Below are 57,513 nucleotides of genomic sequence, written 5' to 3'. Positions count from 1 at the left end.
ATGTTCGTAAATTCTCATTATCGCATTTATTTTTCATGACTAAATCATGTATTTTTTGTGACCTCACTGCGGCTTTGTTGAATAAATCGAACTTTTGCGGAATGGCAGGATCAGATCACGCATCATCCTGACAACACAGGCAATCCCGTGACAAAGCAAAAGTTTAGAATCACCAATGGGAAGACCTACAACAAAGCCCCTCACTGCTTCTATATAATAATCCGTGATGGCTGGGGGGAATGATGCCAGAGACGTGCCGCATAGGAATCATCAACGATCCTAAAACCGTTATCGTTGATGTCATTCGAAAATAGCCTTGAACTGGGTAGTCAGTGCGTTCGAATGCATGATGATGAAACCGGAAACTATCGGATACTCCCTTATTTAGCCATTGTTGTTAAACATCAAAAAAATGGCTCATGGGTTCCATTTGCTGATGCAGGATTCGGATGATAAAAAGATCTTCTTCTCGAATGCGATAGAAAATGGCGTGTTGCCGATGATCGAATCGACGCACACCACAGCTAATGTCAGGATACTCCCTACCTATATAAGGGGAATCCGCTAGCATTATCAACGTGTTATCTAGCGATTCTGTATAATTGTCAGCCTGACTGACTCCATAGTTGATCAATGTGTACTCAAAGATGCCCGCAAAATCTTCTGCTGCAAGATTAGAGAGTTTATACATTCCGTTCGCGCTTCTTTTTGGCTGCAATTTCATGCAGCGTCAGCGAACTTTCTCCACTTTGCTCCCCCGCGGCAATCGCTTTTTTCAGGGCCTCTGTTTTGAATTCCTGTTGTTCAAGAAGGCGAAGCGCTGACCTGATGACTTCACTAGTAGAGCTATAGCGACCGCTATCTATTAATTTGGTGACAAAGTCATCCAGTTGTTCACCGATCGTAATACTTGTCGTTCTAGGCATAAAACCCCCTGTGTTATCTATTAACACAAATAGTAGCATAAAACAGCTTACTTAATAGGCAGCTTTATGACCTCCTTTCTTTGTCACTTTCCTGTCATCTTCCAGTTATTTCTCTGTCATGCGCTCATGTCATGTTGGTTTTCGCCCAAAAAAGGCCGTGATAATGGCGTATTTAATTAATTGCAGGAGACAGGCATGTTCAACAACACGATGCGTAAAACACATGCTATTCGCACCGCCGCAGCGTGTGTGGCATTCGCGCTGATGAGCGCAGGTGCGCAGGCCGCGACCGAAATTCCTTTCTGGCACTCTATGGAAGGCGAGTTAGGGAAAGAAGTGAATTCTCTGGCTGACCGTTTTAATAAAGCACACAGCGACGTAAAAATTGTACCGATCTACAAAGGTAACTACGAACAGAACCTGGCTGCCGGGATTGCGGCCTATCGCGCTGGGAATGCGCCCGCCATTTTGCAGGTCTATGAAGTGGGTACCGCCACCATGATGGCAAGTAAAGCCATCAAGCCGGTCTATGAGGTGTTCAAAGACGCGGGCATTCATTTCGATGAGTCGGTGTTTGTGCCGACCGTCTCTGGTTATTACACCGATGCGAAGAGCGGCCACCTGCTGTCGCAGCCGTTTAATAGCTCTACGCCGGTGCTGTACTACAACAAAGATGCCTTCAAGAAGGCCGGTTTAGATCCTGAGCAGCCGCCGAAAACCTGGCAGCAGATGGCGGAATACACCGCCAAACTGCGTGCAGCCGGGATGAAGTGCGGCTATGCCAGCGGCTGGCAGGGCTGGATTCAGATTGAGAACTTCAGCGCCTGGCATGGCCTGCCGGTTGCGAGCAAAAATAACGGCTTCGACGGCACCGATGCCGTGCTGGAATTCAACAAACCCACGCAGGTTAAACACATTCAGCTATTGCAGGACATGAACAAGAAGGGGGACTTCACCTATTTCGGACGCAAGGATGAGCCGACCGAGAAGTTCTACAACGGCGATTGCGCCATTACAACGGCCTCTTCTGGTTCGCTGGCGGACATCCGTCAACACGCCAAATTCAACTATGGCGTCGGCATGATGCCGTATGACGCCGATGTGAAAGGCGCGCCGCAAAACGCCATTATCGGCGGCGCCAGTCTGTGGGTGATGAACGGCAAAGACGCCGCGACCTACAAAGGCGTGGCGGAGTTTATGCAGTTCCTGGCCGAGCCGGAAAATGCCGCGGAATGGCACCAGAAAACCGGTTATCTGCCGATCACCACGGCGGCGTATGAGCTGACGCAGAAACAGGGCTTCTACGAGAAAAACCCCGGTGCGGATATCGCGACGCGTCAGATGCTGAATAAGCTGCCGTTGCCGTTCACCAAAGGTCTGCGTTTGGGCAACATGCAGCAAATTCGCGCCGTCGTAGATGAAGAATTAGAAAGCGTCTGGACAGGTAAGAAGACGCCACAGCAGGCGTTGGATAGCGCAGTAGAACGCGGCAACGCGCTGCTGCGTCGCTTCGAGCAGTCGACGAAGTAATACGGCGGTTGCCGAGTCATACCGGGCTGAAGGGAATCGGCCTGTTTCTTTTCTGTTTGCCATGAGTTACCGCATGACCTCATCCCGCCCTGTGTTTCGCAGCAGTTGGTTGCCCTATGTGCTGGTGCTGCCTCAACTGTTGATTACCGTGATTTTTTTTATCTGGCCTGCCGGTCAGGCGCTGTGGTATTCGGTGCAGAATCTCGATCCGTTCGGGTTATCCAGCGAGTTCGTCGGCATGGAAAATTTCAGGCAACTGTTCCATGATCCTTACTACCTCGATTCGTTCTATACCACGCTGATCTTCAGCTTTCTGGTCGCCGGGTTTGGCATGTTGATCTCGCTGTTTCTGGCCGCGCTGGTGGACTATGTGATCCGTGCCAGCCGCCTGTATCAGACGTTAATCATCCTGCCCTATGCCGTGGCACCCGCCGTCGCCGCCGTGTTGTGGATGTTCCTGTTTAACCCCGGTCTGGGGCTGATTACCCATTTTCTCGGGCTGCTGGGCTATACGTGGAACCATGCGCAGCATAGCGGTCAGGCGATGTTTTTGGTGGTGCTGGCATCGATCTGGAAACAGATTAGCTATAACTTCTTGTTTTTTCTTGCCGCACTGCAATCGATCCCCCGTTCATTGATGGAGGCGGGCGCGATCGATGGCGCGGGTCCCGTGCGGCGGTTTTTCAATCTGGTGTTGCCGATGATCTCGCCGGTGAGCTTCTTCCTGCTGGTGGTCAATCTGGTGTACGCCTTTTTCGATACCTTCCCGATTATCGATGCCGCGACGGCGGGAGGGCCGGTGCAGTCGACGACCACGCTGATCTACAAAATTTATCGCGAGGGGTTTGCCGGGCTGGATCTGTCCAGTTCGGCGGCGCAGTCGGTGATACTGATGCTGCTGGTGATCGGGCTGACCGTGATTCAGTTCCGGTTTGTTGAGCGGAGGGTGAACTACCAATGAAGGTCAACGGCTCATGATTGAGAATCGTCGCGGGTTAGATATTTTCAGCCACGTTATGCTGATCGTCGGCATTCTCGCCGTACTGTTCCCCCTGTACGTGGGGTTTGTCGCCGCCACGCTGGATAATCAGGCGGTCTTTCAGGCGCCGATGACGCTCATCCCCGGTTCGCACCTGTGGGAAAATCTGCGTTATATCTGGCTGCACGGTGCGGGCAATAACGCGACACCATTCGGACTGATGCTGCTCAACAGCTTCGTGATGGCGCTGGCAATCACGGTGGGCAAAATTACCGTCTCGATCCTGTCCGCTTACGCCATCGTCTATTTCCGTTTTCCGCTGCGCGGCCTGTTCTTCTGGATGATTTTCCTGACGCTCATGTTGCCGGTGGAAGTGCGTATTTTCCCAACGGTGGAAGTGATCGCGCGGCTGGACATGATGGACAGCTACACCGGTTTAACGCTGCCGCTGATGGCCTCGGCGACCGCGACCTTCCTGTTCCGCCAGTTTTTTATGACGCTGCCGGATGAACTGATGGAAGCGGCGCGTATCGACGGCGCCAGCCCGATGCGTTTCTTCTTCGATATGGTGTTGCCGCTGTCGAAAACCAATCTGGCGGCGCTGTTCGTGATCACGTTCATCTACGGCTGGAACCAATACCTGTGGCCGCTGCTGATCATCAGCGATGCCAATTTGGGCACGGCGGTCGCGGGGATAAAAAGCATGATTGCCTCTGGCGATGGCGCGACCCAGTGGAATCAGGTGATGGCCGCGATGCTGCTGACCATGCTGCCGCCGCTGCTGGTGGTGCTGCTGATGCAGCGCTGGTTCGTGCGCGGTCTGGTCGACAGCGAAAAATAAATCGAGACGAATTTCGGAAACGCTTATGGCATGTTTAAAACTTCAGGCCGTCACCAAGTCTTACGATGGCAAAACCCAGGTCATCCGGCCCATCAATCTGGATGTCGCGGACGGCGAGTTCGTTGTGATGGTGGGGCCGTCAGGCTGCGGTAAATCGACGCTGCTGCGTATGGTGGCTGGCCTCGAACGCACCACCAGCGGTGATATATACATTGATAACCAGCGCGTCACCGATCTGGAACCGAAAGATCGCGGTATTGCGATGGTGTTCCAGAACTATGCGCTTTATCCCCATATGAACGTGTTCGACAATATGGCTTACGGCCTGAAAATTCGCGGCTTCGGCAAGGCGCAGATTCGTGAGCGCGTGGAAGACGCGGCGCGCATTCTGGAACTGATGCCGCTGTTGCAACGTAAACCGCGTGAGCTATCGGGCGGCCAGCGCCAGCGCGTGGCGATGGGACGGGCGATTGTACGTGAACCGGCGGTGTTCCTGTTTGATGAACCGCTATCGAATCTGGATGCCAAACTGCGCGTGCAGATGCGGCTGGAATTACAGCAACTGCATCAGCGTCTGAAAACCACCAGCCTGTACGTCACGCACGATCAGGTTGAAGCCATGACGCTGGCGCAGCGCGTCATTGTCATGAACAAAGGCATCGCCGAACAAATCGGCGCGCCGGCGGAGATTTATCGTCGTCCGGCGTCGTTGTTTGTGGCCAGCTTTATTGGTTCACCGGCCATGAACCTGTGGTCGGGGCACATGAGCGATGACGGCTGCCGCTTTGAAATTGGTGAGGATATCGCGCTGGCGCTGCCTGAACCAAAGCCGCAGTGGCGCGGTAAAGCATTGACGCTGGGGGTGCGGCCGGAGCATATTCAGCTGGCGACGCCTGAAACCGGCGGTATCCCGCTGCGGGTCGAGACGCTCGAACTGTTGGGGGCGGATAATTTGGCGCACGGCAAGTGGGGTGGGCAAAACGTGATCGCGCGGCTGTCTTATGAGCATTGCCCCGCCATCGGCTCGACACTCTGGTTGCATTTGCCGACGTCATCATGGCACTTGTTTGATTCGCAAAGCGGATTACGGATGGAATAATGGAAACAATCTGGCCTTACCCGGCGATTGTCGCCCATCGCGGCGGCGGTTCACTGGCACCGGAAAACACGCTGGCGGCAATTGATGTCGGCGCCAGCCTCGGTCACAAGATGATCGAATTTGACGCTAAGCTGTCGCAGGACGGTCAGATTTTCCTTCTGCACGACGACACACTGGAGCGCACCAGCAACGGCCGGGGTATCGCGGGCGAATTACCGTGGGACAAACTGGTCGGGCTGGATGTCGGCGGCTGGTACGCTCAGAAATTTGCCGGTGAACGCCTGCCGCTGCTATCGGAAGTAGCTAAACGCTGCGTGCAGTACGGCATGGCGGCCAATATTGAGATTAAACCCACCACCGGATATGAAGCGGAAACCGGGCGGGTGATTGCGCTGGCGGCCCGTCAGCTGTGGGCGGAACACCCGGTTGCGCCGCTGCTGTCATCGTTCTCTGTCGATGCTCTGGAAGCGGCGCAGCAGGCCGCACCGGAACTGCCGCGCGGGCTGCTGCTGGACGAGTGGGAAGATCATTGGCCGGCGTTAACGCAGCGTCTGGGGTGCGTGTCCATTCACCTGAACCACAAACTGCTGACGCCGGAACGGGTCGCGGCGCTGAAAGCCGCGGGGTTACGCATTCTGGTTTATACCGTCAATCACCCAGAGCGAGCGCAAACTTTGCTGGATTGGGGCGTTGACTGCATCTGCACTGACCGGATAGATTTAATCGGGGCAAGCTTCGCGACCGGCTGAGGTCTGCCTATTGCCGAATGCCGATCGTTTAAGGATCGGGATACCGGGGCTACCACGGTGTGAGCCATCCCTGCGGGAACCTCATCACCGTGTTTCCCCTAAATCCCTGCTTAAGTGACCATCATTCGCTTATTGCCGTATTATTTGGTTGCGGCGGACTCTCTTTCTGACTCGGTGCCGGTGATAAGGAAGTGGCGTCATGCCCGCATTTATTGTTTCGCTTTGGCACCAGATTTTTCTGTCATTACCCCTCTTTGTTCTTATCGCGCTCGGCTACAGCCTGATTCGCTACGGTAAGTGGCCCACCACCGTGACCGACGGCATGACGCGCTTTGTTTTCTCCGTCGCCATGCCTGCGATGCTGTTTCGTCTGATGTCTGATTTCTCCTCGCGTCCGGTGGTGGATGCCCGGTTGTTGATCGCGTTTTTCGGCGGTTGCCTGCTGGTGTTTGTCTTAGGCCGCATTGTGGCGCGCCACGTTTTTCATCTTGATGGCGTATCCGGCTCGCTCTTTGCGCTCAGCGGCATCTTCTCCAATAACGTGATGCTGGGGCTGCCGATCGCCACGCTGATGCTGGGCGAAGAGGCGATCCCGTCGGTTGCGCTGGTGGTGGTGTTTAACGGACTGATTTTGTGGACGCTGGTGACGGTATCGGTAGAGTGGGCGCGTAACGGGGCGCTGTCGCTACAAGGCTTTACCAAAACCGCGCTGGGCGTGCTGAAGAACCCGCTGATTATCGGCATTCTGTCCGGGACGGCGTTCAGCCTGACCGGTCTGCCGCTGCCGTCGTATGTCGATCAGCCGTTGTCCATGCTGGGGCAGATTGCTGCGCCGCTGTCGCTGGTGGCACTGGGGATGGGGTTGGCGGAATACCGCGTGCGTGACGGCTGGCAGATCAGCACGGCGATCTGCGCCATCAAACTGCTGGTGCAGCCGTTGGCGATCTGGGGAATTGCGATAGCGCTCGGTCTGCCGGAAATGGAGACGCGCGCCGTCGTGCTGCTGGGGTCGATGGCGGTGGGCGTCAACGTCTACCTGATGTCGCGCCAGTTCGATGTGCTGGGCGGCCCGGTGGCGTCAAGCCTGCTGCTCTCAACGGCGATGGCGGCGTTAACCACGCCGTTGATTCTGACGCTGATGGGCGTGCGGTTATAGTCAGCCATGCCTGGCTGAGGAAGACTGTGGTTAGGTATTCTGTCAGTGCTATGTAATGTTTGGTGCGCGTTAGTTCTCGTGGTTTTTTGCAACCGTTGCTGCACGCGTCCGACACGGGGCGGCCCCATCGCCGCCGCCCCGTAACCCCTGGCTTTTCGCGGGAAATGTCTTCGTAGGTCAGGGGGTCTGTTGCGTTTGCGGCGGGATGGTTCTCTGCGACCGCTGTAAATCCTTCTGTAACTGCTGCTGGCGCTGTTGCTGCAAGTGCTGGTTACGCTGCTGGAGCTGCTGATTCAACTGCTGTTGCTGCAATTTCTGGCTCTGCTGCATATTTTGCTGCAACTGTTTCTGGCTGCTGATGCCGTTGTCAAACTGCTGCTGAGGCGTTGGCGCTTGCGTCGCGTTGGCGCTCGCCATCATCGGCAGGCAGAACAGGGCCGCACTGGTTAATAATGTCTTATATTGTTTCATTACCCCTCCACTTGGGCATATGCCCGCATTCTGTTCCCATCAGTACATGATTCTGATGGCATTTCTTTAAGTGTAATCGCTACGAATAAAAACGTCGTGCGGAGTCATCTGTATTCCTGTTTGCGCCGGTTTTGGGTCGCTCTGCCGGAATGCGTTATACTACGGCACCCTTTTTTCCTGCGTTGACGTTATCCCATGTTTCACATTGCGCTCTATGAGCCTCAGATTGCGCCGAATACCGGCAATATTATTCGTCTGGCTGCCAACAACGGCTGTACGCTTCATTTGATTGAACCGCTGGGGTTTGATTTTGAAGAGAAAAAGCTACGCCGTGCGGGACTGGATTATCACGATCTGGCGAACGTCAGCCGCCATAAAAATTATCAGGATTTTCTGGCCGCGGTTCCCGGCCAACGCCTTTTCGCCTGCACTACCAAGGGCAGCCGTCCTTATGACCAGCCGACATATCAGCCGGGCGATGTGTTGCTGTTTGGCTCGGAAACGTCGGGCTTGCCAGATGAGATCCGCGACGGCTTCGCGCCGGATTTCCGCATCCGTATTCCGATGCAGTCGGACAGCCGCAGCCTGAATTTGTCGAACGCCGTGGCGATCATCAGCTATGAAGCCTGGCGGCAAAACGGCTTCGGTGGCTGTCGGTAGTCACTCTGTTTGTCGCTGCGTGCGGGGGAGCGTCTTCCGTGGCGGGTTCACCAGAAATACCACGTCCCCGCGATAGTACGGCGATTCGGCAAGGCGTCGTTGCCACTGTTTTTCCCACTTGCCGTTTTGTACCAGCCCTAACCGGAAAGGCAGCGTCAGTTTCATCAAGGCAGGCAGGTAATCGGCGACCTTCGCGACGGTATTGCGCCCCTGATAGGTTTGTACCACCACCTCATCCAGCTTGCCCCGTAAGCGGTTTAGCGCCGAGACATCGCCGGTTTTCGCCCAGTCAAGCAACCCTGTAATACTGAGCCGACAATCGGCAGGCAGGCGTTCGCGTAATTGCGTCAGAAATGCGGCATAGCCCGTTAGTTGATAGCTTTTTGCGTCAAAATCGATCTGAATCCCGATAACCTGATTGCCGTGGCGCTGCCAGTTTTCCCGTAATTTCAGCATCCGCTTCAGATGCTGATCGGAGAGCGTCAGCGTGGTCATGCGAAAAACCAGCCAGATGCGCTTAACGCGTAGCCGGCTGGGGGGAAGCCCCTGACGCAGAAACACGGTTTTACCCTGGCGGCGGGCAATTTCTCCCTGATGCAGGTAGAGCGTCTGCGCACGATGCAGAATCGGTTGTGGGCGCACGGCGGCCCACAGCCAGAAGTCCTGATAGTGTGCCGCGTTAATGCCTGAAGACGCGGGGTTAACGGAAGCGGCCTGCGTACAAAAAGACAGCAGGCAGGCCAGCAGGATTAACGGCGCTACCAGTAATAAGCGAGCTTGTCTGCCCACACGCTGCCTTTATATTGCGTCTTCAACTGGGTAAACCAGGCTTTGCGCGTTTTCTTACTGATGTTCTGTGGGCCGCAGTCGTTATTACCGCTTGGCGCATAGCAATAGACCGCGCGATACAACGCATAGGTTTTGTCTTCAGGTGGTGCTTTCGGATCGGCAATCACCCGCATATAACCATCCAGCCGGCTATATTCGGTGCCGGCGAATTGCGTTGGGGCGTTGGTGAGATCGCTTAGCATGTCATCTTCGCCCCAGTCAAAACCGACGCTATTGCGCGTGCGCAGGAAAAATTCGCCGAGACAGTTAATCGCGCGGGCATCATTCGGGCGCTGATTGAGCGTAGCAACCACCTTATCCAGAGACGGGCACTGATAGCCATTTTCCGTGTCGCTGCCGTCCCAGTCGAACACGGCCAGATCTTCCTTGTTCCAGCTCTGGTTTTCGCTGCTAACCAGCGGGGCAATCTCTTTTCTTAACGGGCTGTCTTTGAGATAGCCGGCATAATCGCCGTGGATCAGCGATTTGGTTAACAACGTATGCAGCGCGATAACCCGCTCTTCGTGGCTGTATTGTGGGCCGGTTTGCTGGCGCAGCAGCTCGGTGCTTGCGCTGGTTTTCAGTACGGCAGAGCGAAAACGCAGATTTTTTACCGGGCTGTCGGCGGCAAAGATGCGCGCTGGTTGCCCTACCTTGACCAGCGTTTCCGCCAGCGCCAGTTGCAGGAATTGGTTTTGGGTATAGTCCATATTCCGCGTTAACAGGTGACGCCAGTGCGCTTCAACCTCATCCCAGCGCGCCAGATGAACCAGTGCCTGACCGCGTAATACTTGCAGACTGAAACGCACGGTATCGGTCAGATTTTCCGCCTGCGTTGCGGGAACGCTATTGACCACGGCGGCATAATCTTGTTGACCATAAAAAAGCTGAGCGGCTTGAAGGTAGCTGTACGCTTCCTGCATGTTGGCTTGCTCAAACAGCGGTTTCTGCGCGGCCAACTCGTCGGTGGATAAGGCGGGTAATGCCAGCCAGCCGTCATTGGCGCGCAAGCGCTTGAGATCCTGCGCCATCGTCAATGGCGCGCTGTCCGGCGCGCTGGTGAACTGGCGATCTTCCAGCAGCTTGTTGTCGATCTCGTCGCTCAATGCAAGAAGTGACTGAGGGGAGTCGGCATTATTCAGCACAGACTGGTAGATTTTGGCTAAGGCTTTGACATCGCCGATGATCCAGTAAGCGCGACGATATAGCCCATTAGCGGATTCGACGTATTGTCCGTTCGGATACTGTTTCAGGTAATCGTCAATATGCTGTATGGCCCGTTGTGCAGCGGTTTTATCGGCTTTACTGGCATCGAACATGTTGTATTCATCCAGCGCGTTTTCCATCGCTTTATTGATCGCCACGCGAATCAGCATATAGCGCGAGGTTTCCGCCACCCACGGCTGCGGCGACGATGTTAATGCCTGAAAGCCGCTTTCCGCCTCGTCGAAGTGGCCCTGATAGAACGCGGCAATCGTGAGCAGGTACTGTTTGAGGCCGCCGGCATGTCCGTCATCCGGTAAACGTTTCAGGTCGGCCGCCAGCGCTTCCTTTGCATCAGGCGCGTTGAGGAGATTCACCCGCTGGTGCGCCAACAGCGTGCGCTGTTCCTCAGTCAATTGCTGGTCTGCCAGCAAAACATCGAAAAACGCTTCCAACGTCGTGAGGTTGTTGGAGATCTGACGACCTTCGTTTTCGTCGGAGGAAAACGTGGAAATCGTGCTCTCAACGGCGAAAGGAAGATTCAACTGCCTTGCCTTATTCAGCGCTGACACGTCAGGCGAGCCTGCCGTGACCTCTTCCCCCGAATCTGACGGAGGTATCGCTTCCGTCGCGGCCACCCCCATGATCCGATAGGCTGTGAAAGGGTTGACGCGTGAGTGCGGCTCGTCGGGTAACGGCTGGGGTAATGGCAATTGAATGCCGTTGAGACTGGCTTGCAGCAAGATCAGATTGGTACGTGTGTCATTCTCTGGTTGCAGGTAAGGCAGGGCGGACATTCCACACTCTGAGTCGGAAAAGCCGCAGACTCCATCACTTGAACTGAATGCCTGAGTGCTCATTAATGCCGTCAGCACGCCAGCCAGCAGCGTTACGCCTTTCATCGTTGGTATCCTTCATTCAACATGAGCCGTGCTTGTTTTCAGCCCGATAAGGGGGAACTCTATGCAACGGCATAGAAAACGCAATGCAGTATAGCGGAGGAAAGATAAACGGAAGGTGACGGACGCGGCATCCAGGGCCCGTACCTACCGCTGGTGCAATGGCAGCCAGATGATCAAGCGTAACCCCCCCAACGGGCTGTCTTCTGCTTTCACCCAGCCTTTGTGCTGCATAATGGCGGTTTCCACAATAGCAAGCCCCAGACCGCTCCCGCCGGATGCGCGGTCACGCGCTTCATCCGTACGATAGAAAGGACGGAAAATTTGTTCACGATCTTCCATGCTCACACCGGGGCCGTCGTCATCTACTTTGATCGTGATGCCCTGATTATCGACCGAGAAGGCGACTTCGATGTGGTGATGAGAATAGCGCAGCGCGTTACGCACGATATTCTCCAACGCGCTGTCGAGGGAGGCCGGGTTGCCAAAGAGCGTCCACGGCCCCGGCGGGTACGGCACTTTTAACGTTTTCCCCATTTGCTCGGCTTCAAAGGCCGCATCGTCCAGTACGTCGCCCCACAGTTCATCTGCACGCAGGAATTCACGGGTTAGCTCATTTTTGTGCTGATTACGTGACAGCTCCAGCAGATCGTTAATCATGCTGTCGAGCCGCTGGGTTTCCGTCTCGATGCGGTTGAGCTCGTTGCCTTCGCCTTGACGCCGACGTAACAGCGCCGTCGCCAACTGCAAACGCGTCAGCGGCGTGCGCAGCTCATGTGAAATGTCTGACAGCAGGCGCTGCTGCGCCGTGACCATGCGCTCCAGCGCGCTGACCATATGGTTAAAGCTGACGCCGGTGGCCTGAAACTCCTGCGGCCCGGATTCCAGCTCAGGGTGCTGGCGTAAATTGCCTTTGGCGACTTCGTCGGCCGCATGCTTGAGCTTGCGCGCGGGCTTCGCCAAACTCCAGGCAAGCCAGAGTAGCAGCGGCGAACTGATGAGCATGGTGAAAAGCAGCAGCAGCAGCGGGCGGTCAAACAACAGACTGATGAAATCGGACTGTGGGCTACTGGTCGGGCGAATCAGGTAGAGTTGGTAGTTGTCTTCGCCATCGCGGATAGAGAAGGGGCCGAGCAGCTCAATGCGGCCGTAGCTTTTCTTTTGCGGATGGTCGGCATTGTCTGACAGCCCGATAAAATTGCGCACGATCTGCATCTCATTTTTTTGTGCGCCCAGAACGCGTCCTTCGCTGGTGACCAGCAGGAGACGTTGCCCCGGCGGAGCCCATTTTTCCAACACCCAAAACAGCCGTAGCCACCAGCGCAGATCGTTGGCCGGGGTATTGGCGAGATCCGCTTCAATGTGTTGTTCCAGCATGATGCCCTGCCGCTGTTCGTTTTCCAGCAGGGCGGTGAGCTGGCGCGAATCCAGCTTGGGCACCATCAGAACCAGCATGAGCACTAACGCCAGCGTTAGCCAGAAAATGGCAAAGATACGGGCGGTCAAACTGCTGATCATGCCGCCGAAACCATCAGATAGCCTCGTCCCCGCAGCGTTTTGAACCAGGGTAAGCCGTCTTTACGTTCAGGTAATTTGCGCCGCAGGTTCGAGATATGCATATCGATAGCGCGGTCAAACGGCGTGAGTCGTTTACCCAGCACTTCCTGACTCAGATGTTCTCGGGAAACAACCTGTCCCAACCGCTGTGCCAGCAGATAGAGCAGCGTAAATTCGGTACCGGTCAGGTCCAGCACGATATCGTCAAAGCTCGCTTCCTGTCGGCCGGGATTCAGACGCAGACCGTCCACTTCCAGCGTTGGGGCGCTGTTTTCTCCCGCCTGCTGCTGATCGGTCCAATTGGAGCGGCGGAGAATCGCCCGAATTCGCGCCACCAGCTCGCGATCGTTGAAGGGTTTCGGCAGATAATCATCCGCGCCCAATTCCAGACCGAGAACCCTGTCCAGTTCGCTGCCGCGGGCGGTCAGCATGATGACCGGCGTCTGATGCTGTTGCCGCAATTCTTTTAAGGTATCGATACCGTTTTTCTTCGGCATCATCACATCGAGTAATAACAGGTCAATCGAGCTGTCCAGCGCGTGTAACGCCTGTTCGCCGTCATAGGCGACAACGACGTTAAAGCCTTCCATTTCGAGCAGTTCCTTCAATAACGAAGTGAGCTCTTTGTCGTCATCAACCAGCAGAATTTTATTCATGGTTTCTCTACCTCCAAGGGCAAAATACGTCATAGATTAGCGCTATTCCATGACTTTACGTAGTTTTACATCCTCTGACGCATGTTTGCAGCAAGATGCGTAGACTCGCGTTCATTGATTCACGAAATGACGCGCCGCTCCGGAGAGTTATTGATGCAAAAGTTCGCAACCTTATCTCTTGTTTCACTGCTTATGCTGGGTTCTGTTACCGCCATTGCAGCAGGGAGTGGGGCGGCTGCCGCGAACGGCTGGCATATCGATGATTCCACCATGAAACGGATATCCGACCAGCAAGGTATGTTCGATGGCGTCAGGCTGACGGAGCAACAGCGCCAGCAAATGCGTGATTTAATGCATCAGGGGCGTCAGGATAAACTGGCGGTGAATGCCGAAGATGTTGAGGCGATGCACAAACTGGTGACGGCGGAAACGTTTGATGAAGCGGCGGTGCGCGCGCAGATCACCCGCATGATGAACCTACAGGTTGAACGTCAGATTCAGATGACCCGAGTGCGTAACCAGATGTATAACCTGCTGACGAAAGAGCAGAAAGAAACCTTAGAAAAGAAGCATAAGCAACGCATGAAAGAGATGCAGCAACAGATATCCCTGTTTCACCAGATGGCCGCGCCGTCCGGGGGGACACACTATTCCGAGTAGTGGGCAGTAAATCGATGCCGTCCAGGTCGATATGTATCAGATACCCATTTTTGTTTTTCCTTGCCATAGACACCATCCCTGTCTTTTCGCCCTCCATGATGGAGGGCTTTTTTTTGGGGCTTTTCCAGATAAATCGTTCAAAACATTGCATGTTAAGCGATTGCAGGCAATTCAAAGTGGTAACGGCAAGAGTGAGTTTTATCTCAACCGAAACATGTTCAATGCCATATCAGACGATGAACGCAAGCTGAAAGCTGTGTTATTTCTATAGCTAAATCGCCATTGCTATAACGGCCTTTGCTGGCACAACTGCGCCGGTTTTTTAATGTCCCATTCGGGAACGACAACCTGTGACGGCTGCGGCTGGTAACAGAGCCTTACAGGCGCATATGAAAAACCGCCGGCTATGCCGGCGGCATATTTTTTATGGTAATGCAATGAATTGTGTATAGGACTTTTCTGTATTTGTTTATAAAATCAGGCCGCAATTAAAAACTAATAGGAGTTAGTATGTCTGACATGGTTTTTTGTCGGGGGTGTGGTAAGGAAATTCATAGCACCGCGAGGGCTTGCCCGCAATGCGGAGCAGCTCAGGGAGTTACCGGCACGAAGAACCGCATTGCCGCCGCTCTATTGGCTTGTTTCCTGGGTGGCTTTGGTGTTCATAAATTTTATTTAGGTAAAATCGGACAAGGATTTTTGTATCTTATTTTTTGTTGGACGTTTATCCCGACACTGGTCGCTTTTATTGAGTTCGTCATTTATCTGTGCAATTCAGATGAAGAGTTTGCAAGGAAGTACGGATAAAGCTCCATGTGAAAAGAAAGTCCGCATCATTGCGGGCTTTTTTACATCGATGTGGTCAATGTGAGGACGTTAAGAGAAATAAATCCTTTTATTTCAAATCAATAAGTGAGGTGTTGCACGCCGCTCCCCCTGTTTTTCCCCATCCATGATGGCGGTTTTTTTTATCTGGAATTCGGCACGAAAAAGTCAGCATAAGGCGAGATGAACGCGTAGAATATAGGCAATATAATATTGCTTATGAGTGTTTCTTCACCTGCATTCGGGTCTGGCGACTTTCTCATAGAAAGCGTGATAACGAATTGATGGCGGACCCTGTATTACATGGTGATGTCATATTTTTTCCGTACCCTTGCTCCACCGCGTTGACCTTTGTTACGGCATAGGCGCGCATTCTTTTATTTTATAACTTTTGATATCAAGATCATGACCCGTTCTCCACGTTCGACCGCCTGGTTGCGTGTCGTCAGTCTTTCTCTGGCGGCATTTATTTTTAACACTGCTGAATTTGTACCCGTCGCGCTGCTGTCCGATATTGCCGCCAGCTTTTCCATGAGCGCGGCGCAGGTTGGGTTGATTATTACAATTTATGCCTGGGTGGTTGGGCTGATGTCGCTACCCTGTATGCTGCTTTCCAGTGATATGGAACGACGCGGTTTGCTGATTAAAATTTTTGTCCTGTTTGCCATCAGCAATGTACTGTCGGGGCTGGCCTGGAATTATTGGATACTGGTGATTGCCCGTATCGGCGTGGCGCTCGCGCATGCGGTCTTTTGGTCTATCACCGCATCATTGGTGGTGCGGCTGGCGCCTGCGGATAAAAAAGCGCAGGCGCTGAGCCTGCTGGCAACTGGCACCGCGCTGGCGATGGTGTTGGGCTTGCCGCTGGGGCGTGTAGTGGGGCAATATCTGGGCTGGCGCGTGACATTTGGCATGATTGGCGTGGTCGCCGCGGCGATTATGCTGGTCATCATGAAGCTATTACCGGTGCTGCCCAGCAGCAATTCCGGTTCGTTGAAGAGCCTGCCGGTCTTGCTTAAACGTCCGGCGCTACTGTGCGTATATGGCCTGACGGTCATGATCGTCACCGCGCATTTCACCGCTTATAGCTACATTGAACCCTTTATTCAGAAAGTCGCGCTGTTGAGTGAAAACTTCACGACGATCCTGTTGCTGATTTTTGGCAGCGCGGGGATTATTGGCAGCATGTTGTTTAGCCGCTATAGCAGCCGGTATCCGGCGGGGTTCCTGATTGTGTCGTTCGCGTTTTTGACGGTGTGTTTGCTGCTGTTATTGCCCCTGTCATTCAGCAGTTGGAGTATCTCGTCGCTGTGTATCATTTGGGGCATCGCCATCATGGCCCTGAGTCTGGGCATGCAGGTCAAGGTATTAACGCTGGCGCCGGATGCGACAGACGTGGCGATGGCGCTTTACTCCGGGATTTATAACGTCGGGATCGGCGGCGGCGCGCTGCTCGGTAATCAGGTGATTACTCATTTGGGGCTGCCTGACATCGGTTTTATTGGCGCGGCGATGGCGATAATTGCGACGCTATGCTGTATTTTTACCTTTGTTCGTTATTCCCCTGTGTTAAAGCATTCGCTGACGAACTGAATCCGGGGAGCGGGTCGAGGCTAACTGTTAGAGGGCGTGATGCATCCACACTATGCGCGTCTGGTGACGCTGGCGGCGGTCAGCGCGACGACCGTGGCGCTGGTCCTGTTCATGATGAAAATGTTTGCCTGGTGGCACACCGGTTCGGTAAGCCTGCTGGCGTCGCTGGTCGATTCGCTGGTGGATATCGCCGCCTCGCTGGTGAACCTGCTGGTGGTACGCTATTCATTACAACCGGCGGATACTGAGCATACGTTCGGCCACGGTAAGGCGGAGTCACTGGCGGCGCTGGCGCAGAGCATGTTTATTTCTGGCTCGGCGCTGTTCCTCATCCTCACCAGCCTGCAACATACGTTGGAGCCGCAGCCGCTCCATGCGCCGGAAGTCGGGGTCGGCGTGACGGTCATCGCGCTGCTGACCACGCTGCTATTGGTGTCATTCCAGCGCTGGGTCGTCAGGCGCACACACAGTCAGGCGGTACGCGCCGATATGCTGCATTATCAGTCCGATTTGTTAATGAATGGCGCGATTCTGGTGGCGCTGATGCTCAGCTGGCAAGGTATAACCCGTGCGGACTCCCTGTTTGCGCTGGCGATTGGCGGGTGTATTTTGTACAGCGCGCTGCGAATGGGGTATGAGGCCGTACAGTCGCTGCTGGATCGCGCGCTGCCGGCGGCGGAACATCAGGCGATTATCGCGCTGATCGCGCAGTGGCCCGGCATCCGCGGCGCTCATGCGCTGCGTACAAGGCAATCCGGACCGACGCGTTTTATTCAACTTCATCTGGAGATGGATGATGCGCTGCCGCTGGTTCAGGCGCATAAAATAGCTGACGATCTGGAGCAGGCATTGCTTAAGCAGTTTCCCGGCGCTGATATTATTATTCATCAGGATCCGGTTTCTGCTGTGCCGGAAAATCAGCGCGGCAGATTGACGGCCTAGCCCGATTGGCTTTTCCACATGTTATGTTAAGAATATGGAGCCATGAAGATTTATGCACGATATAGCCTGACCTGAATCAATTCAGCTTGGGTGTTTGTTATAATATGCTAATAACAGAATAAGACGTTGCCGCCTGTTAATGGCGGCAGTGGATTGACGATAGAAGAATCCTGCGAAATTACATCTACAAGTCCAGAGGTTGTCATGATTAGAAGAATTGGAGTGTTGACGAGCGGTGGCGATGCCCCAGGCATGAATGCGGCAATTCGGGGGGTGGTGCGCGCTGCGCTATCGGAAGGGTTAGAAGTCTTCGGCATTTATGATGGTTATCAGGGCTTGTATGAAGACCGCATGGCGCAGTTGGACCGCTACAGCGTGTCGGATGTGATTAACCGTGGTGGTACGTTCCTTGGTTCGGCGCGTTTCCCGCAGTTTCGCGATGAGGCGGTGCGTCAGGTCTGCGTGGAAAACATGAAGAAACACGATCTGGATGCGCTGGTTGTTATCGGCGGTGACGGTTCCTACATGGGCGCTAAACGACTCACGGAAGTCGGCTTCCCCTGTATCGGTTTGCCTGGCACTATTGATAACGACGTCGCGGGCACTGACTATACGATAGGTTACTTCACGGCGCTGGAAACCGTGCTGGAAGCCATTGACCGCCTGCGTGACACCTCTTCCTCGCATCAGCGTATTTCTATTGTCGAAGTGATGGGGCGCCACTGTGGTGACCTGACGCTGGCGGCGGCGATTGCCGGCGGCTGTGAATTTATCGTCCTGCCGGAAGTGCCGTTCAGCCCGGAAGATCTGGTCTGTGAAATCAAAGCGGGCATCGCGAAAGGCAAAAAGCACGCGATTGTGGCAATCACCGAGTTGGTGTGCGATGTCGACGAGCTGGCGAAGTACATTGAGAAAGAAACCGGGCGCGAAACCCGTGCAACCGTACTCGGTCATATTCAGCGCGGCGGCTCGCCGGTGGCCTATGACCGCATCCTTGCTTCCCGCATGGGGGCTTACGCCATCGAACTCCTGCTCCAGGGCTACGGTGGTCGCTGCGTCGGCATTCAAAACGAGAAAATGGTGCATCACGACATCATTGACGCCATTGAGAATATGAAACGTCCGTTCAAAGGCGATTGGCTGGAGACGGCGAAAAAACTGTTCTGATCTTCTGGCCAACATGACTGCTCTCGCCAAACGGCGGGGGCATTCTCTTGCTATCCCTTATTTTCCCATCTCATTACGTTTGCGCCGACGTGCCTAACCGGTGAACCGATAAAAAGCCGTCTTGTCGCCAAACCTTGCCACAATACGAACTTAATCTTTTTTATCAGCAATAAGCTGCGTGAGCGGGGCGCTGTGATGACGGCCTATTTTCAGGCAAGCACATTGTTCGGTAACGTGATTTTCATATTAAATTAAAAAAAACTGGTGTGAACGCGTACCTTTTTTTAGATTCTACTATTCTTTTAAAATATTTATTTTTCAGCTTTAAATTTCCGAAAGAACTAATGATTTTAAATGATAATAGTTAGGCTGTTATTTGGAAGATAGCACGTCTGTGGCATGTGTGAGACAGCGTTAGATATAAGATCTATTAATTCTATTATTATGCTATTAAAGCGTTTATTTATAATTTCATCTGTATGTGACTCATTGATATCAATGTGGGTGCGTGATTTTTTTTATTTTAAATAAACCATTAAATAGTTAGCGGTGGAACCATTTTCTTACTATTAAATTTCGGCTTCATGAGGAGTACGTAACTTGAATGATAAAATACGGGGTTCTGAAAAAGTCAGTGGCTATCAGTATTTGATCGACTCACTAAGTCGATGGGGAGTATGTAAGTATGCCGGCGTGACAGGCGGTGGCGTCGTACACTTTTTAAAATATATCAATCCCTTTATTAACATGGAATCTAACCCCTCAGAAAATACCTTACTGACCATTGATGAATATAGCGCGGGGTTTTTTCCTATCGGTCACTATTTAGCAACAGGAAAAATAGCGGCAGCGATAGCAACAACCGGCGCTGCGAGTAAGTTACTCGGATGCGGTTTAAGTGATGCAAAACTCCATAATATTCCTTCTGTGTATATATTACCCCTTTCTGCAATCGACGCATATGGTAAAGCGCCGTTGCAGGATACGTCAGAATTTGGCAGTAATATCGTTCATCAACTTCGTAGCGAACTGCCAGATTCAGTATTCGTTCTGGACACGCCCGAACATCTTCCTTCCCAATTAGAAAAAGCACATTATCAATTAAAAAAATCAAAACCCGTTGTTTTTTTCTGGTTCATAGTGCGTTAACTCAAGAGTTCAGTTATTAGGAAAAGAAAGAGGAATGCGTAAATAACGGTTCAAGGTTAGCGGTATCGGAATTTTATGATGTATTCCGGACAAGTGTCACTGACCGACGAATTGTCGTTTTGGTCGGTGAGGAAATGGCGCGTTATCCCCATGCTGCTGAATTGACGACGAAATTAAGTTATGCGCTAAAATGTGCTGTGGTATGGAGCATAAATGGTGCAAACGCTATATCAGCAGATAATAAATATGGTTATGGATATATTTCATTTGGTGGCAATGATGAGGCAATGTCTCTTTACAATGCCATTGATAGCAATGATATTCTGCTCGTGATTGGCGCAACACCCGATGAATATACGACAAACCATAAACCGTTCAATGCGTTAGAAACCTTTTTTCTGACCAATATTGAAAATGCTTATGGCACTATCGGTGATAGTTTTAAACATCATGCAAAAGGAAAATATTACCATGTATATGGCCCGTTAGATGACCTACTTAGAGGCCTACTAAGTGAGGCCGAAAAGCAACATTTTCTAAATCAGCCATGTCCGCCGTCACCTGATAATCTCAATCACCGGGAAGTTTTACCCCCACGGGCAGGTTATGTCGATATGGCCGCATTTTATTTACGGCTTCACGAATGGTGGCCGGAGAATTCGGTCGTATTTGATGATGTCTGCCTAGCCTATAAAGACAGACAATATGTCACTCAAAGGCCTAATAGTCATTTGCGTTCTTACTCGCTATACCGAGGGTCAGCGATGGGCGGGGCTTTCGGCGCGGCCGTTGGCACTAAAATAGCTTCACCAGACTCTTCGGTTTTCATCTTTACCGGAGATGGCTGTTTTCGCCTGTTCTCTGGAGCGCTAGGGGAGGCCCGGGATTTTGGCATTGTCATTTTTTTGCTGAATAACGCTTACTTTTCTATTGTAGGCCAAGGGCTACCTATCATCATGCCAGAGGTTAGCGAAGATCGTTATCATTCACGCTTAACAGAGATTGACTATTGTGGCGTGGCGCGAGCGTGTGGATGGGACGCAGAGAAGGTCAATGATGATTTAAGTAATCTGGATGAAATTTTAAATAAAATCGGAAGTCGGAGGAGCAGATCCATTCTGGTGGAGATACCTGTAGATCCGCTGCAAACGCTAGGATTAAACCCGAGAGCACACAACTTATGAGTGATTCAAACAGATTTGCGATAGAAAGACGTTTAGTTCAGGAAATAGACGCGTCTCTTTTAAAAATAAGCGGTGAATCTTTACCTTGTCCCGAGGACGTCAACGACAGGTTTCTATGGATACACCATGACGCGCCATATGCTTTACTAGCGCATAAGATTGCCGAAGAACCGACATTTATTTATGCGAATCAATGTGCTTTAAATCAGTTCAAGTATACCGAGGAAGCGTTCCTGGGCATGCCGTCCAAAATGAGTGCCACATCTGCTAACCGAGAAGAAAGGCAGGCTGCTCTTAATCAGCTAAATACCCATGATATCGTCTGCAACTACTCTGGTGAGCGCATCAATAAACATGGTGAGACGTTCACTATTTATGATGGCAAGCTGTGGAAGGTCAGCGACACCACTGGGCATGTATTTGCGATTGCGGCGTTATTTTGGCCTTCTCCCAACGGCGCTGTCGAGTTCACCGAGCGATATCAGCAAAGGTGAGCGGCCTTTTTTCAGGCAGCCAATAATGAAACGGATCTGCCGGAGGCAGATCGCGCTCATGTTGATGCTGATATCGCGAATTACCGGCGTTGGAGATGGCGTTGTGTCATGCGTCTATATTCCTCTTCTCGGCGAGAAAATCAGTTTTTCCACCCTGCGAGCGGTATGCTGGCGGGGTGTTTTTTTATGATTCTCGCAGCCCATTAACTGGCATAATGCGCCTGTCATTTTCGGTCAATACCTTAACGTGACATTCCCGTCGGGCATGAGTCGGCGGGTTGGCCTACACTCGTTAGGGATGCGCTGGTGAGCGCCGATGCGTCATCGTGATCGAAAGAAACACTTATTGCCGATACCTGCGGGAAAAAGGGCGGGTATTTATCGTTATTATTGAGGTTTTCGCATGAAAAAAGTTACCGTTGCCGCAACACAAATGGCGTGTTCCTGGGATCTGCCCAAAAATATCGAAAACGCTGAAAAACTGGTGCGGCAAGCGCATGCTCAAGGCGCGCAGATTATCCTGATTCAGGAACTGTTCGCCGCGCCGTATTTCTGTATCGATCAAAGTCCTGAGCACTATGCGCTGGCGCAGGCGCTGGGATCCAGCCCGCTGATTCAGCACTTTTCCGCACTGGCGGCGGAGCTGAACGTGGTGCTGCCGCTGAGCTTCTTTGAACGTGCCAACAACGCTTACTATAACTCGCTGGTGGTGATTGACGCCGATGGCTCTGTGCTGGATGTTTACCGCAAAACACACATTCCAAACGGCCCGGCGTATCAGGAAAAGCAGTTCTTCATTCCGGGCGACACCGGATTTAAAGTCTGGCAGACGCGCTACGCGAAAATCGGCGTAGGTATTTGCTGGGATCAATGGTTCCCGGAAACCGCTCGCAGCCTGGCATTGCAAGGGGCAGAGCTGATTTTTTACCCGACCGCCATTGGCTCTGAACCGGCCTATCCGGAAATTGACAGCCAGCCGCACTGGACTCGCGTACAGCAAGGACATGCCGCGGCGAATCTGGTGCCGGTGATTGCCTCCAACCGCATCGGTACGGAAGCCAGCAAATATATCGATGGTCTGGAAATGACGTTCTACGGCTCGTCTTTCATCGCGGATCAAACCGGGGCGCTGGTGAAACAGGCGAACAAAACGGATGAAACCGTACTGGTGCATGAATTTGATTTGGATGCGATTGATGAACAGCGCGCGTCGTGGGGACTGTTCCGCGATCGTCGCCCGGAAATGTATGGCACGATTGCCAGTTCTGACGGCAAGACCCGGAGATAAGCCATGTCACAGTTAGCGACCCCTCATCTCACGACGCCGAATCAGGATGGTTTTGCGATGCCCGCTGAATGGGCGCCGCAAGAAGCCGTATGGATGATTTGGCCGTATCGTACCGACAACTGGCGTGAACAGGGCGTTCCGGCGCAGAAAACGTTCGCGCGCGTGGCGGAAGCCATTACTCAAACGACGCCGGTTATTATGGGTGTACCGGCGCGGTATATGGCGGATGCGCAAAAAATAATGCCGGTGAACGTCACGCTGGTGGAAATGGAAAGCGATGACGCCTGGATGCGCGACACCGGGCCGACCATGGTGCTGAATCAGGCGGGTGAACGTCGGGGCATTGACTGGCGGTTCAACGCCTGGGGCGGCGAGCTGGGCGGTCTGTATGAGGACTGGCGTTTGGATGAGAAGGTCGCCGAGCAGGTGCTGGCGTATCATCAGAATGCACGTTATGCCGCGCCGCTGATTCTGGAAGGCGGCTCGATCCATGTCGATGGCGAAGGGACGTTGCTGACCACGGCGGAGTGCCTGTTAAACCCAAACCGCAACCCGCATCTGACTAAGGACGAGATCGAACAGCTCATGCGTGATTACCTTGGTATCTCGACGGTGATCTGGCTGGAAGAGGGAGTTTACAACGACGAGACCGACGGCCATATCGATAACATGTGCTGTTTCGTGCGTCCCGGTGAAGTGGCGCTGCACTGGACGGATGATGAAAACGATCCGCAGTATACGCGCTCCGTGGCGGCCTATGAGGTGCTGTCGGCGGCGCGAGATGCGCGGGGACGTGAGCTGAAAATCTGGAAATTGCCCGCTCCCGGTCCGCTGTATGCTACCGAAGAGGAGGCGCAGGGCGTGGACAACGGTGATGCGGTTGAGCGTCTTGCCGGCTCCCGTCTGGCGGGGTCGTATGTTAATTTCCTGATTAGCAATCAGCACATTGTTTTCCCGTTGCTGGATGAAAAGACGGACGACGCTGCGCGCGATCTGCTGCAACAGATGTTCCCTGGCTACCTGATTAGCGGCGTGCCTGCGCGGGAAATTCTGCTCGGCGGGGGAAATATTCACTGCATTACGCAGCAAATTCCTGCGGTGAAGTAACGACCTCCATCGCTTATGGCTTCAGGATATGGCGGGCAGGGAACGCCCGTCACACAAGGAACACGGCCTGACGGCTATCGTTCAGATGCCCTCGATTTTCTGCTGGATGGTTTCTGAACGAAAGCAATCTACGTGGTGAAATGCTAAAAAAGCCGGTTGGCGCGATAGCGTGAACCGGCTTTTTGATCGGACGAATGCTTGCTCGCCCGTTTCTTCTGAACGTTTAGGCGCGCTTCGCGTCTGCGGCGGCTTTTACGATGACGGCGAAGGCATCGGCTTTCAGTGACGCGCCGCCAACCAGCGCGCCGTCGATGTCCGGCTGGGTGAACAGCTCTGCGGCATTGGCCGCGTTAACCGACCCGCCGTACTGGATGATAACCTGCTCGGCAACGGCGGCATCCTGCTTGGCGATATGATCGCGGATAAATTTATGCACGGCCTGCGCCTGCGCAGGCGTGGCGGATTTGCCGGTACCGATAGCCCATACCGGCTCGTAGGCGATAACGGTATTTTCAAACGCTTTCGCACCCAGCGTGTTCAGAACGGCGTCCAGTTGACGAGCGCACACGGCTTCCGTCTGACCCGCTTCGTTTTCTGCTTCGGTTTCGCCAATGCACAGCACCGGAATCAGGCCCGTTTCTTTCAGCACGCCAAATTTCTTGGCGATGAATTCATCGCTTTCTTTGTGATAGGTGCGGCGCTCGGAGTGACCGATGATGATGTATTTCGCGCCGATGTCTTTCAGCATCTCCGCAGAGGTTTCGCCGGTAAATGCGCCGGAGAGATTAACATCAACGTTTTGTGCGCCCAGCGCAATACGGCTGCCCGCCAATTGATGGTTCGCCTGATCGAGGTAGAGCGCAGGGGGGGCGATCGCTATGCCGCAGCCGTCAACGGCGCTGAGTTCTTTACGCAGCCCCGCGATCAGCTCGTTGACCATGTGAGTGCTGCCGTTCAGCTTCCAGTTACCCATAACTAATGGATGTCGCATCTTTTTTCCTCCAGCCGGAATCGCGAGTGAATCAATGTGTTAATGAATAAAAGCGTACTGCCATCTGGCAATATGACCTGCCAACAGTATAGAGACGAAACGTAGCCGTGGCTCTGTTTTTCGTCATTAATTACTGTGTTGATCACGGTTCGGATAACGTTAGCTTAATCGGTTCAACAGCAAACGTTAGCCCTTTTTCACCGCTATCTGCAACCACATAACGCAAAGCCCCTTCCGTTTGCTGATAAATACGTTGGCCTTTGCCTTTTTCCAGCAGTTCGGCAATTTTTTTCACACTCTGTTCTTCTGTCAGCGCGGGGGTGAACGCGCGCGCCAGCGCTGCCATATAGCCGATAGCCTGCTTACGGCGTGCCGCCGTTTCTTGTTCGCTCTGCTGCTTTGGCAGCCAGGTGATTTGCAACGTTTTGATTTTCCCCGTGCCTTTTTCCAGCGCCGTTGAAGCGTACAGCGTGTCGTTAATCCGGCTGGCCGCGCGCGTCAGCGTGCTGGCGATGCCGGTATCGACAACGCGAAATTCGCCAATCGGCAGCGTCGGGTTACTCAGGTTATAGCGTGTTCGGAACTGGGTGATGGTCTGGTCGAAGGTTGGCGCACCCGCCAGCAGGTATGGCGCATTGGCGGCGGTTTTCGGCGGAAACGTCGGATCGGCCCCCGCATGGGGTAGGTACAGCGCCAGCGATGATAAAATTAACAGTGAGGCGATGCGTTTTCGTGTCATAAGGATAGGTCAGTCACTTCAGGAGAGGTTCAGGCCGATAACGGCAATTAAAGCGGCATTTGCACGTCGTTGTCAAAAATTGTGCTTCGTTGCCCAAAATCGCGTAAAGGTTGCGGGTTCATCGCCGGGTTGGGGTAAAATCAATCCGAATAAAATACGGATGACGATGGCCAGACAGGCTGACAATTCAGGGTGTTATCATTAATGACATTACAGCAGTGGTGCTTCTCGTTTAAAGGCCGGATTGGCCGTCGTGATTTCTGGCTCTGGATGGCCATTTGGCTGGCGCTGATGGCGGTACTGTTTACGTTATCCGGCCAGCGCTGGCTGGATACGCAGTCCACGGCTTTCGGGTTGGTGGTGTTGCTGTGGCCGACGGCGGCGATCGTCGTAAAGCGACTTCATGATCGTAACAAGAGCGGCTGGTGGGCGCTGCTGCTCGTCGTCGCGTGGGTGCTGGCGGCGGGCAACTGGACGATGTTCTCTTCCCTCTGGCATTGGGGAATTGGCCGGTTTCTGCCCATCCTGATTGTAGTGATGACGCTGCTTGACTGCGGCGTTTTTCTGGGGACAAAAGGGGAAAACCGCTTTGGCGCAGAGGCGGCGCCGTTTCGCTTCCGCCTCTGATGGGTTGCGCTCATTTTACCAATAGTTCTCTGCCGTGATATGACCGGACCTGCGGCGCAGGTGTTTGGTCATTTTCCGCTCTTCTTTCAGCAACTGCTGAGTATCGCGAACCATCTGCGGGTTACCGCATAGCATCACGTGGCTTGTCTCAGCATCGATCGGCAGGCCCACGGCCGCTTCCAACGCGCCGTTGCCGATCAGTGCGGGAATACGCCCGGTTAACGAACCGACCTCTTCTTCCCGGCTGACCACCGTTTGGATACGCAGTTTGTCGTGGTAACGCTGCTGTAATTGCTGCATCAGCGGCAGATAGCTTAGATCGCGCGAGAATCGGGCGGCGTGAACCAGTACGATGTTTTTAAAACGTTCCAGATCCTTGCCTTCCTGAAGAATCGACAGATAGGGGCCGATGCCCGTGCCTGTCGCCAGCATCCATAGCGTGTCACAGTCCGGAACTTCTTCCAGTACGAAGAAGCCCGCGGCCTCTTTGACGAGCATGATTTCCGAACCGGGCCGTAGCGCATGCAGATGGGGGCTGAGTTTGCCTTCCGGCACGGTCACCAGATAGAACTCCAGTGTGGGATCGCTGGGCGCATTCACATAGGAATAAGCGCGCTGCACTTTTTCGCCATTAATTTCCAGCGCCAGCTTGCCATACTGCCCGGCGGTGAATGAATCGGTAGGCGCGTGAACCCGAATGCTAAACAGACTCTCGGTCCAGTTTTCCACCTGAATCACTTTGCCTGTCACCCATTCAGCCATATTTTGTTGCTCCTGTTGCTATCGTTAGACGCCGATACCCGAGCGCCTAAGATACGCTATTTATTAACAACTGTTAAACAAGCAGTTTGCCGTGGCGAGCCTGCTACAGCAGAAATTCGTGCAGTGAGCGATCCTTACGATCCAGATAGTGCGTAGATTTAATGCGGCGGATCGTGCGGGATTTGCCGCGGATCAGTAGCGTTTCCGTGGTGGCCATATTGCCTTTGCGCGCGATCCCGTCGAGCAGATCGCCTTTGGTGATGCCGGTCGCGGAGAATATCACGTTATCGTTACGCGCCATGTCATCGAGCTTCAAGACGCTACCGACTGCGATCCCCATTTGCTGACAGCGTACCCATTCGCTTTCACCGATGCGGCGGTTTTCCGCGTTATCACCTTTGACCTGATGACGTGCCAGCAGACGCCCCTGCATATCGCCGTCGAGCGCGCGGATCACGGCAGCCGAGATCACCCCTTCCGGCGCGCCACCGATGCCGTACAGCACGTCAACTTCGCTGTCCGGCATGCAAGTGAGGATCGAGGCGGCCACGTCGCCGTCTGGAATGGCGAACACTTTCACCCCCAACTGCTGCATTTCCGCGATGCAGGCATCGTGTCGCGGTTTGGCCAGCGTAATCACGGTGAGCTGGCTGAGCGGTTTACCCAGCTTGATCGCGACATTACGCAGGTTGTCCGCCAGCGGCAGGTTGAGATCAATCGCCCCTTTCGCTTGCGGACCGACGATCAGCTTCTCCATGTACATATCCGGGGCGTGCAGAAACGCGCCTTTTTCGCCGACGGCCAATACCGCCAGCGCATTCGCCTGGCCCATCGCCGTCATTCGTGTGCCTTCAATCGGGTCGACGGCGATATCCACGGCATCGCCCTGACCGGTGCCGACCTGCTCGCCGATGAACAACATCGGCGCTTCGTCGATTTCCCCTTCGCCGATGACAATCTGACCGTTGATGTTGACCTGATTCAGCATGATTCGCATCGCCTGTACGGCGGCGTTGTCGGCGGCATTCTTATCGCCACGACCTAACCACTTATAGCCTGCCAGCGCGGCTGCTTCAGTGACGCGCGAGAACTCGATGGCTAATTCACGTTTCATAAATACCTGTCTGTTATCGATCGGGAAAAGAGTTGGCCTCATGTTAGCCACTTTAAGCCCGGATTCAGGGGAAACTCGGTGATGAGGTTCCCGCAGGGATGCCGCACCGTGGTCGCCCCGGTATCTCGGTGCTTAAACGATCGCCATGAGGATGTGGGCGGGGATTTTATCACACGGGGGAAGGGCGGCGGTTGAACGAGAGGAAAAAACGGGCGCGACAGGCGCGCCCGCCATGGCGGATCAGGCGTCGTGATCTTCCCAGTTGCGGGCACGCGCCACGGCTTTTTGCCAGCCGCTGTAGCGGTAGTTGCGCTCTACCGTTTCGATGCTGGGGCGGAATTCGCGCTCGATCGTGGCCTTGCTTTTCACTTCGTCCAGATCGTTCCAGAAACCGGTCGCCAGCCCGGCGAGGAAAGCCGCGCCCAGCGCGGTGACTTCACGGACTTCCGGGCGTTCCACGCGCGTGCCGAGAATGTCCGACTGGAACTGCATCAGGAAGTTGTTGGTTACCGCTCCGCCGTCAACACGCAGCGCTTTCAGGCGCGTGTCGGCGTCGGCCTGCATCGCATCCAGTACGTCTCGGGTCTGGAAGGCGATGGATTCCAGCGTCGCGCGGATAATGTGGTTGGCATTGACGCCACGGGTCAGGCCGAAGATGGCGCCACGTGCGTAGGGATCCCAGTAGGGGGCGCCCAGCCCGGTGAACGCCGGCACGACATACACGCCGTTGGTATCTTTCACTTTCGTTGCGAAGTATTCGGAATCCATCGAATCACTGATCAGCTTCAGCTCATCGCGCAGCCATTGGATTGATGCGCCGCCAACGAATACCGACCCTTCCAGCGCATAATTCACTTCACCGCGTGGGCCACAGGCGATGGTGGTCAGCAAACCGTGTTTGGAGCGCACGGCTTCTTTACCGGTATTCATCAGCAGGAAGCAGCCGGTGCCATAGGTATTTTTCGCCATCCCCGAATGGACGCAGAGCTGACCATAGAGCGCAGCCTGCTGGTCGCCTGCGATACCGGCGATAGGAATACGCGTACCGCCTTTACCGCCGATATTGGTTTGACCGTAGATTTCTGAGGACGCACGCACCTCCGGCAGCATTTCAATGGGGATGTCCAGCACGTCCAGCATGCGGGTATCCCACTCCAGCGTGTGGATATTAAATAACATAGTACGGGAAGCGTTGGTGTAATCCGTTACGTGAACGCGTCCCTGTGTCATTTTCCAAATCAGCCAGGTATCGATCGTACCGAATAACAGTTCGCCGCGTTTGGCGCGTTCGCGCGAGCCTTCAACGTGATCCAGTATCCATTTCACCTTAGTGCCGGAAAAGTAGGGATCGACGACCAGCCCGGTGGTGTTACGAACATAGTCTTCCAGCCCGTCTTTCTTGATTTTTTCGCAGATATCGGCGGTGCGGCGACACTGCCAGACGATGGCGTTATAAATCGGCTTACCGGTTTCTTTTTCCCATACGACGGTGGTTTCACGCTGGTTGGTGATGCCGATACCCGCTACTTCATCTGAACTGATACCCGCTTTGGCGAGCACCTCGACCAGCGTTGAGCTTTGCGATGCCCATATCTCCATCGGGTCGTGCTCTACCCAACCGGCTTTGGGGTAGATCTGACCGAATTCACGCTGTGAAACGCTAATGATGTTGGCGTCGTGATCCAGCACGACTGCGCGGGAACTGGTTGTGCCCTGGTCAAGTGCGACAATATATTTTTTTTCCGGGTTCATAAGTCCAATCCTGTAATGATTAACCGTGGAATTAGGATGGTTGTAGCGTTAAGTTTAACGGCTTTCACGACGTGTGGCAGTTTCTGTATTGGGGTCGCACACATCGCATGGCAGATTGCGCCCGATTAATGCGCGATAGCCGAAGGCGCCCAGACAGGCACCGATAATGGGGCCGAAGACAGGAACCAGGAAGTAAGGGATCTCGCGTGCGCCGGTAAAGGCCACATTCCCCCAGCCTGCCAGGAACGCGAACAGTTTGGGACCGAAATCACGCGCCGGGTTGAGGGCGAAACCGGTCAGCGGCCCCATGGACGCACCGATGACGGCAATCAGAATACCGATGAGCAGCGGAGCGAGCGGACCGCGTGGGATACCGTTGCCGTCATCGGTCAGCGCCAGGATCAGGCACATTAAAATGGCCGTGATGACGGTTTCAACCAGTAATGCCTGAATGACGGAAATGTGCGGATTCGGGTAGGTAGAGAAAATACCGGCTAAATCCAGACTTTCCGTGCTGCCTCGTACCATATTGTTGGCGTGTTCAAAATCCACAAACAGGCTGTGATACAGACCGTAGACCAACGCCGCGGCACAGAATGCACCGGCGATCTGCGCCAGAATATAAGGCACGACCTTACGTCCATCAAAGCAGGCAAACAGCCACAGGGCGATGGTCACTGCCGGGTTGAGGTGAGCACCGGAAATGGCGGCGGTCAGGTAGATTGCCATCGCGACCCCGAGCCCCCAGATGATGCTGATTTCCCATTGTCCAAAGCTGGCGCCCGCCAGTTTCATCGCGGCAACGCAGCCGACACCGAAGAAAATCAGCAGACCGGTGCCGAGGAATTCAGCGATGCACTGGCCTTTTAGCGTAGAACGTTCTGCTTGGCTCATATTTTTTCCTGCTGGTAACGTAGAGAGTTGCGGTTTTAAGGGGCCGTCTTGCGGCATCCTCTATTCTAAATGTATTAATGATGTGAATTTATCGTTAATGTTCGAAAACGAGAAATATCGAAATTAAAATGTGTGTTGTTCGTCAAATAAATGAGCGTATTCGCTTAGAAAATGACATGGTATGGCGTTTCTCAAACGCTTAATGTTATCGAATAGAAAATTTTTTAACCTGTTTGTTTGTGCGGCGCGGGGATGAATCTGTTTCCACCGTTCTTTTGCCTGCTTTTTAGTCAATACTGCTTATGGTTTGCTGCGTATCGCCCATTTTTCAGTTTGTACTGATAGTGTTAAGCCGGAAAAGCTGCCACACTCGCCGGGTGGGGGATATGCGCTAGACAGGGTGCCATTGGCTACATACAATTTCGCTATGGTCTGCCTTGCCAGCCGTCCCGTGGTCAGGATTACGTTTACGGCTGGACGAAACGGCGCCATTGGCTGTTGGTGCGCAGAATCTGAAAGCCAGCGTTAACCGATCTTTGCCTTGTTGCGATTAAAAGGGGTTTGAAGAATGTCATTTGAAGTGTTTGAAAAGCTGGAAGCGAAAGTTCAGCAGGCGATTGATACTATCACGCTGTTGCAAATGGAAATTGAAGAGCTGAAAGAGCAGAACAATGCGCTGTCGCAGGATGTTCAGGCGGCAGCGGGTTCGCGTGAAGCGCTGGTGCGCGAGAACGAGCAGTTGAAAGAAGAACAGGTGGCGTGGCAAGAGCGTCTGCGCGCGCTGCTAGGCAAAATGGAAGAGGTCTAAGCGAACCGTTGCTTGTCCGGCGATTTGAAATGTCCGTTTCACTGAGCGATCGCGGTGATAAAAGGCCGTATCAGGGGAACGCGCCTGAACGTCGCTGGCGACGGCCCTGATAGGGCGAATCTCAGGGATGAGATTCATACCCGTGTGCTTTGAGCGTATCAGTATGTGGTGACAAACGCCTTCGCGGTCGTCGCCTGTCTCTGACAATCCAATGATATTATTCAATATCCAGTGGATCTTCCGACAGAATAATACCGGTATTATCGGCATACAAATGGTCGCCGGAAAAGAAGGTGACGCCACCGAAGTTGACGCGAATATCGCTCTCGCCAATGCCTTCGCTGCCGGCCCCGACCGGAATGGCCGCCATTGCCTGAATACCGATATCCAGTTCAGCCAGATCGTCGACCTGACGGACGGCGCCATAAACGACAATACCTTCCCACTCGTTTTGGGTCGCTAACTGGGCGAGTTCCGCGTCAACCAACGCGCGGCGCACCGAACCCCCGCCATCCACCAGAAGCACGCGCCCGAGGCCGTTCTCTTCGAGGAGATCGTACAGCAGGCCATTATCCTCAAAACATTTCACCGTGGTGATTTTGCCACCAAATGAAGTACGCCCACCAAAGTTAGAGAACAGAGGCTCAACTACATTCACCTCTTCATGGTGGATATCACACAGCTCGGAAGTATCGTATTTCATAGGATTCGTGTCAGTTTGCCGCTGGGGTAGTGAGTATATCTCTTTCCGGACGCTGTTGGCAAAATCATCAAATGTTAACTTGATACGCATCAGTAAATGAGGCGCTTTGCAGGCGTGCTTAACTCAATAACACGCCAACAGCGAACAAAATGTTGGTCAGCAACGCGCCTTTTACCGTTTTTTCTAACATCGGACGCATGCTAAAGGCGCTGGTTTCACGCAGCACATAGCACGCCTGCTTAATCAGCAGCGGTAGTGTAAGAATAAAGAGCCAGCCCGCCAGACTGTGCAGATAAAACGTGGCGAATAAGCCAAGGCAAACCGGCGCCAGCAAGAGCAGTATCGTGTGATAGAAACGTGCTTTTTCCGCCCCCAGTCTGACCGCCAGCGTGTTTTTACCGCTGATACGATCGTTATCGATATCGCGCAGGTTGTTAATATTCAATACCGCCGTTGCCAGCAGACCGCAGGCCGTGGCTGGCAGCATGACGATGCTGTCGAAATAGCCCGTTTGCAGATAGTAGGAGCCCGCCACGCTAAGCCAGCCGAAAAAAATCAGCACCGAGATATCGCCGAGCCCGATATAACCATACGGCTTATTGCCGACGGTGTAGGTGATGGCGGCGACAATGGCCAGCAGCCCCAGGATCAGGAAGCCGAAGATATCCTCTGGTTTTTCACAAGCCACAATGACCAATGACACCCCGGAAATAATCGTGAGCGCGACGGTGACAATCAGCGCATGACGCAGCTGCGATAAGGTGATCATGCCCGTTTGGATACCCCGCAGCGGCCCGATGCGCTCCTTGGTGTCGCTGCCTTTCACCGCATCGCCATAGTCGTTCGCCAGATTGGACAGGATTTGCAGTAATCCCGCCGTCAACAGCGCCAGTAGCGCCACTCCCGGTTTAAAGCTGCTATGCCAGCTCGCGATCGCCGAGCCGGTAACGATGGACGCAAAAGCTAATGGCAACGTTTTTGGACGCAGACTGTCCAGCCAGGCTTTTGTTTTATTGCTATGGGTCGATAAAGTCATGGTGTGCTTCAATTTTTATTGACGATTCATTGGGTGAATCATCCGTTTATAAACAAAAAAGTCAGTGATGGCGGCGTCAGAAATGAAAGTGGGAGGCCTGCGCCTCCCACTTTACCGTTAATCGTGCGATCCGCGAAAACGGATTATAAGATAAATCGGCTTAGATCTTCATCTGCGACTAATTCATCCAGATGATTACGGACATATTCAGCGTCAATGACAACGCTTTGGCCGTTCATTTCGCTGGCGTCGTAAGACACCTCTTCAATCAATCGCTCCATCACGGTATGCAAACGGCGCGCGCCGATGTTTTCGGTGCTTTCATTGACCTGCCATGCCGCTTCGGCGATACGACGGATGCCGTCGGCGGTAAATGAAACCTCTACGCCTTCGGTCGCCATCAGCGCTTTGTACTGTTCAGTCAACGAGGCGCTCGGTTCCGTCAGGATGCGTTCGAAATCTTCTGTCGTCAGCGCCTGTAACTCCACGCGGATAGGCAGTCGCCCCTGCAATTCTGGAATCAGATCGGACGGGCTGGCAACCTGAAACGCGCCGGAAGCGATAAACAGGATATGGTCGGTTTTGACCATACCGTGCTTGGTGGAGACAGTGCAGCCTTCGACCAGCGGCAACAGGTCGCGCTGGACGCCTTCGCGCGAGACATCCGGCCCTGAGCTCTCACCGCGCTTACAGATTTTATCAATCTCGTCGACGAACACGATACCGTGCTGTTCAACGGCGTCAATCGCCTGCTGTTTCAGCTCTTCGGGGTTCACCAGCTTGGCCGCTTCTTCTTCCACCAGCAGCTTGAAGGCTTCTTTGATCTTGACCTTACGGGCTTTCTGTTTCTGGCCCGCCAGATTCTGGAACATGGACTGTAGCTGGTTGGTCATCTCTTCCATGCCCGGCGGCGCCATGATTTCGACGCCCATCGGCGCGGCAGCCAGATCGATCTCAATTTCTTTATCATCCAACTGGCCTTCACGCAGTTTCTTGCGGAAGGCCTGACGTGCGGCGGATGGCTCCTGTGCGCTTTCCGCCTGTCCCCAGTTGTTTTTCGCGGGTGGAATCAGTACGTCCAGAATGCGTTCTTCCGCCATCTCTTCCGCGCGGAAGCGATTTTTTTCGATGGACTGGTGACGCACCATTTTGATCGCAGAATCCGTCAGATCGCGGATGATGGAGTCGACTTCCTTACCGACATAGCCGACTTCGGTGAATTTGGTCGCCTCCACTTTGATAAACGGCGCGTTGGCGAGCTTCGCCAGACGGCGGGCTATCTCGGTTTTACCCACACCGGTCGGGCCGATCATCAGAATGTTTTTCGGCGTCACTTCATGACGCAGCGCGTCGTCCAACTGCATACGGCGCCAGCGGTTACGTAGCGCAATGGCGACAGCGCGTTTCGCTTTATTCTGGCCGATAATATAGCTGTCGAGTTCGCTGACTATCTCGCGTGGGGTCATTTCAGACATGGTTGATCCTTACGCCTTGGAGGCTAATTCTTCTATCGTGTGGAACTGGTTGGTGTAGATACAAATGTCGCCGGCAATCCCCAGAGATTTCTCGACGATATCGCGGGCGCTCAGTTCAGTGTTTTCCAGCAAGGCACGGGCCGCCGCCTGTGCATAAGGGCCGCCGGAACCAATGGCGATGAGATCATTCTCAGGCTGTACGACATCGCCATTGCCGGTAATGATCAGCGAGGCGTTTTCATCCGCCACCGCCAGCAACGCTTCCAGCCGGCGCAGCATACGGTCGGTGCGCCAGTCTTTTGCCAGTTCGACGGCGGCTTTCACCAGATGGCCCTGATGCAGTTCCAGCTTACGTTCAAACAGTTCGAAGAGGGTGAAGGCATCCGCTGTCCCGCCAGCGAAACCCGCAATAACGCGGTCATTGTAGAGGCGACGTACCTTACGCACGTTGCCTTTCATGACGGTGTTGCCCAGAGTGGCTTGTCCATCACCGCCAATGACCACATGGCCGTTGCGGCGTACGCTTACAATTGTTGTCACGAGTCGGTCCCCGTTTAAAGAAAAAGACTCCCCGCGTCATACGCAATGCCAACGATTTCGCGCCCATCACAGGAAAAACAGGGTGAGGCGAACGTTTACAACGCCTCACACTGCCTGCTCTCGATGCTTATCTGCCCGGCACTGCCCACATGACTCGGGGCACATTGATGTTATAGATGGGGGAAAGCGTGGGGTTTTTCAACCCCCGCTGGCTAGCGGGATACAGTTTGATGTCCCCGCGCCTTTAAGACGTTTAAGCATGCTGTCTGCCGCAGCCCGGTTGTTATAAGGCCCCAGCATAATACGGTTCCAACCGCCGCTAGAGGTGATACGGCTTTCAAACCCCGCAAACGCCAACTGCGCTCTCACGGACTCGGCAGGCTCCATCGTTTTGAAGGAACCGCATTGAATCGCCCAGCGCTGGGTTTTTTCTGCTTTGGGCGCATCAGGCTGTTTGGCTGGCTGTGGCTTCGGCGCGACCGGCGTGGTTTGCGTCACCGCAGGCGTACGAGCGGCGGGCGGCGCGGTGACAGCCGGAGGCGCTATCGGCTGCGGTGATGGCTTAATCGTCACCTGTGAGCGCGGAACCTGCGTCTGATCGTTATAGGGCACTTCGGAAAGCGGCGTCGGCTGACGACGCATATCTGATTGCATCTGTTCCAGCAGTTGACGTTGTTCATCCGTCAACTGTACCGGCGACTGAATCTCACCGCCAGCGGAAGGTTCCTTCGGCGTGGCGACGCCTATCTGACGATTTTCCAGTTCTTTAATATAACGCCAGCGCTCTTCCGGTTTGGGCGGCAGCCCATTCCCTTTGCCTGTATTCTGGTGTGGCAGGATGGGCGACTCTTCGGGTTTGTTATGAGCGATGAAATACAGACCGCCCGCGAAGGTGACCAACACGGCGACAGCCAGCGCGATCATGGTTTTGGACGCACCTGAAGCGTTGCCTTTTCTCCGGCTATTTGTCGTTTTCCGACGCGTTCCTGATGAACGCCCCCGTTTGACGTAGTCTCTTTGTGCCACTGTCGTTTCGCTGTGAGTTCTTCGTTAAATGATGTCATTAAAGGCCATGTTACTGAACCCTCAAATATTTGACCAGCACCTGAATTCTTAAAGCCTGTTGCGGACGTGATTTGGCGCCGCGACGCTATCGCGTATCACCAGCTCGCTCGACAGCAACCGGGAACCGCTTTGTACCGTATTGCCCTGTAGCTGCTCTAAGAGTAGCAGCATGGCTTCACGCCCTATCTGATAGCGCGGCTGTGCGACGGACGTCAGCGGCGGCCAGCAGTATTGTGCCTGTTCAATGTCATCGAAGCCGACGACTGAGAGATCGCGCGGTACATCCAGCCCCATTTTTTTGGCTTGCGCCAGAACGCCCAGCGCGATGAGATCGTTGTGACAAAAGATAGCACTGGGAGGCTGTGGGTGCTGCATAAGCGTAATCAGGCCGTTAATCCCCGTTTCGTAGGTGAAATCGCCCCGAAAAATGTACTGATTATCAATAAGAATGCCGCTGCGGCGCAGCGCCTGAATATATCCCTGCAAACGGTATTGGCTCAGGTGCATATGTTCCGGGCCGGCAATGCAGGCAATACGTTGATGGCCCGCCTGATACAGATAATGCACGGCTTCAAAGGCGGCGGTCAGGTTATCGATGTGTACGGTAGGGAGCGCCAGATCCGGGGCAAACTCATTTGCCATTACCATCGGCGGCAGATTGCGTTGTTCCTCATGCCCGGTGTCAAACGGCAGGTCTGAACCGAGTAATAGCATGCCGTCAATCTGTTTAGTCATGATCAGATCGACAAAGGTTTTTTCTCTCTGGTGCTGGTGGGCACAGTCGCCAATCAACACCAGATAACCGTGTTCAGCGGCGGTTTCCTCGATTCCGCGAAAGATTTCGGAGAAGTAAGGATCGCAAATATCCGGCACGATCGTCAGGATCGTCCGCGATTCGTTGCGCTTGAGGTTTCTGTTCAGCGCGTGGGGCGAATAGCCAACGGCGACGGCGGCCTGCTCGACTTTCCTGCGTGTGGCCGCCGAAACTTTTTCCGGATTCATTAAGGTTCGGGATACCGTAGCGGTAGAGACGCCGGCCTCATCCGCCACATTTTTCATCGTCGCCGTGGTGACGCCTTTCTTCTGCTTCAACGCTTTTCTCCTTGCGTCAGCGTTAACTGGCGCTGACAGTCAGCGGGGCGATCCTGCCTGCTGGCTATGATGACAGAGACTCTTTCTATGATCGTGGCAATTGCATGGCAGCAAACCGCCTGTGTAAATAGAGATAACAGATTGAACGCCACTTTTGTTGCTTAATTTGCATCGAAAGTGTGATGAATATCGTGTTCTGGACGCCGTTCGCAAAAATAGCGGGTGAAATCCAGGCTGACTCAATGAAAACGCTAGCCGTCTGTGGGGTCGACGTCCAGCACCCATTTTACTTTACGCGCCTGCGGCAGCGTTCCGATCAGCGTGAGTGACGTTCTGACCAGTTTCTGTAGCCGTGCTCTGGAAGGGTGCTGTAACAGCAACTGCCAGCGGAAACGGCCCGCGCGTTTGGGCTGCAAAGCCGGTACCGGGCCCAGCAGCCAGAGCATGTCATCCCGCAGCGGGCTGGCTTCCAGCAGATTACGCAGTTGCTGTAGGAATAATGCGGCTTGCTGATTATCGTGATCGTCAGCACGAAAGACGATGTGGTTGGTAAACGGCGGCAGGAAAACGCTTTTTCGTTCGCTCAACGCCTGGCTGGCAAAGGCGTCGTATCCCTGTTGCAGTAGCGTTTGCAATAACGGATGCTCCGGATGGTGGGTTTGTAGCGCCACTTCGCCCGCTTTACCGGCGCGTCCTGCACGACCGGCTACCTGCGTATAGAGCTGCGCGAAACGCTCTGCCGCGCGGAAATCGGCAGAGAACAGCGAACCGTCAACGTCCAGTAAGGCAACCAGCGTGACATCGGGGAAGTGGTGGCCTTTCGCCAACATCTGTGTGCCGATGAGTATTCGCGCTCCCCCTTGTCTGACCTGTGAGAGTTGCTGTTCAAGCGCGCCTTTGCGGCTGGTGGTGTCCCGGTCAATGCGGGTAATCGGGACCGTTGGAAAGATCGGGGCGAGGCTTTGCTCCAACTGCTCAGTGCCCAGACCGACGGGCACCAGATGTGTGGAGCCGCAGCCGGGGCACTGTTGCGGAACCGGACGCTGGCTGTCGCAGTGGTGGCAGCGCAGCATTTTCTGGTGCTGGTGGTAGGTATAGTAGTGATCGCAGCGCGGACATTCTGCGATCCAACCGCACTCGTGGCACATCACCACGGGAGCGAAGCCGCGGCGGTTGAGGAATAAAATGACCTGATTATCGTTCGTCAGATGGTGACGGATACGCGCGATCAGCGGCTGGGACAGCCCGGCCGTCAACGGCAGCCCCTTCAGATCGATGATGTGCTGTTTAGCCAGCGCGGCATTCCCCGCTCTTTTAGTCAAATTCAGCCGTCGATATTTGCCGATCTGTACGTTATACAGCGTTTCCAGCGCGGGCGTCGCCGTCCCCATCACGATCGGAATGTTTTCTTCTCTGGCGCGGAATACCGCTAAATCGCGTGCATGATAACGCCAGCCTTCCTGCTGCTTGTAGGAGCTGTCGTGTTCCTCGTCAATGATAATCAGCCCCAGACGGGCAAACGGCGTAAATAGCGCTGAGCGAGTGCCGATCACAATCGCCGCTTCACCGCTGCGGGCGCGTAGCCAGACGGCGAGGCGCTCACTGTCGTTGAGCGCAGAGTGCAGCACATCCACCGGGGCGTGAAAACGTTCGCGAAAGCGGGCGATAGTTTGTGGCGTCAGGCCGATTTCGGGCACCAGAACCAGCGCCTGTTTTCCCTGCGCCAGCACGTTTTCCAAAACGCTGAGGTAGACCTCGGTTTTACCCGAACCGGTGATGCCTGCCAGCAGCCAGGCGGCAAAATGGTTATCTTCGCTGCGAATAGCGCCGACGGCGGTCGCCTGTTCGGTATTCAGGCGCAGCCGGTCGGTCGCCAGACTAAACTGCTGGCGCCAATCCTGGAGGGGCTGTTCTGCCGCTTTCAGCTCGCATAACCCTTTGCTGCGCAATGCCTGTAAGGCCGTTTCCGTCAATCCGGCTTCGCTTACCTGATGGCGATAAATCGGTGATTGCAGCAACGCCGCCAGCGCCTGCTGCTGTTTGGCGGCGCGCTTGAGGGTGTCAAGCGGGGTCGCTCGCCCTTGTTCGGTGGCAAACCACTGCCACAGCGGCGCGTGGTGAGCGGGTTTCCCCTGACGCAGTAATATTGGCAGCGCATGAAATAACACTTCGCCAATCGGGTAGTGATAATAATCGACCGCCCACAGTAAAATGCGCCACAGGCTGGGGGGAAACAGCGGCTGTTCGTCCAAAACGTCATGCACGGGTTTTAATTGTTCAAGTGGAAGTTCGCTGGTGTTGCTCAGTGCGGTAATAATGCCGATCGCTTTACGATTGCCGAAAGGAACGCTGACGCGTGCGCCGACCTGCGGAGCGATTCCCCCTGCGGGTAGCAGATAATCGAACGTACGCGCCAATGGCACGGGCAACGCGACCTGAGCGACAGACATAACCTCTCCGTGAAATTCGACGTTAATTGACGTAACACACCGGAATAACGGCATAGTTTGTATTACGTGCGACGCCGATGGCAATAAAGCAGGGCGTTAGTGTACATGCTGCAAGGGATAATGTATGGATGCGATTGCATCAGGGGGGGAGTTTCTGTATGATCCGCCGCCATTATGCCGTTTGCATAATAGGCTACTTTACTCACTTTCGTGTGGTGTCTGGCGGAACAGGGCTGGATAGCGACACGGCCTTAACAGAGGTTTCCCATGAAAAAAGGTATTCACCCGAATTATTCTGAAGTTACTGTAACGTGTTCTTGCGGTAACGTGATCAAAACCCATTCAACCGTGGGTCGTGACCTGAACCTGGACGTATGTGGCGAATGCCATCCGTTCTACACTGGCAAACAGCGTGATGTTGCGACCGGTGGCCGTGTTGATCGCTTCAACAAGCGTTTCTCCGTTCCAGGCAGCAAAAAATAAGTTTTACCGGCTCATCAGCGCGGTAATTTTCGCAAAGGCACCGGAAGGTGCCTTTGTTGTTTCTGGCGTGTTAATGCCCCCGCGACTGTTTTAGCAGCAATCCCAATACAAAAATCCCCCCCAACCCTGCCGTAATAATCCCGATGGGTAATTCCTGCGGCGCCAGCAGTTGACGGCTTAACCAATCGCCACCGGACAGGAGTATGGCGCCCAGTACGGCCGTCATCGGCAGGAGTTTTTTGTGCAGAACGCCGCTTAACGGGCGTGCCAGATGCGGGATCATCAGGCCGATAAACCCGATCACGCCGGTCAGCGCCACCAGAAGTGAAGTCGAAAAAGCACAGCAGATAAAGATTTCCACCCGAACACGAGGCACATTCACGCCCATTGAGACGGCGGTTTGACTGCCTGCCAGCAGGGCGTCGAGCGCACGCCAGCGCAAGGCGGTCAGACCGAATAACAGCAGGACGCTGATGACGGCGAACGGTAAGGTATCCCAGCGGGCAAGACCCAGGCCGCCCAGCGACCAGAAAAGAATTGAGCTGGCGGCGCGCTGATCGCCGGAAAAGACCAGATAGTTCGTCAATGCGCCGAACAGAAAGGAGATGGCCAGCCCGCAAATGATCAGGCGCTCCGCACCCCGCGCCCGTTGCAGCAAAAACAGCGCGATAACGGCGATAGCCGACAAGATGCCGCCACAGAAGGCGGCTACCGGCAGCGCCAAGTCGCCGAGTTGTTCACCGAAGCGCGTGATGACGGCGACCGCGCCCGCGGATGCGCCGGCAGAAAGGCCAAAGAGAAAAGGGTCGGCCAGTTCGTTGCGGGTTGCCGTTTGTAAGAAGGCGCCGACCATGGCTAACCCCGCGCCGCACAGCGCCGCCAGCAGGCTGCGGGGGATGCGCAGTTCCAAAATGATGCGTGATGTCATCGGTGAGGCATCCGACGATGAGAGCCCCAATACGCCTGCGACCTGCGTAAGGGGAATTGTCGTACTGCCTGTCGCAATATTCAGCAGCATCAACCCTAGAAGTACCAGCCACGCGGTAGCGAAAACCACGACATAGCGTGAAGACGTCGGGCTCATTGAAAGGCATCCGGATAGAGCGTACGCGCCAGTTTATCGATGGCCGCGATATTGGCGGGTCCTGGGGTCAGCTCCGCATATTGCAGCTTAAGATAGCGCTGCTGCCGCACCGCAGGTGTGAATTTCATCAGCGGATGCGATTCCAGAAAGCGTTGCAGGGTGTCTGCGCCGCTGCCCGTCTGGTAGTCCAACAGGATAATCACGTCCGGCTCGTGGGCCGCGACGTTTTCCCAAGAGGTTGTGGCCCAACTTGCTGCCATGTCGTCCATCACATTTTTGCCGCCGGCCGCCTCAATAATCGCGGTGGGCATGGCGAATTTCCCACTGGTGAACGGTTTATCCTCACCGGAATCATACACGAAGACGGTTTGCGCCGGCCGACGGCCAATGCGGGTTTTTAACGCGGCGATCTGCTGTTTCCAGCCGTCAATCAGCGTTTGCGCCTGTTCCTGTTTACCGAAGATTTTCCCCAGTTTCAGTATGTCGCCGTAGAGGAGATCCATGCTGGCGCGTGGGCGTTGCTGTTCGGTGAAAATACAGCTTTCGCTCAGTACCAGTGTCTGGATGCCGTATTTTTTCAGCGACTGCGGCGTAACTTCGCCACCGACCTTCATGCCATAGTTCCAGCCGGCAAAGAAGAAATCCGGATTCACAGCCAGCAGATTTTCCAGTGTCGGAGATTTTTCCGCCAGTTCGGGGATTGCGGACTGTTGTTTAATAAAATCAGGGGACGCTTTATACCAGCCGGTAATGCCGGTCAGCCCGACGATATTTTTTTGTAACCCAAGCGCAAAGGCCATTTCCGTCATATTCAGGTCGTGAATGACGGCGCGTTGCGGGGAGTGGGTAAATGTCAGCGGTTGCCCGCAGTTGTCGACCGTGACGGGAAAGCCGGAGGCGTGGGCGTAAAGCGACGTAAATATTAACAGTCCGGACAGGAGTGCGAGTTTCATCAGGGTTCCTTAGCGCATTCAGGGGCTTCAAAGATGCGGATGGGTGAGCCGTTGACCGGGTGGGGAACAGTAAAGCTGTTCATTCCAAACACGGTTTTCACGCAATCGGCGCTCAGTGCATGCGAGGGAAGGCCCCATCGGAGCAGCTTTCCTTGTTGCAAAACCGCGACGCGATCGGCAAAAGGCGTAATGAGTGGTAGATCGTGCAGCACCGCCAGTGTTGAAATGCCGCGTTTGCGCACGAGGGAGAGCAACTGCGCCCGGGCCAACGGATCGAGGTGATTGGTGGGTTCGTCCAGCAACAGAAGCTGTGGCGTTTGTGCAAAAGCGCGGGCCAGCGCGGCGCGCTGCCGTTCCCCGCCGGAGAGGGTGCCCAGCAGACGGTGGCGCAAAGGTAATAAGCCCGTATCGTCCAGCGCTTCTTCGATAAGTTGGCTGTCGCGTGAAGGCGTGCTGCACCCGTGATGGGGAATTCGGCCTAAGGCAACATATTCCTCGACGCGCAGGCGCAGGTCAGGCATGTCGTTTTGCGCCAGAATCGCGATACGTTTTGCCCGCTCACCGCGACAGAGCGTGCCGAGAGGCTGTCCGTTCAGGCGGACATACCCTGTTGTGGCGCTGAGCTCACTGGTCAGAACGCGTAACAGCGTGGATTTTCCGCTGCCATTGGGGCCAATCAGCGCCAGACGTTCGCCATTATGCATGGACAGCGAAATGTCACGGAGTCTCGGTGCCTGATGATCTCCGGCAACGGAAACGCGATGAATGTGGAGCAACATGGCGGAGGAAGAGCATGAGGCTGTCATTATACGGGTCTGCCGTCATTAAAATTGAATTGTTATGTTATAACATAACAATTTAAAATCAATCTCAATTTAAAACGTTAAAACGTAAGAGAAAGAGGAGCCAGTAAGGAGAGAGGAAATGGCTGGAGAATTAATAAGCGGCGGTATTGGTATAACGCCCCCGGCAGATGGCGGGGACGTTATAACGTGTGACTGGCGACGGTCAGTATTCCCACGTATCCGGATCAATCCCCATTTCACGCATGATGACTTTCGCCTCTTCCGGAATTTCATCGCTGCGTTCTTTACGCAGGTCATCATCATCCGGTAGCGGTTGCCCGGTAAAGGCATGGAGAAACGCCTCGCACAGCAGTTCGCTGTTGGTGGCATGACGCAGGTTATTGACCTGTCGACGTGTACGCTCGTCAGTCAGTATCTTTAATACTTTCAGAGGGATAGATACTGTTATCTTCTTGACTTGTTCGCTTTTTTTACCGTGTTCAGCGTAAGGGCTGACATACTCGCCGTTCCACTCAGCCATGGGATACCTTAAAAATTAATCTAATGAAGACAGCATCTGTCATGAAATGCCACGATTCTAACGGTTATTCTGCCTGTGCTCAATCTATACGCAAAGAGGTTTAGATGTCTAGATGTATTGACGTCCATTGAATCTGAGTTTACTCTTAAGTTCCTATCTTTTCAGCCTCAAGTCAGGAAATGAGCCGATGACGCGTAAACAGGCAACGATCGCAGTCCGCAGCGGGTTAAATGATGATGAACAGTATGGCTGCGTCGTCCCCCCCATTCACCTTTCCAGTACGTATAACTTTACCGGTTTCAACCAGCCTCGCCTACATGACTATTCGCGTCGCGGCAATCCGACGCGGGACGTGGTGCAGCGCGCGCTGGCTGAACTGGAAGGCGGCGCGGGGGCGGTAATGACGGGCAGCGGAATGTCGGCGATTATGCTGGTTTGCACGGTGTTCCTGCGTCCCGGCGATCTGCTGGTGGCCCCACATGACTGTTACGGCGGCAGCTATCGCCTGTTTGACAGCCTGAGTCAGCGTGGTGCGTTTCGCGTTAAGTTTGTCGATCAAAGTGATACCGCTGCGCTTAACGCGGCGCTGGCCGAAAAACCAAAGCTGGTGCTGGTGGAAAGTCCAAGTAACCCGCTGTTGCGTGTCGTCGATATCGCCGCGATTTGTCAGGCTGCGCGCGCTGCGGGCGCGGTCAGCGTGGTGGATAACACGTTCCTGAGTCCGGCGTTGCAGCAGCCGCTGGCGCTGGGCGCGGATTTAGTCGTGCATTCATGCACAAAATACCTGAACGGTCACTCCGATGTGGTGGCGGGCGCGGTGATCGCCAAAGATGCCGATACCATCACTGAACTGGCCTGGTGGGCGAACAATATCGGCGTGACCGGTGCGGCGTTTGACAGCTATTTGCTGCTACGCGGCCTGCGAACGTTAGCGCCGCGTATGGCGGCAGCGCAGCGCAATGCGCTACAGGTGGTTGAATACTTACAAACGCAGCCGCAGGTGAAAGCGCTCTATCACCCTTCTTTGCCGAACAATCCCGGTCATGATATTGCCCGTCGTCAACAATCCGGCTTTGGGGCCATGTTAAGTTTTGAGCTGGACGGCGATGAAGATACGCTCCGGCGTTTTCTGGGCTCGCTGGAACTGTTCACGCTGGCAGAATCGCTCGGCGGCGTCGAGAGTCTTATCTCCCATGCGGCAACCATGACGCATGCGGGCATGGCGCCTGAAGCGCGCGCTGCCGCGGGTATTTCAGAAACATTACTGCGTATTTCCACCGGCATTGAAGACGGCGATGATCTGGTCGCCGATCTGGATCGTGCGTTTCAGGCCGCAGCGAAGAGGTAAGAATGAGTGCATTAGGTGTAGCGCCATCGGTAACGGGTCGGCAGTTGCATAAGTTCGGCGGCAGCAGTCTGGCCGATGTGAAGTGTTACCTGCGCGTTGCCGGGATTATGGCGGAGTACAGCCGTCCGGGCGATTTGATGGTGGTTTCTGCCGCGGGCAGCACCACGAACCAACTGATTAGCTGGTTAAAATTGAGTCAGAGCGATCGTCTGTCGGCGCATCAGGTTCAGCAAGCGTTGCGCCGCTATCAGAGCGAACTGATCGCCGGGCTTTTGCCTGCGGAAGACGCCGACGCGCTGACGACGCAATTTATTCGCGATCTGGAGCGCCTGGCCGCGCTATTGGATGGCGGCGTCACCGAGGCCGTTTACGCTGAAGTCGTCGGGCACGGTGAGATCTGGTCGGCTCGTTTGATGTGCGCCCTGCTGAATCACCGGGATATGCATAGCGCCTGGCTGGATGCGCGCGATTTTCTCTGTGCGGAACGTGCCGCTCAACCTCAGGTTGACGAAGGACGTTCCTGGCCGCTATTGCAGCAATACCTGACGCAGCATGCAGGGCAGCGTCTGATCGTGACCGGTTTTATCTGCCGTAATGATGCGGGAGAAACCGTACTGCTGGGGCGTAACGGGAGCGACTATTCCGCCACGCAGATTGGGGCCCTGGCTGGCGTCAAGCGCGTCACGATCTGGAGTGACGTCGCCGGGGTTTACAGCGCCGATCCGCGCAAAGTGAAAGATGCCTGTCTGCTGCCGCTGTTACGGCTGGATGAGGCCAGCGAGTTGGCTCGTCTGGCTGCGCCAGTGCTGCATACGCGTACCTTACAGCCCGTTTCCGCCAGCGATATTGACTTACAGTTACGTTGCAGCTACCAGCCTGAACAAGGCTCGACGCGGATTGAACGCGTGCTGGCATCGGGCACCGGCGCCAAGATTGTCACCAGCCATGATGATGTGTGTCTGATTGAAATTCTGGTGCCGGCGGGACACGATTTTGTGTTGTTGCAAAAAGAGGTGGAACATCTTCTGAATCGCTCACAGGTGAAGCCGTTGGCGATTGGCGTTCATCCGGATCGTAACCTGCTGCAACTCTGTTATACCTCAGAAGTGGTGGACAGCGCCTGGCAACTGCTGGGGCAAGCCAACCTGCCTGTGGCGCTTAGTCAGCGTGACGGTTTGGCGATGGTCGCGATGGTCGGTGCCGGCGTGGGCAAAAACCCGCTGCACAGCCACCGTTTTTATCAGCAATTGAAAGATCAACCGATAGAATTCGTCCATCAGGCCGATGATGGCATCAGCCTGATGGCGGTGTTACGCGTTGGCCCAACGGAGCATTTGGTGCGTGGGTTGCACCATTCGCTATTCCGTGCAGAAAAACGCATCGGTTTGGTCTTGTTCGGGAAAGGGAATATTGGTTCACGCTGGCTGGAACTGTTTGCGCGTGAGCAAAGCAATTTATCCGCTCGTACCGGTTTCGAGTTCGTGCTGGCTGGCGTTGTGGATAGTACGCGTAGCCTGCTGAATTACGATGGACTGGATGCCAGCCGCGCGTTGGCTTTCTTTGAGAGTGAGGCGCACGAACGGGATGGCGAGGATCTGTTCCTGTGGATGCGGGCGCATCCGTTCGACGATCTGGTGGTGCTGGATGTCACCGCAAGTGAATTAGTGGCCGATCTGTATCTGGATTTCGCCAGCTACGGTTTCCATGTTATCAGCGCCAACAAACTGGCCGGTGCGTCCGGCGGCAATAACTACCGCCAGATTCGCGACGCGTTCGCCAAAACGGATCGCCACTGGCTGTATAACGCGACCGTGGGGGCGGGGCTGCCAGTCAATTTCGCCGTGCGTGATTTACGGGAAAGCGGTGACAGTATTTTGGCCATTAGTGGGATTTTCTCCGGCACGCTCTCCTGGCTATTCCTGCAATTCGACGGTACGGTTCCGTTCACCGAGCTGATCGATCAGGCCTGCCAACAGGGGCTGACCGAACCGGACCCGCGCGTTGATTTGTCCGGTCAGGACGTGATGCGCAAGCTTGTGATTCTGGCGCGCGAGGCCGGGTATGATATCGAGCCCAGCCAGGTGCGAGTCGAGTCGCTGGTGCCGGCAGGCTGTGAGCGGGGCTCTGTCGATCACTTCTTTGAGAATGGGGATTCATTGAACGAGCAGATGCTGCAACGTCTGGAGGCCGCGCAGGAGATGGGGCTGGTGCTGCGCCATGTTGCGCGTTTTGACAGCAGCGGCAAGGCGCGTGTCGGCGTTGAAGCCGTTCACCCCGATCACCCGCTGGCCTCGCTGTTGCCGGGCGATAACGTGTTTGCGATTGAAAGCCGCTGGTATCGGGATAACCCGCTGGTGATCCGTGGTCCGGGGGCCGGGCGCGATGTCACGGCGGGCGCGCTTCAGTCTGATTTAAGCCGTTTGGCTCAACTGCTGTAATGACGGCATCATCTTCTGGCCGTCTCCGGTAACCGGAGACGGCCCGTATCTTATTCCTCCCGTCTTCCTTCAAAGCTTTCCTCAACAGCGATGGGACGAGCCGGTTTCTGCTCTCTTCCCGCCTGTTTCCGGGGCACATGATGAACTTTTTTCATTTATCGTGAGTAATCATCATCACATCTCGTTTGAAAAGCGTTGACTCCTTAAGCAGATTACGTCATTTTCTATATAGACGTCTAAACGTATAGACGCTTATAAAGCGATAATAACGGTCACGGTCAATGGGGTAGCAGGGTATGAGCTTTTTTCACGCAAACCAGCGAGAAGCGCTGAATCAAAGTCTGGCGGAATTGCAGGGACGGATTAATGTGTCATTTGAATTCTTTCCGCCGCGTACCAGTGAGATGGAAGAAACGCTCTGGAACTCAATTGATCGACTAAGCAGCCTGAAACCCAAATTTGTCTCCGTCACCTATGGGGCAAATTCCGGTGAGCGTGACCGTACGCACGGCATTATCAAAACGATTAAAGAGCGTACCGGTCTGGAAGCGGCGCCTCATCTGACCTGCATCGATGCTTCGCGCGAACAGCTGCGTGAAATCGCTCAGGATTATTGGCAGAGCGGGATCCGCCATATCGTTGCGCTGCGCGGCGATTTACCTCAAGGCGGCGGCAAGGTGGATATGTACGCAGCGGATCTGGTCTCCCTGTTGAAAGAAGTGGGCGATTTCGATATTTCAGTCGCGGCCTATCCTGAAGTACACCCCGAAGCCAAAAGCGCTCAGTCTGACCTGATCAACCTGAAGCACAAGATTGATGCTGGTGCGAATCGCGCTATTACGCAGTTCTTTTTCGATGTTGAAAGCTACCTGCGATTCCGTGACCGTTGTGTCGCGACGGGCATCGATGTCGAAATTGTGCCGGGCATCCTGCCGGTATCGAATTTCAAGCAACTACAGCGTTTTGCCACGTTGACTAACGTGCGTGTGCCGAACTGGATGACGACCATGTTTGACGGTCTGGATAACGATCCGGAAACGCGCAAAATGGTCGGTGCCTCTATCGCGATGGATATGGTAAAAATCCTGAGCCGCGAAGGGGTAAAAGATTTCCACTTCTATACGCTGAACCGCGCCGAACTTAGCTATGCGATTTGTCATACGCTGGGGGTGCGCCCCGAAGTGTCTCGCTGAGGCCGCGCGCATACGATTTCAGGAAGAGCCACGAGGCCGCAACGCGGTGACGATGAGCAATGGCAGCGGAAAGCCTTTCAACGTCACTTATGGCGGCCGTGAAAAGGGGGAATCTCAGGGATGAGATTCCTATTCATAATGTCCGGAATCCCCTCCGTTGGCAGCGCTAACGTTTACCTCAAAGTAGGATGATCGCTTGGCGACCATCTCTATCAGGCTTTTGAGGTGCAATGCCGCTTTTTCAATCGGTTTTCTCTGACGCGGCATTATCGGTTAGCCGATTCATCTACCGTTGGTTTTCCACGATGCACCACGAAGGTGTCGTTGTTCGATGCGTACACATTAATCGCCGGTATCAAATCACTTGAATGGATCCGTTCGCTCGTTATAGCGTGGTAGCGAGCTGGCTGGTGCCGCTAAACACCGAAAGCGTAAAACGGCTGTTTTATTTCTGTAGAAATGCTCAGGTACGCTTCGGCGTGAAGTATTATGCATCTTGCATATTGATAGGGACAATCGTTGATTGATATTCTATCTATCGTTGCTCGCTATCGTGATAAGGAGAATAATAATGAATATTCGGGACTTAGAGTATCTTGTAGCGCTGGCTGAACATCGTCATTTCCGACGTGCGGCGGATTCCTGCCATGTGAGTCAACCCACGCTGAGTGGTCAGATTCGCAAACTGGAAGATGAATTGGGTGTGATGCTATTGGAACGAACCAGCCGTAAGGTACTGTTTACCCAGGCCGGACTGTTGTTGGTGGAGCAAGCCCGCACGGTATTGCGTGAGGTTAAAGTCTTAAAAGAGATGGCCAGTCAGCAGGGCGAAACCATGTCTGGGCCGCTGCATATCGGTTTGATCCCCACCGTTGGGCCGTACTTGCTCCCGCAAATCATTCCAATGCTGCATCGCACGTTTCCCAAACTTGAAATGTATCTGCACGAAGCGCAGACGCATCAGCTGTTGGTTCAACTGGACAGCGGCAAGCTGGACTGCGCCATTCTGGCGATGGTGAAAGAGTCCGAAGCGTTTATTGAAGTTCCCCTGTTTGACGAACCGATGAAGCTGGCGATTTATCAGGATCACCCGTGGGCAAACCGTGAGCGTGTGGCGATGTCCGATCTCTCCGGCGAAAAGCTGCTGATGCTGGAAGACGGCCACTGCCTGCGCGATCAGGCGATGGGGTTCTGCTTCCAGGCCGGGGCTGATGAAGACACGCATTTTCGGGCAACCAGTCTGGAGACACTGCGTAACATGGTCGCTGCCGGAAGTGGCATCACGCTGCTGCCATCGCTGGCGGTGCCGCATGAACGTGAGCGCGATGGCGTCTGCTATCTGCCTTGCTATAAGCCGGAACCCAAACGGACTATCGCGCTGGTGTATCGTCCTGGTTCACCGCTGCGCGGACGTTATGAACAGCTTGCCGATACCATCCGTGAGCATATGCAAGGCTATATGGAAAACCTGTCAAAATAGGCGGTTGAGCCCATTCAGCGCCGCCACGCGGTAGGCTTCCGCCATGGTTGGGTAGTTGAAGGTCGTATTAACGAAATATTCGATAGTATTGCCTTCACCTTTCTGTTCCATAATGGCCTGCCCGATGTGGATAATCTCGGCGGCGCGTTCGCCAAAGCAGTGAATACCCAAAATCTGTTTTGTTTCGCGGTGAAACAATATCTTCAAACTTCCCACATTCATGCCGACAATCTGCGCTCGGGCCAGATGCTTGAACTGAGACCGTCCGACTTCGTAAGGCACTTTCATCGCGGTCAGCTCTTGCTCGGTTTTCCCGACGGAGCTGATTTCCGGGATGGTATAAATACCGGTCGGGATATCTTCGATTAAATGCGCGCTGGCATCGCCTTTGATGATCGCCTGCGCGGCGAGTCGACCCTGATCGTATGCTGCCGAGGCCAGGCTGGGGTAGCCGATGACATCGCCGATGGCATAAATATGCGCCAGCGCCGTCTGGTACATGCTGTTGACTTTGATTTGTCCACGGCTGTCGGTGTTCAGGCCGATATTGTCCAGCCCCAGCGTTTCCGTATTCCCGGTGCGTCCGTTGGCATAGAGCAGGCAGTCCGCCTTCATCTTTTTGCCTGATTTCAGATTGACGATAACGCCGTCAGACAGGCCTTCGATACTCTCGAACTCTTCGTTGTGACGAATCACGACGCCGTTGTTCCAGAAGTGGTAGGACAAGGCATCCGACATTTCCTGATCGAGAAAGGCCAGCAGCCTGTCGCGGGTATTGATTAAATCGACCTTGACGCTCAGGCCGCGAAAGATAGATGCATATTCGCAGCCGATCACGCCCGCGCCATAGATGATGACGTGTTGAGGTTCGTGGTCGAGTTGCAAGATAGAGTCGCTGTCGTAAATACGGGGATGGCCGAAATCGACGTCTGCCGGATGATACGGACGTGAACCGGTGGCAATGATGATATTCGCCGCAGTCAGGGTTTCATGGGTATTGTCTGGATAGTGAACGGCAACCGTATGTGCGTCGACAAAGCGGGCTTCACCGGAGAATAACTCGCACTGATTACGTTCATAAAATCCCTGTCGCATTCGGGTTTGCTGACCGATGACGCTGTCGGCATGGCGCAGAATATCGGAGAAGGAGGAACGAATAATGCGGGAATTATCACTGTAGAGAGGATTTTGATTGAACTCGATAATACGGCTGACGGCATGGCGGAGGGCTTTGGAAGGGATCGTACCCCAGTGGGTACAGCCGCCGCCGACATTATAGTGACGTTCAATCACCGCAATTTTGGCGCCATGCTTGGACAGTCCCATCGCGGCGCCTTCACCGCCGGGCCCTGAACCAATAACGATGGCATCATAATCGAATTGATGTTGTAGAGTCATGGTAGGCTAAACCTGTTTTTATACAAATTAATAACGTGATTGTAACATTGACTGCGGCAGAACCCAATCACCCCCGCATTTACCAAGGAAACGGATGCTCACATTCTAAATATGACAAACTTTGTCTCATTCTGCGGACAAAAAAGTTTGCTATAGTGCCCTTCTGGAAAAGGGAGTAAATCATTTGGGCAGCATAATGGGTGTCAGAGCACAACAAAAAGAACGGACTCGTCGTTCCCTTATCGAAGCTGCTTTTAGTCAGTTAAGCGCTGAACGCAGTTTTGCCAGCCTGAGTCTGCGTGAAGTGGCACGCGAAGCGGGGATTGCGCCGACGTCTTTCTATCGCCATTTTCGCGATGTGGATGAACTAGGGCTGACGATGGTTGACGAAAGTGGGCTGATGCTGCGTCAGTTAATGCGTCAGGCCCGGCAGCGTATTGCTAAAACTGGCAGCGTGATCAGAACATCGGTGTCTACCTTCATGGAATTTATCGGCAATAATCCTAACGCATTTCGGTTATTACTACGTGAGCGCTCAGGGACATCGGCGGCTTTCCGTGCGGCGGTCGCACGTGAAATCCAGCATTTTATTGCTGAACTGGCGGATTATCTTGAGGTGGAAAACCATATTCCCCGTAGTTTTGCCGAGGCGCAGTCGGAAGCGATGGTGACCATCGTGTTCAGCGCAGGAGCAGAAGCGCTCGATGTCTCTCAGGAGCAGCGCAAGCAGTTGGAAGAACGATTAGTGCTGCAATTACGGATGATCGCCAAAGGTGCTTATTACTGGTACAGAAAAGAGCACGACAATAGTTTTACCGTGCCATAAATCCTCTATACCCATGAGAAGGGAAAAGCCATGACCGAAAAACCTCACCAAGAAAAAGGCACGCTGGTGCTGGCGCTCATTGCGGGCTTATCCGTCAATGGCGCATTCGCGGCCTTGTTCAGCAGTATCGTCCCATTCTCTATCTTCCCCTTGATTGCGCTGGCCTTGTCCGTTTACTGCCTGCATCAACGTTATCTGCACCATAGCATGCCGGAGGGTATTCCGGTGCTGGTGGCGGCTAGCTTTCTGCTGGGGCTGTTGGCTTATAGCGCGATGGTGCGCGTTGAATATCCCGCTATTGGATCGAACTTTATTCCCTCGATCCTGTGCGTGGCATTGGTTTTCTGGATTGGCCTGAAACTGCGCCGCAGAAAAGCCGCAGGGGCAGCAACAGAAGAGAGTGAGACGCTGTAGCGGGGGAGTCTGGCGGGCCTGCCCGCCAGACGGTGTGCGTTACTGACGCTTTTCCAGTAGTACGCCGCACTCCATGTGGTGGGTGTAAGGGAATTGATCGAAGAGCGCCAGACGGCGAATGTCGTGGGTTTTCGAGAGCGTTTGCAGGTTATTGCTCAGCGTTTCCGGGTTGCAAGAAATATACAGAATGCGCGGATACGCCTGCACGAGCTTAACGGTGGCATCATCCAGTCCGCTGCGCGGCGGATCGACGAAAATGGTTTCACACTGATAGCTCGTCAGATCGATGCCCTGTAAACGGTTAAACTGTCGCACGCCCAGCATGGCCTGTGTAAATTCTTCCGCCGCCATGCGAATTATCTGAACGTTATCAATCTGATTGGCGGCGATATTATATTGCGCCGCCGCGACGGACGGCTTGGCGATCTCCGTTGCCAACACGCGCTCGAAGTTTCTTGCCAGCGCGAGCGAAAAGTTACCATTTCCACAGTACAGTTCCAGCAAATCGCCTTTTGACCCCGCCGTCGCATCCAGCGCCCACTCCAGCATCTGAATATTTATGGCGGCATTCGGCTGCGTGAAGCTGTTTTCTACCTGTCGATAAATCATGTTCCGGCCTGCAACCGGCAGACATTCATCGACGTAATCGCGATCGAGACAGATTTTCGTTTTCGTCGCCCGGCCAATGAGCTGTAAGCGGAAACCTTGCGCAAGCAAACCTTCACGCAGCGTTCGGGCATGTTCCTGCCATTCCTCGTCCAGTGCGCGGTGATACAGCAAGGAAACGACAATCTCGTCGCTCATTGTGGACAGGTAGTCGATCTGGAACAGTTTGCGGCGCAAAACCGGGTCAGGCTGTAGCGCGGCAATCAGTACGGGCATCAGGCGATTAATCAGCTCGCTGGCCGCCGGAAACCGATCGACCCGAATGCGCTGTTTGGTTTGCTGATCAAACATAATGTGGTAAAGCGCGTCGCCATCGTGCCAGATACGGAATTCGGCGCGCATTCGATAGTGACTGACGGGAGAACGGAAGACGGCAGGCTCCGGTGCATTGAACGGTGCCATCATTCCACGCAGACGCTCGGTTTTCTCTGCAAGCTGGTCGTCGTATTGTTCGATGGGCAGGATTTCTGGCGTCATGATTTTCTCGTCTTAACGGCGTCTAAAAGGGCGTTATTGGCCGGGAATTGTAGGGAATCCGGCCAGGAAGTCCAGTTTTGTGATGTTATTATTCTGTCGTGATATAGAAGTCTAGACTTCCGCAATGTGCGATTGTAGGATGAGCGTCCGGTCTTGTACCAGTTAAAAGGGAATCCAGTGTAAATCTGGAGCTGACGCGCAGCGGTAAGGAATGCCCCGGCGATAGCATTATTATGCAGACACTGTCTTTTAAAGATGGGAAGTCATCGCTTTCGTTGTATTCCTTACCGTTGTTGGCGGTTTGTGATAACAATGGCATCCAAGCCCGAAGACCTGCCGGAATACGTCGCAATGGGTTCTGCATATCGCGTGCTATTAACAGAACCTGCGGCATCCTTCTTATTTCTTGGATGCGTTAACTAATGATAAAAAAAATTTCGCTGCTGACGGCGCTTTCCGTCACGGCATTTTCTGGCTGGGCACAGGAAAACCATTCATCTCAAGATCATTCATCAGGAAAAAATGCTGATGACATCGTCGTAACGGCAAACCGTTTCGCACAGCCGGTTTCTTCGGTGTTGGCGGCAAACAGTGTCGTCACGCGTGCAGATATTGATCGCTGGCAGGCAAAGTCGCTCAATGATGTGATGCGCCGTTTGCCCGGCGTGGATATTGCTGAAAACGGAGGGCGGGGCCAGCTTGGGTCCGTGTTTATCCGTGGTGGAAGTGCCAGCCATGTATTGGTACTGATTGATGGGGTTCGCCTTGCCTCGGCAGGGGTTTCCGGCACTGTTGACTTCAGTCAAATCCCCTTATCTTTAGTACAACGTATTGAATATATTCGTGGCCCACGTTCTGCCGTGTACGGATCCGATGCTATCAGTGGCGTCATCAATATTATTACCGAGCGCGATCAAGATGGTGGGGTGCTAAACGCTGGTTACGGCTCTCATGCTTATCAGAACTATGATGGTTCAGTACGTGGTCATGTGAGTGACAATACTGTTGTCAGTGTTGCAGGAAGCTATGAAGCTACCCATGGATATAATGTTTATCCTTCCTCGCCTTGGCCAGCTGACAGAGATAATGATGGTTATCGCAGCAAATCTTTTTGGGGAGCGCTGGAACAGCGTTTCTCTGAAAATACTTCCGGCTTTTTCCGTGCCTATGGATATGACAATAATACGGATTATGATGTTGTTGGTACTTATCAAGGAAATGATAAGAGCTACTTGAATACTCGAAATTATGATGCAGGGTTAAAATTCCATGAAGGTATTTATTCAAGCCAATTAACAGCCAGTTATCAAACTTATGATTCTCTCAATTTTAATGACATCATCGGAAAATATAACGGAACGATTACTCAAATTGAGCAACGGAACCTGCAATGGGGCAATGTCTTCAATGTAGGAAATGGTAGCGTAAGTGCTGGGGTTGACTGGCGAAATGAGCGAGCGCAACCGGGGGGCGGAGCCGCCTATACTCAGGCCCATAGCCGCGATAATACCGGCATTTATCTGACAACTCAGCAGCAACTCGGCTCTGTTACGTTAGAAGGCGCGATACGCGGTGATGATAATCAACAATATGGCCGACATGGCACGTGGCAAACTGGCGCCGCCTGGGAGTTTGTTGACGGCTATCGAATTGTCGGTTCTTACGGTACGGCATTTAAAGCGCCGACATTCGACAAGATATATGACACCGCATACTCGCAGGGGAATCCTAATTTATCGCCTGAAGAAAGTAAGCAGTGGGAACTTGGCGTTGAAGGCTTAAGCGGCCCGGTAAACTGGCGTCTTTCTGGATACCGGAACGAGGTTGATAATTTAATTAACTACCGCGCGATTAACTTTTCAACGGGGACCTACGATAACGTTGGCAAAGCGGTAATGACCGGTGCTGAATTTACCGCGGCCTATGATACAGGGTGGTTGTCGCATCAGATGACATTGGAATATTTGGATGCTAAGGATAAAACGGCAGATAAAGGTTTGGCTCGCCGTGCCCATAAAAAAGCAAAATATGAGCTTTCCACATTATTAAATGATGTGAACATGTCGCTGACCTGGCTTTATCAAGGCGCGCGTTCCGATACTGATTTCGATCCTGTCACTTTTCAACCTCAACCCGTGAAGCTTGGTGGTTATAGTACGTGGGAGCTCGCCGCTTCATATCCGATCACCTCTCATCTGACCGTTCGTGGTAGAATCGCCAACCTGTTTGATAAAGATTACGAGACGGCATATGGCTACCGCACGGCAGGGCGAGAATACTATCTCACCGGAAGCTATACCTTCTAACCTGCTATCCCGTCCTACGGTTCTGGTCTTCGATTCCGGCGTAGGCGGGCTGTCTGTTTATGATGAGATCCGGCAGCTCTTGCCGGATCTTCATTATCTCTACGCCTTCGATAACGAAGCCTTTCCCTATGGCGAGAAGCCACAGCAATTTATTATCGATCGCGTGGTTGAGATTGTTACGGCGGTTCAACAACGTCATCAGCTTGCATTGGTCGTGATTGCCTGCAATACGGCAAGTACGATTTCTCTTCCTGCATTACGTGAACGTTTTACTTTTCCTGTCGTGGGCGTCGTTCCCGCAGTGAAGCCTGCGGCTAAACTGACGCGCAATGGTGTTGTTGGTCTGTTGGCGACGCGCGCGACGGTTCAACGTCCGTACACGCATGAGTTGATTGCCCGTTTTGCGACGGATTGCCAGATTCTGTCGCTGGGTTCGTCAGCGCTGGTCGAACTGGCAGAGGCGAAATTACAGGGGGAGACGGTTTCAGTGACTGAACTGCAAAAAATTCTGCGTCCCTGGCTGCGTTTGCCTGAGCCGCCAGATACGATCGTACTGGGGTGTACGCATTTTCCGTTATTGGCAGAAGAACTGAAAGCGGCCCTGCCGGATGGCACTCGGCTTGTGGATTCCGGCGCGGCGATAGCACGAAGAACAGCATGGCTCATCGCCAATTTGGATAATCCTCCCCGTTCGGCTGAACGCAATCTGGTTTATTGTCTGACGATTACGCCTAAGGTCGCCACGCTATGGCCAATATTGCAGCGTTATGGCTTCGATTCGCTGGAGAAACTGCCACTTTAATCACTTTGTGGGCAAATAGTAGACAAACGACGATTTTTTTGCATTTAGCGCTTGTCAGGCGGCGAGAAGTCCCTATAATGCGCCTCCACTGACACGGCAACAGCGGCTTACGCGGTTGTGGCGGCAGGAAAAAGATTTCATAAAGCAGTCAGCAATGACTTGACTTTAAAGCGGATTAGCATAGACTATGCGGCCCGCGCCACGGAAGATGTGGCACTGCTCTTTAACAATATAATCAGACAATCTGTGTGGGCACTCACAAGACCGTATCTTAACGATATAAAAAGTCTTGAAGAGTGAACAACAGT

54 protein-coding genes and 1 riboswitch are annotated in these 57,513 nt (G+C 53.9%); of the genes, 28 read left to right on the top strand and 26 right to left on the bottom strand.

Features of this window, described 5'->3' with window-relative positions:
* Window positions 1-397: 397 nt before the first annotated feature.
* Both EDC54_RS15320 and EDC54_RS15315 read right to left on the bottom strand, forming a co-directional pair.
* Entirely contained in the window at window positions 398-691 is a 294-nt protein-coding gene (locus tag EDC54_RS15320) for a type II toxin-antitoxin system RelE/ParE family toxin (RefSeq protein ID WP_132458238.1), read from the bottom strand.
* Window positions 684-926 (bottom strand): type II toxin-antitoxin system ParD family antitoxin, encoded by a 243-nt coding sequence (locus EDC54_RS15315; protein ID WP_132458235.1) that lies wholly within the window; start codon window positions 924-926, stop codon window positions 684-686. The genes EDC54_RS15320 and EDC54_RS15315 overlap by 8 nt, the downstream gene beginning before the upstream one ends.
* Window positions 927-1,121: 195 nt before the next feature.
* Between EDC54_RS15315 and ugpB the strand changes: the two genes are divergently transcribed.
* From ugpB to EDC54_RS15285, 6 genes are all read left to right on the top strand, one after another.
* The gene (ugpB, locus tag EDC54_RS15310) at window positions 1,122-2,456 is read left to right on the top strand and encodes a sn-glycerol-3-phosphate ABC transporter substrate-binding protein UgpB (RefSeq protein WP_196238464.1); all 1,335 of its coding nucleotides are present in this window, start codon (window positions 1,122-1,124) and stop codon (window positions 2,454-2,456) included.
* Window positions 2,457-2,529: 73 nt separating this feature from the next.
* The gene (gene ugpA / locus EDC54_RS15305; protein WP_132458232.1) at window positions 2,530-3,417 is read left to right on the top strand and encodes a sn-glycerol-3-phosphate ABC transporter permease UgpA; all 888 of its coding nucleotides are present in this window, start codon (window positions 2,530-2,532) and stop codon (window positions 3,415-3,417) included.
* Between the two features lie 13 nt (window positions 3,418-3,430).
* Window positions 3,431-4,276, top strand: coding sequence for a sn-glycerol-3-phosphate ABC transporter permease UgpE (gene ugpE, locus EDC54_RS15300; RefSeq protein WP_132458229.1), 846 nt, complete (start codon window positions 3,431-3,433; stop codon window positions 4,274-4,276).
* Window positions 4,277-4,301: 25 nt separating this feature from the next.
* Window positions 4,302-5,375 carry a sn-glycerol-3-phosphate import ATP-binding protein UgpC gene (locus EDC54_RS15295; protein ID WP_132458226.1) on the top strand — a complete coding sequence of 358 codons (1,074 nt, stop codon included), beginning with the start codon at window positions 4,302-4,304 and terminating at the stop codon, window positions 5,373-5,375.
* Entirely contained in the window at window positions 5,375-6,124 is a 750-nt protein-coding gene (gene ugpQ, locus EDC54_RS15290) for a glycerophosphodiester phosphodiesterase (RefSeq protein ID WP_132458224.1), read from the top strand. The genes EDC54_RS15295 and ugpQ overlap by 1 nt, the downstream gene beginning before the upstream one ends.
* A 199-nt stretch (window positions 6,125-6,323) precedes the next feature.
* The gene (locus EDC54_RS15285) at window positions 6,324-7,280 is read left to right on the top strand and encodes an AEC family transporter (RefSeq protein WP_132458221.1); all 957 of its coding nucleotides are present in this window, start codon (window positions 6,324-6,326) and stop codon (window positions 7,278-7,280) included.
* 177 nt (window positions 7,281-7,457) lie between these two features.
* Here EDC54_RS15285 and EDC54_RS15280 read toward each other — a convergent pair whose 3' ends face one another.
* Complete coding sequence (locus tag EDC54_RS15280) at window positions 7,458-7,751, bottom strand: hypothetical protein (protein WP_132458218.1); 294 nt, start codon at window positions 7,749-7,751, stop codon at window positions 7,458-7,460.
* Window positions 7,752-7,946: 195 nt separating this feature from the next.
* Here EDC54_RS15280 and EDC54_RS15275 point away from each other — a divergent pair, with 195 nt between their 5' ends.
* Window positions 7,947-8,411 (top strand): tRNA (cytidine(34)-2'-O)-methyltransferase, encoded by a 465-nt coding sequence (locus EDC54_RS15275; protein ID WP_132458216.1) that lies wholly within the window; start codon window positions 7,947-7,949, stop codon window positions 8,409-8,411.
* On the opposite strand, the gene EDC54_RS15270 is transcribed toward EDC54_RS15275, so the two are convergent.
* The 4 genes from EDC54_RS15270 to cpxR all read right to left on the bottom strand — a co-directional run bounded on the left by EDC54_RS15270 (window position 8,412) and on the right by cpxR (window position 13,554).
* Window positions 8,412-9,200 carry a DUF3142 domain-containing protein gene (locus tag EDC54_RS15270; RefSeq protein WP_132458213.1) on the bottom strand — a complete coding sequence of 263 codons (789 nt, stop codon included), beginning with the start codon at window positions 9,198-9,200 and terminating at the stop codon, window positions 8,412-8,414. It abuts the gene before it with no gap.
* Window positions 9,170-11,344 (bottom strand): hypothetical protein, encoded by a 2,175-nt coding sequence (locus EDC54_RS15265; protein WP_132458210.1) that lies wholly within the window; start codon window positions 11,342-11,344, stop codon window positions 9,170-9,172. The genes EDC54_RS15270 and EDC54_RS15265 overlap by 31 nt, the downstream gene beginning before the upstream one ends.
* Window positions 11,345-11,488: 144 nt before the next feature.
* Window positions 11,489-12,859 carry an envelope stress sensor histidine kinase CpxA gene (gene cpxA / locus EDC54_RS15260; protein ID WP_132458207.1) on the bottom strand — a complete coding sequence of 457 codons (1,371 nt, stop codon included), beginning with the start codon at window positions 12,857-12,859 and terminating at the stop codon, window positions 11,489-11,491.
* Complete coding sequence (cpxR, locus tag EDC54_RS15255) at window positions 12,856-13,554, bottom strand: envelope stress response regulator transcription factor CpxR (protein ID WP_132458204.1); 699 nt, start codon at window positions 13,552-13,554, stop codon at window positions 12,856-12,858. Before cpxR ends, cpxA begins: the two co-directional genes overlap by 4 nt.
* A 153-nt stretch (window positions 13,555-13,707) precedes the next feature.
* Here cpxR and cpxP point away from each other — a divergent pair, with 153 nt between their 5' ends.
* The 10 genes from cpxP (at window position 13,708) to aguA (ending at window position 23,963) form a co-directional block, all read left to right on the top strand.
* Window positions 13,708-14,214 (top strand): cell-envelope stress modulator CpxP, encoded by a 507-nt coding sequence (gene cpxP, locus EDC54_RS15250; protein ID WP_132458202.1) that lies wholly within the window; start codon window positions 13,708-13,710, stop codon window positions 14,212-14,214.
* Window positions 14,215-14,724: 510 nt separating this feature from the next.
* Window positions 14,725-15,021, top strand: a complete 297-nt coding sequence (locus EDC54_RS15245) for a TM2 domain-containing protein (RefSeq protein WP_132458200.1) — start codon at window positions 14,725-14,727, stop codon at window positions 15,019-15,021.
* A 423-nt stretch (window positions 15,022-15,444) separates the two neighbouring features.
* Window positions 15,445-16,632 carry a sugar transporter gene (locus EDC54_RS15240; RefSeq protein ID WP_132458198.1) on the top strand — a complete coding sequence of 396 codons (1,188 nt, stop codon included), beginning with the start codon at window positions 15,445-15,447 and terminating at the stop codon, window positions 16,630-16,632.
* Window positions 16,633-16,671: 39 nt separating this feature from the next.
* Window positions 16,672-17,574, top strand: a complete 903-nt coding sequence (gene fieF / locus EDC54_RS15235) for a CDF family cation-efflux transporter FieF (protein ID WP_132458195.1) — start codon at window positions 16,672-16,674, stop codon at window positions 17,572-17,574.
* Between the two features lie 204 nt (window positions 17,575-17,778).
* Window positions 17,779-18,741, top strand: coding sequence for a 6-phosphofructokinase (gene pfkA / locus EDC54_RS15230; RefSeq protein WP_132458192.1), 963 nt, complete (start codon window positions 17,779-17,781; stop codon window positions 18,739-18,741).
* A 600-nt stretch (window positions 18,742-19,341) separates the two neighbouring features.
* A complete protein-coding gene (locus EDC54_RS18115; RefSeq protein ID WP_230514541.1) occupies window positions 19,342-19,890 on the top strand; it encodes a thiamine pyrophosphate-binding protein in 549 nt (182 codons plus the stop codon).
* Between the two features lie 134 nt (window positions 19,891-20,024).
* Window positions 20,025-21,074, top strand: coding sequence for a thiamine pyrophosphate-dependent enzyme (locus EDC54_RS18110; protein WP_230514540.1), 1,050 nt, complete (start codon window positions 20,025-20,027; stop codon window positions 21,072-21,074).
* Window positions 21,071-21,568: an MEKHLA domain-containing protein gene (locus EDC54_RS15220; RefSeq protein WP_132458189.1), complete on the top strand. Its 498-nt coding sequence runs from the start codon at window positions 21,071-21,073 to the stop codon at window positions 21,566-21,568. The genes EDC54_RS18110 and EDC54_RS15220 overlap by 4 nt, the downstream gene beginning before the upstream one ends.
* Window positions 21,569-21,971: 403 nt before the next feature.
* Window positions 21,972-22,856 (top strand): N-carbamoylputrescine amidase, encoded by an 885-nt coding sequence (aguB, locus tag EDC54_RS15215; RefSeq protein ID WP_132458186.1) that lies wholly within the window; start codon window positions 21,972-21,974, stop codon window positions 22,854-22,856.
* Window positions 22,857-22,859: 3 nt separating this feature from the next.
* The gene (aguA, locus tag EDC54_RS15210) at window positions 22,860-23,963 is read left to right on the top strand and encodes an agmatine deiminase (RefSeq protein WP_132458183.1); all 1,104 of its coding nucleotides are present in this window, start codon (window positions 22,860-22,862) and stop codon (window positions 23,961-23,963) included.
* A gap of 223 nt (window positions 23,964-24,186) precedes the next feature.
* Here aguA and tpiA read toward each other — a convergent pair whose 3' ends face one another.
* Window positions 24,187-24,954, bottom strand: coding sequence for a triose-phosphate isomerase (tpiA, locus tag EDC54_RS15205; protein ID WP_132458180.1), 768 nt, complete (start codon window positions 24,952-24,954; stop codon window positions 24,187-24,189).
* A gap of 142 nt (window positions 24,955-25,096) precedes the next feature.
* A complete protein-coding gene (locus tag EDC54_RS15200) occupies window positions 25,097-25,693 on the bottom strand; it encodes a DUF1454 family protein (RefSeq protein ID WP_132458177.1) in 597 nt (198 codons plus the stop codon).
* Between the two features lie 204 nt (window positions 25,694-25,897).
* Between EDC54_RS15200 and EDC54_RS15195 the strand changes: the two genes are divergently transcribed.
* Window positions 25,898-26,320: a DUF805 domain-containing protein gene (locus EDC54_RS15195; protein WP_132458174.1), complete on the top strand. Its 423-nt coding sequence runs from the start codon at window positions 25,898-25,900 to the stop codon at window positions 26,318-26,320.
* Window positions 26,321-26,335: 15 nt separating this feature from the next.
* On the opposite strand, the gene fpr is transcribed toward EDC54_RS15195, so the two are convergent.
* From fpr to EDC54_RS15175, 4 genes are all read right to left on the bottom strand, one after another.
* A complete protein-coding gene (fpr, locus tag EDC54_RS15190; RefSeq protein WP_132458171.1) occupies window positions 26,336-27,082 on the bottom strand; it encodes a ferredoxin--NADP(+) reductase in 747 nt (248 codons plus the stop codon).
* A gap of 103 nt (window positions 27,083-27,185) precedes the next feature.
* Entirely contained in the window at window positions 27,186-28,196 is a 1,011-nt protein-coding gene (glpX, locus tag EDC54_RS15185; RefSeq protein ID WP_132458168.1) for a class II fructose-bisphosphatase, read from the bottom strand.
* A 240-nt stretch (window positions 28,197-28,436) separates the two neighbouring features.
* Entirely contained in the window at window positions 28,437-29,948 is a 1,512-nt protein-coding gene (gene glpK / locus EDC54_RS15180; RefSeq protein WP_132458165.1) for a glycerol kinase GlpK, read from the bottom strand.
* A 54-nt stretch (window positions 29,949-30,002) separates the two neighbouring features.
* On the bottom strand, window positions 30,003-30,842 hold the full coding sequence (locus EDC54_RS15175; protein ID WP_132458162.1) for an MIP/aquaporin family protein: 840 nt from the start codon (window positions 30,840-30,842) through the stop codon (window positions 30,003-30,005).
* A 568-nt stretch (window positions 30,843-31,410) separates the two neighbouring features.
* On the opposite strand from EDC54_RS15175, the gene zapB reads away from it, so the two are divergent.
* Window positions 31,411-31,650 (top strand): septal ring assembly protein ZapB, encoded by a 240-nt coding sequence (gene zapB / locus EDC54_RS15170; RefSeq protein ID WP_132458158.1) that lies wholly within the window; start codon window positions 31,411-31,413, stop codon window positions 31,648-31,650.
* Between the two features lie 217 nt (window positions 31,651-31,867).
* Here zapB and rraA read toward each other — a convergent pair whose 3' ends face one another.
* From rraA to priA, 7 genes are all read right to left on the bottom strand, one after another.
* Window positions 31,868-32,353, bottom strand: coding sequence for a ribonuclease E activity regulator RraA (gene rraA, locus EDC54_RS15165; protein WP_132458155.1), 486 nt, complete (start codon window positions 32,351-32,353; stop codon window positions 31,868-31,870).
* A gap of 118 nt (window positions 32,354-32,471) precedes the next feature.
* Complete coding sequence (locus tag EDC54_RS15160) at window positions 32,472-33,389, bottom strand: 1,4-dihydroxy-2-naphthoate polyprenyltransferase (protein WP_132458152.1); 918 nt, start codon at window positions 33,387-33,389, stop codon at window positions 32,472-32,474.
* 143 nt (window positions 33,390-33,532) lie between these two features.
* On the bottom strand, window positions 33,533-34,864 hold the full coding sequence (gene hslU, locus EDC54_RS15155; protein ID WP_132458149.1) for an HslU--HslV peptidase ATPase subunit: 1,332 nt from the start codon (window positions 34,862-34,864) through the stop codon (window positions 33,533-33,535).
* A gap of 9 nt (window positions 34,865-34,873) precedes the next feature.
* Entirely contained in the window at window positions 34,874-35,404 is a 531-nt protein-coding gene (gene hslV / locus EDC54_RS15150; protein ID WP_048636608.1) for an ATP-dependent protease subunit HslV, read from the bottom strand.
* A gap of 198 nt (window positions 35,405-35,602) precedes the next feature.
* Complete coding sequence (ftsN, locus tag EDC54_RS15145; protein ID WP_132458146.1) at window positions 35,603-36,430, bottom strand: cell division protein FtsN; 828 nt, start codon at window positions 36,428-36,430, stop codon at window positions 35,603-35,605.
* Window positions 36,431-36,517: 87 nt separating this feature from the next.
* Window positions 36,518-37,561, bottom strand: a complete 1,044-nt coding sequence (gene cytR / locus EDC54_RS15140; protein WP_132458143.1) for a DNA-binding transcriptional regulator CytR — start codon at window positions 37,559-37,561, stop codon at window positions 36,518-36,520.
* A 251-nt stretch (window positions 37,562-37,812) separates the two neighbouring features.
* Complete coding sequence (gene priA / locus EDC54_RS15135) at window positions 37,813-40,011, bottom strand: primosomal protein N' (RefSeq protein ID WP_132458140.1); 2,199 nt, start codon at window positions 40,009-40,011, stop codon at window positions 37,813-37,815.
* Window positions 40,012-40,278: 267 nt separating this feature from the next.
* On the opposite strand from priA, the gene rpmE reads away from it, so the two are divergent.
* Window positions 40,279-40,494, top strand: coding sequence for a 50S ribosomal protein L31 (rpmE, locus tag EDC54_RS15130; protein ID WP_132458137.1), 216 nt, complete (start codon window positions 40,279-40,281; stop codon window positions 40,492-40,494).
* 70 nt (window positions 40,495-40,564) lie between these two features.
* Here the strand turns inward: rpmE and EDC54_RS15125 are convergent, their stop codons facing one another.
* From EDC54_RS15125 to metJ, 4 genes are all read right to left on the bottom strand, one after another.
* Complete coding sequence (locus EDC54_RS15125) at window positions 40,565-41,578, bottom strand: FecCD family ABC transporter permease (RefSeq protein ID WP_132458134.1); 1,014 nt, start codon at window positions 41,576-41,578, stop codon at window positions 40,565-40,567.
* A complete protein-coding gene (locus EDC54_RS15120) occupies window positions 41,575-42,531 on the bottom strand; it encodes an ABC transporter substrate-binding protein (protein ID WP_132458131.1) in 957 nt (318 codons plus the stop codon). Before EDC54_RS15120 ends, EDC54_RS15125 begins: the two co-directional genes overlap by 4 nt.
* Window positions 42,531-43,337 carry an ABC transporter ATP-binding protein gene (locus EDC54_RS15115; protein WP_132458128.1) on the bottom strand — a complete coding sequence of 269 codons (807 nt, stop codon included), beginning with the start codon at window positions 43,335-43,337 and terminating at the stop codon, window positions 42,531-42,533. Before EDC54_RS15115 ends, EDC54_RS15120 begins: the two co-directional genes overlap by 1 nt.
* 202 nt (window positions 43,338-43,539) lie before the next feature.
* Window positions 43,540-43,857, bottom strand: coding sequence for a met regulon transcriptional regulator MetJ (gene metJ / locus EDC54_RS15110; protein ID WP_132458125.1), 318 nt, complete (start codon window positions 43,855-43,857; stop codon window positions 43,540-43,542).
* A 187-nt stretch (window positions 43,858-44,044) separates the two neighbouring features.
* Here metJ and metB point away from each other — a divergent pair, with 187 nt between their 5' ends.
* The 4 genes from metB (at window position 44,045) to oxyR (ending at window position 50,316) form a co-directional block, all read left to right on the top strand.
* Window positions 44,045-45,205, top strand: a complete 1,161-nt coding sequence (gene metB / locus EDC54_RS15105; protein ID WP_132458122.1) for a cystathionine gamma-synthase — start codon at window positions 44,045-44,047, stop codon at window positions 45,203-45,205.
* A gap of 2 nt (window positions 45,206-45,207) precedes the next feature.
* A complete protein-coding gene (locus tag EDC54_RS15100) occupies window positions 45,208-47,643 on the top strand; it encodes a bifunctional aspartate kinase/homoserine dehydrogenase II (RefSeq protein WP_132458119.1) in 2,436 nt (811 codons plus the stop codon).
* 296 nt (window positions 47,644-47,939) lie between these two features.
* Complete coding sequence (gene metF, locus EDC54_RS15095; RefSeq protein ID WP_132458116.1) at window positions 47,940-48,836, top strand: methylenetetrahydrofolate reductase; 897 nt, start codon at window positions 47,940-47,942, stop codon at window positions 48,834-48,836.
* A 571-nt stretch (window positions 48,837-49,407) separates the two neighbouring features.
* Window positions 49,408-50,316, top strand: coding sequence for a DNA-binding transcriptional regulator OxyR (gene oxyR, locus EDC54_RS15090; protein ID WP_132458113.1), 909 nt, complete (start codon window positions 49,408-49,410; stop codon window positions 50,314-50,316).
* On the opposite strand, the gene sthA is transcribed toward oxyR, so the two are convergent.
* Window positions 50,308-51,714, bottom strand: a complete 1,407-nt coding sequence (gene sthA / locus EDC54_RS15085) for a Si-specific NAD(P)(+) transhydrogenase (RefSeq protein WP_132458110.1) — start codon at window positions 51,712-51,714, stop codon at window positions 50,308-50,310. The genes oxyR and sthA overlap by 9 nt on opposite strands.
* 196 nt (window positions 51,715-51,910) lie before the next feature.
* Here sthA and fabR point away from each other — a divergent pair, with 196 nt between their 5' ends.
* Window positions 51,911-52,540, top strand: coding sequence for an HTH-type transcriptional repressor FabR (gene fabR / locus EDC54_RS15080; RefSeq protein WP_165904328.1), 630 nt, complete (start codon window positions 51,911-51,913; stop codon window positions 52,538-52,540).
* A gap of 30 nt (window positions 52,541-52,570) precedes the next feature.
* Window positions 52,571-52,954, top strand: coding sequence for a YijD family membrane protein (locus tag EDC54_RS15075; protein ID WP_132458104.1), 384 nt, complete (start codon window positions 52,571-52,573; stop codon window positions 52,952-52,954).
* 39 nt (window positions 52,955-52,993) lie between these two features.
* On the opposite strand, the gene trmA is transcribed toward EDC54_RS15075, so the two are convergent.
* A complete protein-coding gene (gene trmA / locus EDC54_RS15070; protein ID WP_132458101.1) occupies window positions 52,994-54,097 on the bottom strand; it encodes a tRNA (uridine(54)-C5)-methyltransferase TrmA in 1,104 nt (367 codons plus the stop codon).
* A 133-nt stretch (window positions 54,098-54,230) separates the two neighbouring features.
* Window positions 54,231-54,452, top strand: a riboswitch (cobalamin riboswitch).
* A 67-nt stretch (window positions 54,453-54,519) separates the two neighbouring features.
* On the opposite strand from trmA, the gene btuB reads away from it, so the two are divergent.
* Both btuB and murI read left to right on the top strand, forming a co-directional pair.
* A complete protein-coding gene (btuB, locus tag EDC54_RS15065; RefSeq protein ID WP_132458098.1) occupies window positions 54,520-56,403 on the top strand; it encodes a TonB-dependent vitamin B12 receptor BtuB in 1,884 nt (627 codons plus the stop codon).
* Window positions 56,348-57,205, top strand: coding sequence for a glutamate racemase (gene murI, locus EDC54_RS15060; protein ID WP_132458095.1), 858 nt, complete (start codon window positions 56,348-56,350; stop codon window positions 57,203-57,205). The genes btuB and murI overlap by 56 nt, the downstream gene beginning before the upstream one ends.
* Window positions 57,206-57,513: the final 308 nt, after the last annotated feature.

Source organism: Samsonia erythrinae, assembly GCF_004342665.1.
Classification (GTDB): domain Bacteria; phylum Pseudomonadota; class Gammaproteobacteria; order Enterobacterales; family Enterobacteriaceae; genus Samsonia; species Samsonia erythrinae.
Note: the sequence above shows the minus strand (reverse complement) of the source record. Positions and strands in the feature narration are given on the sequence as shown.

Bases quoted from the DNA above. Each gene is read 5' to 3' on its own strand.
- btuB (WP_132458098.1), top strand. From the start codon at position 54,520: ATGATAAAAAAAATTTCGCTGCTGACGGCGCTTTCCGTCACGGCATTT.
- EDC54_RS15240 (WP_132458198.1), top strand. From the start codon at position 15,445: ATGACCCGTTCTCCACGTTCGACCGCCTGGTTGCGTGTCGTCAGTCTT.
- ugpQ (WP_132458224.1), top strand. From the start codon at position 5,375: ATGGAAACAATCTGGCCTTACCCGGCGATTGTCGCCCATCGCGGCGGC.
- metF (WP_132458116.1), top strand. From the start codon at position 47,940: ATGAGCTTTTTTCACGCAAACCAGCGAGAAGCGCTGAATCAAAGTCTG.
- EDC54_RS15115 (WP_132458128.1), bottom strand. From the start codon at position 43,337: ATGACAGCCTCATGCTCTTCCTCCGCCATGTTGCTCCACATTCATCGC.
- murI (WP_132458095.1), top strand. From the start codon at position 56,348: ATGGCTACCGCACGGCAGGGCGAGAATACTATCTCACCGGAAGCTATA.
- EDC54_RS15200 (WP_132458177.1), bottom strand. From the start codon at position 25,693: ATGACACGAAAACGCATCGCCTCACTGTTAATTTTATCATCGCTGGCG.
- sthA (WP_132458110.1), bottom strand. From the start codon at position 51,714: ATGACTCTACAACATCAATTCGATTATGATGCCATCGTTATTGGTTCA.
- metJ (WP_132458125.1), bottom strand. From the start codon at position 43,857: ATGGCTGAGTGGAACGGCGAGTATGTCAGCCCTTACGCTGAACACGGT.
- cpxR (WP_132458204.1), bottom strand. From the start codon at position 13,554: ATGAATAAAATTCTGCTGGTTGATGACGACAAAGAGCTCACTTCGTTA.
- EDC54_RS15195 (WP_132458174.1), top strand. From the start codon at position 25,898: ATGACATTACAGCAGTGGTGCTTCTCGTTTAAAGGCCGGATTGGCCGT.
- glpK (WP_132458165.1), bottom strand. From the start codon at position 29,948: ATGAACCCGGAAAAAAAATATATTGTCGCACTTGACCAGGGCACAACC.
- EDC54_RS15265 (WP_132458210.1), bottom strand. From the start codon at position 11,344: ATGAAAGGCGTAACGCTGCTGGCTGGCGTGCTGACGGCATTAATGAGC.
- EDC54_RS15245 (WP_132458200.1), top strand. From the start codon at position 14,725: ATGTCTGACATGGTTTTTTGTCGGGGGTGTGGTAAGGAAATTCATAGC.
- priA (WP_132458140.1), bottom strand. From the start codon at position 40,011: ATGTCTGTCGCTCAGGTCGCGTTGCCCGTGCCATTGGCGCGTACGTTC.
- fabR (WP_165904328.1), top strand. From the start codon at position 51,911: ATGGGTGTCAGAGCACAACAAAAAGAACGGACTCGTCGTTCCCTTATC.
- EDC54_RS15285 (WP_132458221.1), top strand. From the start codon at position 6,324: ATGCCCGCATTTATTGTTTCGCTTTGGCACCAGATTTTTCTGTCATTA.
- pfkA (WP_132458192.1), top strand. From the start codon at position 17,779: ATGATTAGAAGAATTGGAGTGTTGACGAGCGGTGGCGATGCCCCAGGC.
- tpiA (WP_132458180.1), bottom strand. From the start codon at position 24,954: ATGCGACATCCATTAGTTATGGGTAACTGGAAGCTGAACGGCAGCACT.
- ugpA (WP_132458232.1), top strand. From the start codon at position 2,530: ATGACCTCATCCCGCCCTGTGTTTCGCAGCAGTTGGTTGCCCTATGTG.
- EDC54_RS15075 (WP_132458104.1), top strand. From the start codon at position 52,571: ATGACCGAAAAACCTCACCAAGAAAAAGGCACGCTGGTGCTGGCGCTC.
- fpr (WP_132458171.1), bottom strand. From the start codon at position 27,082: ATGGCTGAATGGGTGACAGGCAAAGTGATTCAGGTGGAAAACTGGACC.
- fieF (WP_132458195.1), top strand. From the start codon at position 16,672: ATGCATCCACACTATGCGCGTCTGGTGACGCTGGCGGCGGTCAGCGCG.
- EDC54_RS15120 (WP_132458131.1), bottom strand. From the start codon at position 42,531: ATGAAACTCGCACTCCTGTCCGGACTGTTAATATTTACGTCGCTTTAC.
- glpX (WP_132458168.1), bottom strand. From the start codon at position 28,196: ATGAAACGTGAATTAGCCATCGAGTTCTCGCGCGTCACTGAAGCAGCC.
- oxyR (WP_132458113.1), top strand. From the start codon at position 49,408: ATGAATATTCGGGACTTAGAGTATCTTGTAGCGCTGGCTGAACATCGT.
- EDC54_RS15275 (WP_132458216.1), top strand. From the start codon at position 7,947: ATGTTTCACATTGCGCTCTATGAGCCTCAGATTGCGCCGAATACCGGC.
- EDC54_RS15160 (WP_132458152.1), bottom strand. From the start codon at position 33,389: ATGACTTTATCGACCCATAGCAATAAAACAAAAGCCTGGCTGGACAGT.
- trmA (WP_132458101.1), bottom strand. From the start codon at position 54,097: ATGACGCCAGAAATCCTGCCCATCGAACAATACGACGACCAGCTTGCA.
- cpxA (WP_132458207.1), bottom strand. From the start codon at position 12,859: ATGATCAGCAGTTTGACCGCCCGTATCTTTGCCATTTTCTGGCTAACG.
- EDC54_RS15125 (WP_132458134.1), bottom strand. From the start codon at position 41,578: ATGAGCCCGACGTCTTCACGCTATGTCGTGGTTTTCGCTACCGCGTGG.
- ugpB (WP_196238464.1), top strand. From the start codon at position 1,122: ATGTTCAACAACACGATGCGTAAAACACATGCTATTCGCACCGCCGCA.
- rpmE (WP_132458137.1), top strand. From the start codon at position 40,279: ATGAAAAAAGGTATTCACCCGAATTATTCTGAAGTTACTGTAACGTGT.
- EDC54_RS15295 (WP_132458226.1), top strand. From the start codon at position 4,302: ATGGCATGTTTAAAACTTCAGGCCGTCACCAAGTCTTACGATGGCAAA.
- ugpE (WP_132458229.1), top strand. From the start codon at position 3,431: ATGATTGAGAATCGTCGCGGGTTAGATATTTTCAGCCACGTTATGCTG.
- aguB (WP_132458186.1), top strand. From the start codon at position 21,972: ATGAAAAAAGTTACCGTTGCCGCAACACAAATGGCGTGTTCCTGGGAT.
- zapB (WP_132458158.1), top strand. From the start codon at position 31,411: ATGTCATTTGAAGTGTTTGAAAAGCTGGAAGCGAAAGTTCAGCAGGCG.
- metB (WP_132458122.1), top strand. From the start codon at position 44,045: ATGACGCGTAAACAGGCAACGATCGCAGTCCGCAGCGGGTTAAATGAT.
- rraA (WP_132458155.1), bottom strand. From the start codon at position 32,353: ATGAAATACGATACTTCCGAGCTGTGTGATATCCACCATGAAGAGGTG.
- EDC54_RS15220 (WP_132458189.1), top strand. From the start codon at position 21,071: ATGAGTGATTCAAACAGATTTGCGATAGAAAGACGTTTAGTTCAGGAA.
- aguA (WP_132458183.1), top strand. From the start codon at position 22,860: ATGTCACAGTTAGCGACCCCTCATCTCACGACGCCGAATCAGGATGGT.
- EDC54_RS15175 (WP_132458162.1), bottom strand. From the start codon at position 30,842: ATGAGCCAAGCAGAACGTTCTACGCTAAAAGGCCAGTGCATCGCTGAA.
- EDC54_RS15280 (WP_132458218.1), bottom strand. From the start codon at position 7,751: ATGAAACAATATAAGACATTATTAACCAGTGCGGCCCTGTTCTGCCTG.
- hslU (WP_132458149.1), bottom strand. From the start codon at position 34,864: ATGTCTGAAATGACCCCACGCGAGATAGTCAGCGAACTCGACAGCTAT.
- EDC54_RS15320 (WP_132458238.1), bottom strand. From the start codon at position 691: ATGTATAAACTCTCTAATCTTGCAGCAGAAGATTTTGCGGGCATCTTT.
- EDC54_RS15100 (WP_132458119.1), top strand. From the start codon at position 45,208: ATGAGTGCATTAGGTGTAGCGCCATCGGTAACGGGTCGGCAGTTGCAT.
- cpxP (WP_132458202.1), top strand. From the start codon at position 13,708: ATGCAAAAGTTCGCAACCTTATCTCTTGTTTCACTGCTTATGCTGGGT.
- EDC54_RS15315 (WP_132458235.1), bottom strand. From the start codon at position 926: ATGCCTAGAACGACAAGTATTACGATCGGTGAACAACTGGATGACTTT.
- EDC54_RS18110 (WP_230514540.1), top strand. From the start codon at position 20,025: ATGGCGCGTTATCCCCATGCTGCTGAATTGACGACGAAATTAAGTTAT.